The sequence below is a fragment of the Paenibacillus sp. VTT E-133280 genome, from assembly GCF_002264385.1.
GTDB lineage: Bacteria > Bacillota > Bacilli > Paenibacillales > Paenibacillaceae > Paenibacillus_AQ > Paenibacillus_AQ nitricinens.
Genome location: NZ_NFUX01000045.1, coordinates 1 through 57,671, shown reverse-complemented (window position 1 = coordinate 57,671; position 57,671 = coordinate 1). Strand labels below are relative to the sequence as shown.

Below are 57,671 nucleotides of genomic sequence, written 5' to 3'. Positions count from 1 at the left end.
TATAAACCTGTCCCTGTTGCTAAGTTTCATAAAGATGTACACCCCTTGCCTTGCACCTCTATAGAATTCACAGTAGATCATTTGAATCCACTATGCTCAACTATCCTATTGACCGCTCCAATGAATTTCCTCGGCGGTTGATATACGCATGAACGATAAAGAATCCTACGGACAGCAGTGCCATCGCACATGCCAACCATGCGGTAGGCGCTAGACCTCCACTGTCGTATAACCTACCCATTAAGTATGGCCCAATCACCCTACCGACTGCCCCCATTCCTCCACTTAGCCCTAGATAGAAAGGAGCACTGCGACCTGCATGATCTGAAATAAAGGAAGGCATGGCCGGAGATATCAGCATTTCCCCAAGCGTAGCGAGTACCATCCCAAGCACTAAACCTGAATAAGTAGGCATCCATAAAAGAACAGCATACCCTCCTAAATAAAATAGAGCACTTACTGTCATTTGCGCCGTTGAGGTAGATGCGAACCAACGTTTAATTACTGTTACGAGCGGCTGAGCCGCAAAAATGAGAATTCCGTTAAGCGTCCAGAGAAAACCATAAGTCTTCTTAGGCCAGCCCTCAGAAATAATGAAAGGAGATACTCCTGTATTCCAGATAGAGTTACCTAGCAGTAGGAACATCGAGGCAATACCCATATAAAAATAAATTCGTGTGTGCCCCATTAGCTTCCAGGTGGATTGTTTGTCAGGACCAGCCTTCTGATGTTCTGCGACCTCCTGCGAAGAATCTCCTCCGACTTTCTTGAGATATACAAAAAAGAATACCGCAAATACCGCAGAAGTTACGCCGTTCATCACAAAGCTGAGCATATAAGAAATATCGGCCAAAAAACCACTTAACGCCGTACCCAGTGCTACACCAATATTATTGGCGACATAAATAACATTAAACAGCTCTCCGCGCTGCTTCGTAAAACGAAAGCCGATAAATGCCTGAATCGCAGGTAATGACAGTGAATTAAAGAGCCCTACCAGTCCCATCGCGACCATAAATAACGTCCAGTTGTTACTTGCTGCCGGCAAAGTGAACAGTGCAAGTGCATTCATGCCCAGCGCTCCAACAATCAGCCGGTTAACGCCTACCTTATGATAGAGTGAGCCCCCGAGTAGTTGACCCACAATCCCTCCAACCGATTGAATAAGAATCACTAATCCAGCATCCGACATGCTGCGTCCAAGCTCATCAAAAACATACATCGTAACCAGTGGCCACATCAGTGCACTACCCGTTGCATTAATAAGGCTAGCAATTAAAAATATCTTAACTTCTTTAGGATAATTCTGTAAAAACTTCATAAGTAGTGTACATCCCCTGTAATATATGTGTCATTATTCCATCCAGTATTATCCCAAAACAGGGTTCAGGGCAAGCAGACGCATTGACGTGCTATCGTGATAAAGTATTAGTATACTTCACTTCTTATTTAGGGCTAACTTCTAACGTCGCTGAGAAAAAAGCGGCACCGTTCACGTCCACTGTCCGCCCTATTTTTATTATCTATTTATATTTTATAGTTGCCGCTGTCGTCCGTAAAGTAGACTGAACGATAATGAAGTGTTTCATTATTACAAAGCCGGGGTAATAGTGCCTAGAAACACTCCCCCTTTTAAAATTCGCCGTGCATCCGATTTCGTTCCCCCGAGCTCGGAGACATCACGGCGGATTTTATTTGTCTATACAGCAAAAAGCACCCCTCGACTATTCTAAGGAGTGCTCTATAAGATAGGTTTAGGCGTGTTTCTTTACACCGCTGCCGGACATGCTGTCCACGGACTGAATAGATGCAGGCTCTTTACGCAGGTAAGCCATCCAATAAGCTGCCGCAACAAAGATTGCACCACCCGTCAAGTTGCCTAGCCATACCGGAACAAAATTGTTAAAGTACTCTCCCCATGAAAAATAACCTTCAAAAATAGCTGCGGGAATTAAGAACATGTTGGCTACAACGTGCTGGAAGCCGATAGCTACAAAAGCCATCGTCGGGAACCAGATGCCGAGGATTTTGCCACTGAAGTTATCTGCTCCATAGGAGAGCCATACCGCCAAAGCTACGAGCCAGTTACAACCTATCCCGGAAACAAATGCCGGAAAGAAGTTTGCTTCAAGCTTATGTCCTGCCATCTCCACTAATTTTTCCAAATACACACCGTCAGAGGTTAAACCAACTACGTGACCGAAAAAGTAAGCTACAAACAAAGCTCCCGCCAGATTGCTTAGGGTAATCAATACGAGATTCTTAACAACCTCCCAGAAGGATATCTTCTTAGCCATAAAAGCAAGTGGCACAGCCATCATATTGCCTGTCAGTAGTTCTCCCCCTGCAAGCAGTACTAAAATCAACCCAACAGGGAAGACAGCTGCTCCAATAAAGTTAGCGATGGATCCCCATTCATGTGGTGCGCCAGCAATAACGCGAATATCCAGTAAAAATCCGAGCGCGATAAACGCTCCTCCCAGAAAGCCCAGAATTAATACGGTGCTTAAAGGATTATGCGCCTTTTTTATGCCGTTCTCGACCGTGACTGCGGCAATCTGCTGCGGTTTATTATAAGCCATGATTCCTATCCCCTTCATCTATTTACTTAAAATTTGTTCCTTTACGACCATTGTAGCGTGTCATAAAACACATTAACGTGATAATTATCACTTAATGAAAAACTAAGTGAAACTTTTCACTGACATGTCAAATTTAACGAAGCGCATCCATAATTACATTTGTAAGAATAAGCTCCATATTATTTTAAAGGTAAATAGTACCAGCTTCAATCACAAAAAACCGGAGCCATATATGGCTCCGGTTTACCCACCTTTATTGTTCACAGGCAATTAAATTATACGGTTACTGCCTCTTTGCTTGGTACTGATGCTGGTAGCGATTCGAGGCCAACTGTATTCAGGAAGTTCCAAGGCTTGTTGTAATGAGGTTGGAAGAAAAAATCGATAAAGGCAAGCTGATCGATTGTCATTTTATTTTGAATACATACAGATACTGTGTTGATTGATTGCGTCAAATCCGTCTTGGACAAGATTTGCGCTCCGAGAATGCGGCGTGTGGCGCGATCAAATACCACTTTTAATTGCACCTGCTCGAAGGTTGGCATAAATTCTGGACGGTAGTTGTCAATAATCATGGTAGTTTCTACATCCATCCCTTCAGCCTTAGCCCCTTCTTCAGTAAGACCTGTAGCAGCGATATTATCTTCATAAATCTTAATGCCCGAAGTCCCTTGAGTGCCCATATAAGGAATCGTCTCTGTCACTAAGTTACGTGCGACCAATGTGCCCATCCGTACTGCATTGGTTGCCAGTGGAATATAAGCGTGCTTACCTGTAGGGTTGTAATGAATCGCGCAGCTGTCACCAGCGGCATACACATCTGGGCAACTGGTCTGCATATAATCATTGACCAGAATTGCGCCATTTGGCAGCATATCCACTTGACCTTTTAACAGCTCAGTATTTGGACGGAAGCCGATGCAGAGAATTACAAGATCCGTCTCATGCTCCCCTTCACTTGTGATAACCTTGGTAACTTTACCACCTTCACCAGCAAAAGAACTTACCTTCTCATTCAGCGCTAATTTAATACCATGGTCCTTAAAGGATTGTTCGATCGGCGCAGTAAACTCTGGGTCTAAATATTTATTCAAAATACGATCCTCACCATCAATGAGCGTAACTTGCTTTCCGTTCATTTGGAAGGCTTCCACCAACTCAACGCCGATATATCCAGCACCTACAACTGTGATTTTATTTGCTTGTTTAGCTTTTTCTATAATGGTATTGGAATGATCATAGTTCTTGCAAAGTAAGACGCCTTCCAGCTCAATCCCTTCGAGCTTCGGCACAATAGGCCATGATCCCGTAGTCATAATCAGCTTATCGTAGGTATCGTCAAACTCCTGTCCGGTTGCCAAATTGCGAACACGCAATGTTTTGGACTTCGTATCCACAACAGTCACTTCATGACGCATGTTGGTCTTTACACCAAGCTCAGCAAGCTTCTCAGGGGAAGAATAGAATAGCCCGTGTGGGTCCTTGACCACTCCACCTACATATAAAGCAATTCCACAGGATAAGAAAGAAATATTATCATTACGCTCATACACCGTAATCTCGGCTTCCGGGTGAAGCTTAGCAGTATTTACAATTGCGGCAGTTCCGGCATGGGTACATCCAATGACAGCTACTTTCATTATTTTCTTCCTCCTTCAAATGGACAACCTGGTTATATATTCGAATTGCTTGACTGACCAAATTAGATATCTGATCACCGATGAGTTAATTGTGATTTATTTCACTTTATAAACTGATTATATTGTGATATTTATCACATTACAAGTCTTTTCGCCTATATTCTCAGATTGTTCACAATTTTAAGCATTTTCCGTCACTGCTGCCGATTGCGACCTCGTTAGCTTTGCCATGGGCGTAGAACATTATGTTCTGCCCCCTCAGGATATACTTTCTTATAACGCGCAAAAAAGGCTTCCCCCTAAACCACAGGGAAAAGCCTGATCATAAAATAAATCTACACCAAACCGTGAATTACGCCATCCTCATCCATCCATAGTGCCTCAGCAGCAGGCTTAGCCGGTAGACCTGGCATCGTAACAATATTGCCCGTAATCACTACAGCAAACCCTGCACCGAGCGAAAGGGTAATATCACGGATACCTACCGTGAAACCTTCTGGAGCGCCAAGAAGTCTAGGCTGATCTGAGAAGGAATAAGGGGTCTTCGCCATACATACTTGAAGATTATTTAACCCAAGGCGCTCAATCACCGCTAGACTGCGTTTAGCCGCAGGGGAAAAGTTAACCTCCGCACCACGGTAAATTTCACGAACAATCTTGGTGATTTTGGAAGAGATGTCGAGTTCATTCTCATACAGAGGAGCAAAACGTTCAGTATCTCTCTGGTCCAGAAGTTGCTTTAGTTCCGAAGCCAACTCTTGTCCGCCCGCACTACCTTCTGCCCATACCTTGGATATTGCCGCAGGAACGTTCAATCGTCGACAAGCTTCCACAACGTCATTAATCTCTTCTGGGCTATCCCCTTCAAAATGATTAATAGCAACAAGAACAGGTACTCCAAATTTGCCGAGATTCTCTACATGGCGCTCCAAATTAGACAATCCAGAGCGCAGCGCCGTCCGGTTCTCGGTTTGGAGCTCATTCTTAGGTACACCACCGTTATATTTCAAGGATTTCACCGTCACGACAAGCACTGCCGCTGAAGGGGTTAGACCCGCTTGCCGGCATTTGATATCCATGAATTTCTCTGCACCAAGATCCGCTCCGAAGCCTGCTTCCGTAACAACAACATCACCCAGCTTGAGTGCATATCGAGTACCGATAACACTACTGCAGCCATGGGCGATATTCGCAAATGGACCACCGTGTACAATAACAGGAGTGCCCTCCAGGGTCTGCACCAGATTAGGCTTAACTGCTTCCTTCAGCAGCGCTGTCATCGCTTCAACTGCCCCTATTTGCTCGGCCGTTACAGGCTGTCCTTCTTGGTCATATCCAATCAAAATACGGTTCAGACGCTTTTTGAGATCACTCAGATTATCACATAGGCATAATACAGCCATAATCTCAGAAGCTGTTGTAATCTGAAATCCACTTTCCCGCACAGCTCCATTTCCCTCTCCGAGTCCTGTCATGATATTCCGCAGACTACGATCATTCATATCCATCACGCGTTTCCAAACGATACGCTGCGGATCAAGACCCAGCTCATTACCTTGGAAGATATGATTGTCAATCATCGCAGACAATAAATTATGTGCAGAAGTCACCGCATGAATATCACCCGTAAAGTGCAAATTAATCTCATCTGCCGGAATGATCTGTGACTTGCCGCCGCCCGTGGCACCACCTTTCATGCCTAAGCATGGTCCGAGGGATGGTTCACGCAAGGCAGCCACTGTTTTTACTCCTGCTGCGTTCAATGCCTGTGCCAGCCCAATGGTTGTTAAGGTCTTCCCTTCGCCAGCAGGGGTTGGATTCACCGCAGTGACCAATACCAGCTTGCCATCTGGTTTGTTCTTCATGTCTTCCCATAAGGACGGTGATAGTTTACTTTTATATTTGCCGTATAGTTCCAGATGCTCTTCGTCAATTCCCGCTTGTGCTGCTACCTCTGTAATTAACTTCATGCTCGTATTGAACCCTCCTGCCGTTATTATCCTGCTGTATTCCACGCTTTATGCATATTTTGCATGGGCATTACATTCTCTTCAAAGGATACATGGTCTCTGTAAAGCGTCAAGTATAATTTATCACAACAAAATTTAAGGTGCCTATTCTATATTCCTATGTAAAAAAAGAAAATCCCGTCGAAGCTCGGCCAAAGACCGAGATCGAAGGGATACTTGTAAAAGAACAATTCATCAGTCCCTAAATAATCTACAATAAGGACTCAATCTGTTCTGACATCGTTTCTGGTGATTCCTTAGGCTCAACCCGAGCGACAACACGGCCGCTACGATCTATAAGGAACTTCGTGAAATTCCAGCTAATGTCGCTGCTGTCTCCAGCACCGGGTTGCTGCTCTTTTAAATAATTAAAAAGAGGGCTGGCGTCCGGTCCATTCACATCCACTTTGGCAAACACAGGAAATGTAACGCCATAATTAATCTGACAGAATTCTTCTGCCTCTTCACTTGTACCCGGCTCCTGACCCGCAAATTGGTTACAGGGGAATCCTAATACTACAAGTCCCTGATCCCCATACTGCTCGTACAGCTTTTGGAGATCTCCATACTGCGGTGTAAGCCCACATTTGCTCGCCGTATTGGCAATCAGCAGCACCTTACCTTCATACTCCGTGAATGACACTTCTTTACCCGAAGGCGTAACACCGGAAAAATTGTAGATCGACATCGTTATTCCCCTTCCTTCCATGTACTTAGACTACACTACGTATCTTACCCGAACTGTAATAGAATGCAACTTATCGAAACTCTCTAACCACAAAGAAAGAAAAAAGCAGCCCTATATATTGCTTAGGACTGCTCTCTATGATTCTGTTATTTGGATACCGGTACAACATCATAATATTCTTCCAGTGTAATATCTTTATCCACGATATAAGTAGCTATATCCTTGCCTACATAACGAATATGCCAAGGCTCATACTTATATCCTGTAATGTCCTGCTTACCTTCTGGATAGCGGATGATAAAACCATATTCCGCTACATGCTGTGCCAGCCACTCCGCTTCCTTCGTCCCACCGAAACAGCTCTCCGCAGCACATTTTCCATCACTTCCTGAGACATCGATAGCAAGTCCTGTCTGATGCTCACTGTAGCCCGGTACGGCACTGTATGTGCGGGCCATTTCTTCTCCGTCTTTCTCTACATAACGATTATACAGTGTCGTCTGGGTTTTCTGAGAACGGTAAGCTGAGACACCAGCCAAATAAATTCCGTCGTCCTCCGCACCTGCGAACATTTTCTCTAAAGCTTTGGCAGCTTCACTGCGCATCATACGTTTTTCAATTTTCTCTTTAAATGTAAACCGTACATCCGGGTAGACAAGATCGGCTGGTTTATAATTATCAGGCAGTCCATACTCCTTATTTACCATCACAGCTATGCTGTCAGGCCCTTTAAAAGAATCATCAGTGCTATTTCCCTTGCCGTTACTATCCGGTTCGGACGGATCAGAGGGATCCGTTGTATTAGATGGATTAGCTACCACTGGGTCTGTTATGCCCTCTTCAGTGCTATTACCATCTTCACCAGGCTTAGCTTGAAGATCATCCTGCACATTTATATTGGAACCGCTACTATCTGAAGCAGAAGGAGAAGGCGTCGTATACTTCCCAATCCCCCACCCAACAGCAATAACGACAATTAACAAGACTAATATTTTTAATTTTTTAGACATCTGCAAGTTCTTCCTCCTCGAAGTCGAAACACTATATTTATCTATTAGACAGGCTTTCCTTCAAAAATGTTACACTAAGATCCTTTTTTAGACAAATATCGCTCAAATCTGCCCACAAAATAAAGTTACCATAGGTGATTAGCTTGTCTGCTAACTTCCCTATGGTAACAAGTTTTAGCTATGAAATTCCACTTACTTTATCTGGATGTGCCTCTGCCGCCGCTTTTAAAGCCGCCGGAGCTGCCACGTCCACCGCGTGAGGAGCCAGAGTTTCCGCCGTTGCGGCCACCTTTACCAGCGCCACCCTTGGCACCACCGTAACCGCCTTTGCTACCTTTTCCACCTTTACCGCCGCCTCTAGACGGGCTTGCACCGTAGCCGCTGCCTAAGCCGCCTCGTGGCGTGCCTCCAACGTAGGCACCACCGTCTGCACCTCTGGCTACGTTCTCGCTGTAGCCAGTGCTTGGTCCGCCCTTGCGGTTCGCAACGCGCGAACCAGTGCTAGGTGCTGCCGCGTTGCCGCTGGCGGGCGCCTCGCCTCTGGAGGCGAAGGCGCCATAGCCGCCGCCTACTCGCACTACGCCGGCAGCCTTGCCGCCGCCCTTTGGAGCGGCAGCGTCATAACCGCTGCCGCCACGCTTGCCAGCCGCCGCATCAGAACGGCCGCCGCGGCGACCTTCTGCAGGCGCACCCCAGCCGCCTGCTTCCTTACCGCGGCCGCCTGCTTCCTTACCGCGGCCGCGGCCACCTTGCCGCGCTCCGCCTTCGCCGCGCGGAGCTCCGCCGCGGCCAGAGCCGCCGCTCTTTGGTCCGCGGCCCGTACGCGCTGCCTCAGCACCACCGCTTTGACGACCGCCGTGGCGTCCGCCGCCTTGTACTGCAACGAATTCGCCAACGCCGAATTCATCCTTGTCGTAACGGCGACGATCCAGGCGCTGCGATATGCCGTGCTCAATCAAATCTAGTCCATCTTGCTCACGTGGAGAAGTGAACGTGATTGCAAGCCCTTTACCTCCGGCACGGCCTGTCCGGCCGATCCGGTGAATATAGCTATCCACATCAAGTGGCATATCGTAGTTAAAGATATGGGTGATACCTTCGACATCCAGCCCCCGAGCCGCTACATCTGTAGCTACAAGAAGCTGCAGCTTCGCATCACGGAATCTCTTCATTACACCTTCACGTTTACCTTGAGACAAATCGCCGTGCAGCTCATCACAATCATAACCTGCTGCTTGGAGTGCTTCGTTCAGCTTGGACACCCGACGTTTAGTCCGGCAGAAAATAATAGCCAAGTAAGGACGATCCCGTTCAATCAATGCTTTGAGTGCCTCTTCTTTATTACGATCTGAGACTTCCACGACTTGCTGTTTGATATTATCCAGCGGAATCGGAGAACCACTCTTAATAATGATATCCAGAGGCTCTTTCATGTAATTAGCTGCGAGACGTTTAATCGGATCTGGCATCGTCGCAGAGAACAACATCGTTTGACGGCGATAAGGAACAGCCGTAATAATGGTCTCTACATCCTCCAAGAATCCCATATGCAGCATTTGATCCGCTTCGTCCAGAACGAGCATCTTAACGCCACTAAGATCGAGCGTCTCCCGGCGCATATGATCTAGCAGTCTACCCGGTGTACCGATAATAAGATGTCTGCCGCCTTCGAGCTTACGCAGCTGCTTCTCAACATCCTGACCACCATAAACGGCCAGGATTTTGATATCCGTATGACGCGCCAGCTTTCGTGCCTCTTCTGTAATCTGCAAAGCGAGCTCACGAGTTGGAGCCATAATTAGCGCCTGCGGATAAGCTCGCTCCGTGTGGATCTTGTCCATAATTGGCAGCAAGAAAGCTAATGTCTTCCCTGTACCTGTCTTCGCTCTTGCAATTACATCCAGACCCTGCACCAATGGCGGTATTGCTTCCTGTTGCACTGGTGTAGGCTTAACGATGCCTTGACCTTGAAGCAATGTACACAGTAATTCTGAAACACCTAATTCTTTAAATCCCGGCAAATTCTCCACCTCACTATTTTCTCAGTTAAATTTGATTACATCTCTTACTTAACTTCCGTCTTCCAAAGCCCTATTCAGGCAGCCCCTACCCGACTGTCCTTTTGGGGGCGTATGCTTCCGATTCAGCTATATTCAAACAAAAGCGGAAGAACCCCGTCACCGGCATTCTTCCGTCCCATGTATCCCTTGACCCGTTAAAAGAGTGCGGTCAAAGTTCGGTTTCTGGGCAGCAGCGATCCACCGGACGTTTAGACGGCACTCCATTTGCGTTCCATTCCACTTTATACAATAGAAGTAAAGTTAAGCTTAGAAAGTTATCTTTTATATTGTACTTGATAGAACGGCATTTGTGTGAAACTGCAGAATAATAATTATTCTATCCTGTAGTTGTAGGTTAGAACCTTCCTGATTTAAAAATCGCAAAGATCAACCATAAGAACATCAGAAGCGCTACTACGCCGCCAATCTCCACTGTAGGGAAATTCCATAACACTGAAGGCTGACCGCGCATTGCAGTGCCAATAATGAGTCCAACCATGATGATACTGAACGCAAGCATCACAATACTAAACGCTAAGCGGTTCCCAACCCGGTCCAGCTTTCGCTCTAAATTCTTTATCTCAGGTGCCACTACCTCCACCTTTATTTTCCCCTTACTAATTAGCGCGGATAACTGCCTTGCCTGCCCAGGAAGCTCTAGAAGACTCTCCGTTAAATCGGCTACGCCTCCAAGGAGCTTGCGCTGCAATCGGGGACCACTAAATCGCTGCTTCACAAGTTCCCGTCCAAAAGGCTCTGCCATCTCTAAAATGCTAATCGTTGGATCCAAGTTGCTAATGACACCCTCAAGCGTCAGCATCGTCTTACCAAGCATCGTTAGATCCGGCGGAAGGACTAATCGATGCTTGCGAGCAATGCCAAACAAATCATTTAGCGCTTTACCTATGCTCATCTTACTAAACGGAACATCATAATACTCTTCGCGAAGTCGATCCATATCATTATGCAACGCCGTTCGATCAGCATCCTCAGGGATGACTCCGAGACGCAAAATTGCCCGGACCATCGCATCCGTATTCTTGCGCATTAGTGCGATGACAAGCGCAGACAGCTGCTCTTTCATCTCTTCGTTCAGCCGACCCATCATGCCAAAATCAATCAAAGCCAGCTTCCCATCAGCCATTCGTATAACATTCCCTGGATGCGGATCCGCATGAAAAAAGCCATGAATGAAGATTTGCCTTAGCATCATTTCCACGAGCTGCTGAGCGATAACCTTAAGCCTAACTCCGTTACTCAATAACTCATCGCGACGACTCAGCGTAATCCCTACCACATATTCCATCGTCAGCACCCGTGCTGAAGTGTAGTCCCAATAGATATCCGGGATGTATACTCCGTCATAATCCATCTGTTGAGCAATTTTCTCTGCATTGCGGCCTTCTTGGCCGTAATCCAGCTCGCCAAGCAGAGATTTCGAGAATTCCTCTACCATACGGGACAACTGATATTGCCTTGCCCAGCCTAGCTGCTTCTCAGCAAGAGCACTTAGATCTTTGAGAATTTCCAAATCTCTACTCATCGTTCGCAGTATGCCAGGGCGCTGAACTTTAACAGCCACCACCTGCCCACTATCAAGAACAGCTCTATGCACTTGACCGATCGACGCAGCCGCAAGGGGAGTATCCTCAAAGGAATTAAAGATTTCATCCATCCGTTGATCGAGTTCATGCTCCACAATCGTGCGCACGCGCTCCACAGGGAACGGGGGGACATTATCCTGTAGTTTTACCAATTCTTGAATAATAGAATCAGGCAGCAGATCCGAACGGGTACTGGCGAGTTGTCCAAGCTTAATAAAGGTTGGACCCAAATCCTCCAATACGAGCCGAATCCGCTCCCCGAGCGTAAGACTTGTATGAGCTTCTTGCGTTACAAGACGGCGTGGAAGGGATAATAAATGATAGAGCCCCAGCTCCTCCACCATATAGCCAAAACCATGGTGCATAAGCGCCATGGCAATGGACCGGTATCGTCCGGCATGTCTAATACGTACTGCCATTTAGTCCGTACGCGTTTCCGCCGATGTTCCTTCTAGATGGGAAATGCCCTCCAGCTCGGCCAATCGACGCTCCAATACAGCAATTCGGCCTTCCAGCTCATCAATATCACTTTGTGCAGGAACCTTCATTTCCTTTAACACGCGTTGTACTTGTTCTTGTACAACAGACTTGAGCATACCTCGCTCTTCTTCACCGCGTTCAATCAGACGGTCAACTAGGGCCTTAGACTCCGAAGGAGCAAGCTCCCCACGCTTCACTAGCTCCTCAACAACCTTTTCTACTTTTTCCTTACTAACAATGGTGAGGCCCACTCCTAAAGAGATCGCTTTTTTAAACAAATCACTCATAGTACTTCCTCCCAAAGATTCCGTTTCGTTACAAACGGAGTTGATGATTAAAGTATACCTCACTGTGTGCGTATTTCAAAAAAATGCGATATCACTCAGTTGCTTACCGGAATGCGTGCAGCCCAAGTAGCTGCCTGCAAGATCAGTTTACGCAGTGCTGGATGGCGGAAGGATGGCTCATGATGCCCAGGCATAAGGAATACTACTCGTCCTAAACCATAGCTGTGGCACCATGCAGCTGGAAGCCATTGCCCCTCCGATTCATACTGAAGAAGAATAGTCCGATCTGTGAACGGATCAAATTCGAAATGATAAGGCTCTTCATCCAGCTGGAAGTCTTCAACGCCCTCAGTAATGTCATGCTCCAGCACCTTAAAATTCATTGGCTCGTAAGCGGTGTGACCATTAAAGCGGCCCCCGATCAGCTGAGCTAATTCGTTACGCTTCGTCAATGAAGCACCTGTATGAAGAACAATTAGTCCTCCACCACCGCTCACGTAGCTGAGTAGGCCAGCGGTTTGCTGAGGAGATACCGTTTCATTCCATAATTCGTTGTAGGCAATGCATAAGTCATAACTTCCCAAATGCTCAATGCGCATCATTTTTTTATTTTCTGAACACTGAACGGTTAATAAATCATTTAAGATCTCGCTAATTTGTTGGTCCACTCCTTGAAGTGGATGGAAACGGGGATGGGTATAATCACCAAGTAACAGACATTTTCTTTTGTCCATGGGGATCCTCCTCCTTATTCATTGTTATTATTCATCACATGTTGCCTATATTCTAAGGAAAACTGCTGCGAATGTCCATGCAGATGGCAGGTTTACTACTCTTAAGGCATTCTCTTCCGGGTAAAAAAGCATCCCCACCCATTGAACCCGGCGGGAATGCTTCTGTGTGGTAACGTCGATCTTGTAAAGCTGCCGCACATTGTGGGCTAGCGATTCGCCCCCACATATTTGCCCAGCTCTACAATCATACTCCCCATCCGTTCATGCTCAGGCATGATGATACGCTGTACGCCCTCTTCCTTAAGTGCCTCAGAGGTAATACGCCCTACAGAAACAGCAAGCACTTTATCCTCGAAAGACTTCAGCATCTCCTCCAGCTTACCCTGTTCCCGAGCAAATTGAGAGAGGAAACGAAATTGTGGCGCACTCGTAAAAGCCACGGCATCAATCTTACCTTCTATGATTTCTGTAAGCAATCTTTCAAGCTCACCCGGTTCTGGTAGAGTATGACGATACGGCAGCACTTGGCGGGTATTCGCCCCAGCCTCCTGCAGCCATTCGAGCATACGAGGCGCTGGATCGCCGTGCAGCTGCAGTACGACCTCCTTGCCCTGCAAATCCAGAGATTGAAGCCCACGAATCAATCCGGTCGTACTTCCGTCGTCGTCACGAACCTCCGGCGTAAGTCCTCTTTTTTTCAAAGCATTCACTGTCTTATAACCCCGTGCAGCAATAATAGAACCAGAAAGGACTTCTAAGAAACGCTCAGCGATATTCAGGCGTTCAGCCGTTTGGAAGAGAGCATCCAGTCCCATGCCTGTGGTAAGGATCACCAAATAAGGCGGATCACTAATCCATGAATTCAATCCTTCCTCCAACGCCTCATCATCAAGAAAGACAGTACCTTGAGCAGGTCGGCATAACGCCGTCCCCCCCATATTTTGCACCAGCTTGGCCATCTCTTCCGATTTGCGCGGACCCGCCAAGGCGACCGTGAACCCCTTCAGTTGCTCTGCCATGTACTATTATCTCTCCTCTCTCCGTTGCCTAACCCAACATTATTGTTTATCAGTATACTTGCAAAGGGCTGCAAAAGGGAAGATAAAAGCATCGTTTTCCTATATGAAATATATATTATTACTTGGAGGAGTGTATTTTAAAGCTACTCACAAGCTTTTGCAGTTCCTCTGCAAGATGGCTAAGATCGGTAGATGAAGATGCCATCTCCTCAACAGAAGCGAGCTGCTCTTGCGCTGCCGTTGCGATGGTCTCTGTATTCACAGCCGCTTCTTCAGAAATGCCACGAATCTCTCCTATAGCCTTTTCCATGTGATCTGATTCCACCAATAAGGTCTGTACAGCCCCACCCATTGCCTCAATTTTCTCTGCGGCACTCTTGACCGCTCTACGAATACGGGAGAAAGAACGTCCGGAAGTATCCACGGCCTCAATCCCTTCGGTTACGCGCTGCTTTGTGTCTTCCATCGTATGGGTCACCAGTGTCATCTCACTATTAATGGCGGTAATCTGCTCAGCAATCAAATGCGCTGATTTCTCTGATTCCTCTGCCAGCTTACGCACTTCAGCAGCAACAACGGCAAATCCACGGCCATGCTCTCCAGCTCTGGCCGCCTCAATAGATGCATTGAGAGCTAACAGATTGGTCTGACGGGCAATCCCTGTGATGACGCCGACAATGCCCTCAATTTGACCGGTCCTTTCATTTAGCTTGTCGATTACACTGCCAAGCTCACCCACCGTTCTATCGATACCATTGATCTTATCCACCACGCTGATGACAGAATCATTTCCTTCCGAAGCAGAGAGTGAAGTCTTGTCCATCATCGCAGAGACCTGCTCCATATATACAGAAATATGATCCACTTCGCTGGTCGTCGCCGCTGTACTTTCCATTCCTTTTCGTACACCAATTACCTGCCGTTCAGTCCCTGCTGCTACCTCCTGAATTGCTATCGTCATTTGTTCGATCGTTTGAGCATTCTGCTCCGCACTGGCAGTTAGCTCTTCGGCTGAAGAGGAGACATTACTCGTCATCTCCTGCACACCTATGATCATCTCGCGCAGGCTGAGCACCATTAATTGAAAGTTCTCTGCTAGCATACCAATCTCATCTTTACGGAAAGCCCCCATGTCTTCGGACAGATCCCCTTTAGCTATCACTGCAGTTGCTTTGCGCAGACGGGTAAGCGGCTTCAGAATAGATTGAATATTAAAATAAACCACGATCAGTGCAAGTAAAACGGAAACTACGATAACAAGCAGCGCTGTATCGCGAATCCCGCTTGTTGCCGAAGTCACTTCATCTATGCTTATCGTACCGCCGATTCTCCAGCCCGTAAGCTCATTCACCATAAACGTCATCTTTTTGTGCGTATCCTTGTAAACATAATCAAAGGTACCTTGTTCTTCCTTGAACATTTCCTTTACAAAATCAGCCGATGATTCCTGCCCAATAACCTCTGTTGGATGAACAAGATATTTCTTGCTGTTATCAAGGATAATAATATATCCTTCCTTGCCAACCTTAGCCGAGGTCAAAGCTCCTAAAGTGGAGAGATTGAGATTCAAGGTAACCACCCCGTCTCCGCTCTTCAGGACCGTTGATATGGCAACTGCCGTTTCCTGATTTACGGTTTGAAAGGCCGGAGAGATCACCACACCCTTCCCGTGCTTCAGAGAATTCACATAAGCACTTTCCTTCCTTGGATCGTAGCCTTCAGGTAGCTTGGCTTCCGAAGCATGGATAGATTCCCCTCTGCTTGTACTAACATAGATGTCTAGAACATCAGGATGCAGCACAGCATATTCCTTCAGTCTGGATTCCATAGAAGCTGCCGTCTGCCCAGTTGCCTCCCTGTTGGCACTCTCAGCAGTGAACTCAGCGGCAAAATAAGAAATAGCATCTATTTTGGATTGAATATTCGAGTTGATGATTTCATTTACTGCCACAACACTTTCAGTAGCATTGCTCACCAGATGATCTTCCACTTCATGGCTGGCAGATTGATAGGTACGCCAACCTATAATGATACTGGGTAAGAGCAGAACTAGTAGGTATGTAAGAATTAATTTGGTTCGGATACTCATACCCGCTTTTTTGTTCATAGTTGTCATCACTCTCTCTCTCTTCGAGTCTTAAAGAAGGACTTATTTACCAGACTTACTATATAATTATATATCCTCCTTTGGAACCGATTTTCCTCCTATCTTTCTTCATTTTTCTCATCATTCTTAAGAATTGTCATATAAACGCAACAAAAAGACCGCCTCAAAGAGCGCGATCTACTCAAATAAGCCTATTTCTTATCATTACCGCAGCAAAAGGCTCCGGTTCTTTCATCCCTAGTTCACGTTCTTGTTCTTGCAGTTCGGGCAGACGCCTCCGAATACCACATGAGCATGACCAATCGTATAACCTGTATCCTTGGCCACTGTGTTCATCCAGTCTCGTGGAACTTGGTTCATTACCTCATCAACCGCACCGCAAACCTCACAAATGATATGCTGGTGATCATCCATGCGGGCATCATATCTGCTGGCAGCCTCACCGAGCTTGAGCTCACGAATCATTTGTTTATCTGAAAGATAACGAAGAGAGTTATATACAGTACCGTATGCTAAGCTATGACCTTGCTCTACTAGCCGGTTCATCACTTCCGCGGCTGTGGGATGGTCATGTGAATTAAGGACGATATCGTAAACGGCTTGACGTTGGGAAGTCAAATTTAGACTTTTCATTGCTATCATCCTCTAACTTATTTTTAGATCAAGTATAAATCGCGAACGTAAGAACGTCAATCCCACTTTTATCCACTGTTTACTCTCTCAGCTACTTAATCAATCCAGAATATTTGATGTCAACGTCAGCTTTGACCTGAAAATCGAGACCCGCATAAAGCCCCTTCCACACTTCCATTTCGGTATCATTATTAAAATGCCTGGCTCCATAGTGCAGACCCCACCCAAATGGATCCAGACCACTAGCTTGAATTTTAGTCAATAACGATAATATATCTTGTTCCAGTTCTCTTCCCCCGGCTGCCGCAATCCCCTCCAACTTACCATTAGTCACCAGATCCGGACTGCTACTTTCTTCGAGAATCCCTCTAATCTTAATATGATATCGAATAGTAGCTTTCCCGTGCTCTGGCGTCAGAATTTTGTAGTCTGAGGACGATCTCTCTGTGTAGTACTGATACATAACTCCCTCTGAATGGGCCGGCAAATTAGTTCGTAAGTTCGAGCGCGACAGCAGATTATATAACCGTGTTTCGTTGGGAGTAAGAACCATTTTAATTTTCTCATTATTAAGCAGAGCAATTTTATTTATTAAAAACTCCTTATCCCCTCTTGCCTCGATAATCGGTAGAATCGGATCAATTCCCTTCTCATAAATATTTCTCATCAGCTGAAAGGAATATACACTAGAAATAAATGGAGACTCCGTGCCTTGTCCACTCATCGCCAGAATAAGAGAATTTGATGGGATCCGCTCCGATTGGGGTCTTACCTGTAGAACCTGAAGTGCTTCCGGACGCCCTATTGCGAAATTAAGAATAAGCTGCATATCTCTACGTCGCACAGCCCAATCCATAACATGTAGAATGTCTTTACGCGCAACCCCCTCCCCCAAAATAATCGATTTACAATGGGAGTAATCAAGCTCCTTTTCCACTCTGGATTTCATTCTACGAAGCGCTTCCGAAATGCTCGGAGACTCCTCAGTCAATATTTGCATCTTCTCATCAATCTTGGTAACATCCCCTTGAGGGATGGCAAGCTTCAAGCTAATCTTAAAATTGCCTTCTTCTGCACCTTGATCAACGCCGATCGCCAGCACAAAAATCCGCAAATCAATCTCCTTGAAGTCACAACCAGAAAGAAGAAGGAATAAGGTAATCCCAATTCCGGCAAGGAATCTTCTCACAGGTTCCCCCTCCTAACTTTGCGATAACAATAAAATAACAGAGCGATGATGAACATCTCACCAAACCAGCGAATTTGCAGAAACCAGGCACCAAACATGTTAAGTTGATATTGATTCAGCCCCATTAAGGACAGAACCATTGCGCTAAACAAGACTAGGATGCTCCACTCTTTCCATTGCTCTGCTTTTGGGGACTGTTTTTTTACAGATGAAACGGCACCTTTAAAAAGCTCTAGACCTCCATGCCAATGAACAATTACACTCACCAGAGATAAACTCAAATAGGCAAAATAAAAAATAAACAGCATCCGTTCAATAATAAAGGATTCCATCCGAATACTGTCGGCCGTCGAGAACCATGTATACACATGTCTATCAATTGCAATGGTTCCAAAGTAACCGATAGGGACCAAAAAGGTTAAGAGAAGTACGAGCAGTCCCTCCACCCCTAAAATCCAAACATGCTTTAGCTTCAGCCCATGAAATACCCGATTAAATATAGCCAGGTTTAAGTAACCACTAAAAGAAAAGGTAGCTGCCGAAAGGCTCATTAGGTCCGGCTTATGCCAGAAGTATGTAATGACCTGCAGAACAGAATCCCAATTGAAGTCCGGATTGGTCAATGCTTTTACGAGGCCATAAATAATTAACGGTAAGGTTACGCTGAGAATGATTTCAAGCCCATACAAGATGGATAGAGAATCGAAACGACAGCAGATGCAGACCAGGACTAAAAAACTGATCACAACAGTATAAGGACTCGAATCCGGACTGATAAACCGCAGCGTGATATCTACAAAAGAAAGTAGCGTAACCCCACCGGCCATACACCATAAACCAGCAAAAAGGAGTAGCAAGGTTCTGGCTAACTTCTTAGGAAGCAAAGAGTAAAATATTTCTGGAAAACCCTCTCCGGGGAACTTAGCAATCAATACAGTAAATATATAAACAAACAAAGTGCCAAAGATCGTCCCAATTAGAATGGATATCAAAGCACCTGAAAAACGTCTGTCTATTAGTTCCCTAGGAACAAAATTAATGATATTAATCAAGCTGTTCATCAGAAAAAGACAGTAGAAATAACGGCTTTTGGCCATCAATATTTCCCGCCCTTCTTCTTACCAAAGTTATCAAGAAAAAACAATCTGAAATAGGGTTGCCCAAAACTCCGTTGATTGCATAGATACATCGCGAACCCCACCACACAGATCACTACACCAACCATCCCTAGAACAGCGGCAGCTATAAGAAAAATGTACTTCAGCACGCGTATCGACAAGCTCATCATATTCAACGGAATCAGAAAATTGGATATTGCAACGGCCGAGACCAATATAATCATAATGTTACCTACAAGCCCTGCAGCCGTAGCTGCTTGACCCAAGATTAGACCTCCGACCGTCGTGGCCGTAGGACCAATCGCCTTGGGAAGCCGTAAACTCGCCTCGGTCAGAAATTCCATCATCATAAGCATTAAGAGCACTTCTACAAAAGATGGATAGGGCACAGTCGCACGACTACCTGAAATGAGCAGTGCAACCTGTACACGAATAATCTCGGGGTTATAAGAGGTAAGTGTTACATAGATCGCAGGCAGCCACAACGTCATGCACACACCGATAATCCGGAGTAGCTTTAAGAACCGACCCACAATAGGAAATTGGATTTTATCATCCATGGATGTAAAGAAATCGTTAAATATGGAAGGCAACACTATCGCATATCCCGTTGTATCCAGGAGTATCGCTACTTTTCCTTCAGACAAATTAAATACGACTCTATCAGGCCTTTCGGTCACAATGGACTTGGGCAATATTCTCAGACTGTCACTACTTATAAATTTCTCAAGTTCTCCCATAGCCTGCAAAATATCAACCTTTAGGGTACTCATCTTCTCCCTTAATTCCTCTAACACATTATGATCAACACGCTTAGTATCATATAGGATTGCCACCTTTGTTTTGGAGACATCGCCGATGACCATGGTTTCCATTTTGAGATTAGTGGATTGATAGCGCCGACGAATCATGTTCAGATTCACCGCAAGATCCTCCGTTAGCGCATCTGAAGGTCCCTGAGAAATGCTTTCTGCAGACGTTTCACTGACACCACTACTTTCCGTACTCATTGCGTCATAAAAACAAATCACATCATTTATGCTAAGAAGAACATATCCGCTAAGCAAAAGATTGATCGCTGTTTCATTCGTAGTCTCTTCTTCCGTGCCCGGATACGTCGTAATGTAATCAAGGTAAGCGTTAGTATCGCCCATCTCATAAAATGGTGTAATCACATGGCGACTGAGTGTCTGCGAATCTGTAACGCTTTTAATATAAATTAAGTTGATCTGCCCAAAAGGCGCTACGAGCGTCCTTTCGATTAAATCGGCGAATCCGTCCAATTCACCCTTGATCCATTCCAGAGAAACATCGTGCTTATCCTGTTGAACTGACATGGATCATCCCTCCTAATTATCCTGCGCTTCCCGGATGCCACCTTATTTTGGCACTATTTCTCTGAATTCATGCACTACACATATGAACACAGAGTTTCTTTTAACGGGTCTGTGGTAATAAATGAAATGAGTATTGTATAGATGGAGGGATAATAAGATGGATCCACATCGTAAAATAACGCAAGGTCTCCCGCAATTTCCTGAATCATTATGGAGAGACACTACGGATTTACCGACTTTTCCAAAGCTGACTGAAAATATTACTACAGATGTCGCAGTGATCGGCGGCGGGATTACAGGCATTACTACAGCCTATCTCTTAAGCAAAGCTGGATACAAGGTCACGCTATTGGAGGCAGGGGAAATTCTCAGCGGTACTACGGGGTTTACAAGCGCCAAAATCTCTGCCCAGCACGGATTAATCTACAATCATTTGATGAAGCATTTCGGAAAAGAGAACGCCCTTCTCTATTATCAATCAAATCATAGGGCTATGAATTGGATCATAAATACAGCTGAAGAACTTGAAGTGTCTTGCGGCATGAAACGTGAAGCAGCCTATCTATACGCGGATGCTGAAGATCATAAAACGCTTAAAGAGTTGGAAGAAGAGTATAAAGCCTATGAACAATTGGGTCTGCCCGGTGAATGGCTGGATAACGTATCTATCCCTCTGATGGCGAGCGGTGCGATTAAATTACCAGGACAAGCTCGTTTTCACCCCCTGCAATATCTGAAGGCCTTGTTGAAGGTTATCGTGGAAAAAGGTGGCGTGATCTATGAGCATACGATGATGACGGACAAGGTGGAGAAGAACGATAAGCTTACGCTTTTTACAGAAAAGAATGACCACCGCATCACCTGCCGTTACGCTGTGTCGGCTTCTCATTTCCCCTTCTACGATGGAGGTGCGTTATATTTCTCGCGACTTCATGCTGAACGTTCCTATTGTATGGCGATCCAGCCCGAAACGGATTTTGAGGGTGGAATGTATTTAAGCGCCAGCGAACCAACCCGTTCTCTGCGTGCTGTGGAGTGGGAAGGACATCCTCTGGTTATCGTAGGTGGGGAGAATCATAAGACAGGCCAAGGCATCTGCACGATAGGTCATTATGAGAATCTGGAACTGTTCGCAGGTCACTTGCTGGGCATCAAATCGATCCCTTACCGCTGGTCGGCACAGGATTTAATTACCCTGGACAGGGTTCCCTACATCGGCAAGATTTCAGACAACGAAGAGATTTATATCGCTACGGGATTCGGAAAATGGGGCATGACAAGCGGTACCTTGTCCGCTCAAATCATCTCGGATCAGATTCAGCGCAAAGATAATCCATATACAGAGCTATACGATCCATCCCGCTTCAAAGTTGGCGCCAGCCTAAAGAACTTCTTCGTTCAAAATGCCAATGTGGCAAAAGAGCTTGTAGCGGGAAAAGTTGAGATCGTCCATAAAAAGACAAGTGACCTGGAGGCAGACGAAGGAGCCGTTGTCTTCCATGACGGCAAACGGGTTGGCGCCTACAAAGATCCAGAAGGTAAACTTCATCTGGTGGACAGAACTTGTACGCATATGGGCTGTGAATGCGAATGGAACGACGGCGATCGTTCTTGGGATTGCCCTTGCCACGGCTCCCGTTTCTCCTATGATGGAGAAGTATTGGAAGGACCTGCATCGGTGCCACTGACGAAGCTTTACGAATAAATTGAGGTCCTTTGGCAGGGGCGGTTGTGAATGCCGTATAGCATTCAGGTATAATAGGACATGAATGAAGCATTAGCTTCAAAAATGTTTAAAGGAGCGTGACGTTAGAGATGGATTTGAGAGGAAAGAGTGTTGTGATTACGGGTGCGGGCAAAGGGATCGGCAAATCCTTAGCCATGGCACTAGCTAAGGAAGGTGCTAATTTGGGCCTGATCTCCAGAACTTCAGGCGATCTCGAAGCGTTAAAATCAGCTTTAACGGAAGTATACGACGTGAAAGTCAGCATTGCCGTAGCGGATATCGCTGTACGCGAAGAGGCTGAACGTGCGGTTGCTTACCTGCAAAATGAGCTAGGACCATTTGACGCATTGATTAACAATGCCGGAATTGCAAAATTCGGCACATTAGTAGAAATGGACCCCGCCGATTGGGAAAGCCATATCCAAGTCAATCTTTACGGGACCTATTATGTAACTCGCGCTGCGCTGCCAGCTATGATTGAGAAAAATGGTGGAAATATCATCAATATCTCTTCTACCGCCGGAGAGCGTGGCTTCGCGACAGGCTCGGCTTATTGCGCATCCAAGTTTGCACTGATGGGCATGACCGAAGCCCTCGCACAAGAGGTGCGTAAGCACAACATCCGCGTCGTAGCCTTGACTCCAAGCACTGTAAACACTGGACTAGCTTCCAACGCTGGACTTAAGATCGGTGACGAAGACCGCATGATGCAGCCTGAGGATGTAGCTGAATTGGCCTTAACAGCCTTGAAGCTCCCGGATCGTGTCTTCCTAAAAACAGCAGGACTCTGGACCACGAATCCGCAATAAAACAGAGCTGGCTGGTTCTACGCCAGCCGTACTTTGTGGAGAAGAAAACCTCAAGACTGCTCTTCTCCATCCTCTGATTACACTTTGTGCGATAGAATGCCTCTATACCTCGAATTCTGGATACTATTTGACGTTCGAATGACGTTCGAATAACGTTCGAATAACCGATAGTTGCACTTTGTACATCTATTCAGCGTAAAAAGAGGCTCCGTCACACTTTAATTGCACTCTGTGCAACTAAAAGTAGGAAATTCTCGACCATTGGCCAGATTCATCTAATTTAGTTGCAGAGAATACACTTATTGCTTCTTTTCTAACGAATCAGAGCTTTTAAGTGTATAAAGTGCAATTATATATTCAGCCTAATGTTTATGTATGGATATCACACTACTGAACGGAGGTTTTCCTAACATGCTGGTAGTCACAAATACTATTAAAGTTAAAGAAGGTCATGGTGAAGCCATTGCTCAACGTTTTGGAGGAAATAATGGTGTACAGGATATGCCAGGATTCGTCCGCATGGAGGTTTGGCAAGGAAGTGCCAAAGAAGGTGTTGAGGAATTAAAAATCTGTACCATGTGGGAGAATGAGGAGGCATTTAAAGGCTGGACCTCCAGTGACTCCTTCCGTCAATCACACCGCGGTGCTGGTGGGAATGAAGCCATTCTTGGTGCTTCGATCGACAAATATAAGCTGATGATCAGCCGAACACCTGGCACCAGCAATTAAGTGTAGAGATTGGACGACTAGTCCCAATAGCTATTCGTATAACTTACGTCTACAATTAACAAAAGTACGACTGCCGCGACAAAAACAACAGGGATACCCTAAGCCGATATGGCTTTGAGACATCCCTGTTGTTTTTTACAGTGTGTCGCTTATTGCTCACTAACATGAGGCAAAGCTTGCTCCACCTCTTGATGTTTCCCCGGCCAGAATGCCCACCGGCCAAAAAGTGTCGTAATAGCGGGCACAAGGAACGGACGAACTACGAAGGTATCAAGTAGGATACCTAGCGCGGTGATGATACCAAATTGCACAAGCACCTGAATCGGTAAGCTAGCTAATACAGCAAAAGTACCTGCCAGAATGAGGCCTGCCGAGGTAATTACTGAGCTGGTCTCATTCACGCCTTCCGCGATCGCCTGCTTAAGCGGCATGGTCTTACGCTTTTTCCAAATATTCGAGATCATAAAGATATTATAATCTTCTCCAAGTGCCACCAGGAATACAAAGGAATAGAGCGGGATCGCTCCTTGAATAGCATCTGCACCCATCACATAGTGAATGATAATCCAGCCTAAGCCAAGTGCAGAGAAGAAGGAGAGAATAACTGTTCCGACCAGATAAATAGTTGCCACTATCGAACGCAGATATATCAACAACAGCAAAGTGATCAACCCGATAACAACAGGGATAATCAGATCGGTGTCGCGATCTCCGATTTTTTTGGTATCATACTGAGTCGCTGTCTGACCACTTACCCACACATGATCTGAAGGACTCTCTACCCCTACATCAATCAGCGCTTGCTCTGCCGTTTCTAAAAGGGCTGGAATATGCCCCATCGCTTCAAGTGAATAAGGATTGTTCTTAAATTCGATATCAAAACCCAGAATATCCTTGTTCACAGCGCCCTGCTGCGGATCAGAAACCGTATCCACATACGTGAGCCCTCCGAGAATGACTTTAAGGTCCTCTCCACTCGCTTGCCCCTTAGTATTAATAATCAGTTTAGCGGGAGCTAGTTCGCCCGGTGAAAACTGCTTACCGATGAGGTCGAACCCTTCGCGGGACTCCATATTTTTAGGAAAAGAAGAGAGAATATCATACGTAAACTTGATTCCACTGGAGAATGAAGCCAGAATCCCCAGTCCGATAACGGTCACTCCTACGATAGCCCAAGGCCTGGAAACTACAAATCCGCCAATCCCTTTTTTATGGGAGACTTTAAGTTCTGGAACTGGTTTCCCTTTAGCCTTAGCCCGTTCAACCTCCATTTGCGGCGTGCGCGGAATGAATGGGAAGAACGAGGTCCGTCCGAAGATCGCCAAAAGTGCAGGTACAAGCGTTAAGCTAGCAATTCCCATAATGAAAATCGAAACACTGAACGGTATTGCAAAGCGATGATATGCTCCATACTTAGCCAGTAATAGCGCGAACAGTGCAAGCACAACGGTGAAACCACTCATTGCAATAGCCCCTGAAGAATCGGTAATGGAACGAAGCAGGGCACGAGTTTTGCTTTGCTCTATCTTCAGAAGCTGACGGAATCGCGAAATCAGGAACAAACAATAGTCCGTACCCGCACCGAACAACAGAACCGTCATGATGGAGACTGCCTGCGAATCCACGGTGATCCAGCCTTCTTGCGCCATTTTTCCAAGGATCGGGCTAGTAATACCATAAGCGAATCCAACAGCAATAAGCGGAATAAACGCCAAGATAGGCGAACGATAAATCACCAATAAGAACACCAGCACAAGCACAACCGTAGCAATCAGCAAGGAAACGTCTGCGTTCTGGAACAGTCCAGTAGCATCGATAGATATACCCACTGGACCCGTAACACGTAAGCTCAGGTCTTTTCCATCCGCCTTAGCAGTGGACGGATCTCCTCCGGTCTCCGTGTTTATGATCTTTTTCATTTCTGTCACAGCTTCGCCGAGCTGATCACTATCTGCCGTTTTATCAAAAAGCACCGGGGTTACCAGCGTACTAAGATCCTCGGATAACGAGGCCTGTAGTGCTTGTGGCGGCAGCTGTCCTAATGGAGGGACAAAATTCTGATGGGGCAATGGTTGCTGCTCCAACTTCTTGTACACAGCAGTGATATGTACTAAATCATCTTGTGAAAGCCCACCTTCTCTATGCCATACGAGCAGCGCAGGCACTCCGCTTCCACTAGGGAATTCCTGCTCTGCAATAGCTGCTGCCTGTACCGACTGTGCATCATCTGGGAGGTTAGGCGCATTATTAGCAACCTGAGAATTCACTGCAGGCCATAACAGGGTAAGTGCACCTACAAGCACTATCCACACGAGAAGAGTAATCCACTTCGTCTTTTTTCCTGCCACCCATTTTCCGTAGCCTGACATTCCCTTCATCCTCTCCTTTACCCTGCAGCCTTAGAAATGAGCCGCGGGTCATTTTTAATTCTATCATATATATGCTTTAATTTTTAATCAAACTTTTTTTATTTTTCCGAAAAATCAAAACACCTCACCACATATAAAATACCCCTCTCTTCACATTGAAAATCAGCAACATGTGAAAAGAGGGGTTTATGTTCTGCTTTTTTCTTTACTTCAATTTAGATTTAGCCTGCGTCCAAATCTCCTTCAGAGAACTGACTGTTATAGAGATCAGCATAGAATCCGCCTTGTGCCAGCAGCTCCTCATGGTTGCCCTTCTCGATTACACTACCTTGATTCATAACAAGGATAAGGTCGGCATCTCGAATCGTCGAAAGACGGTGGGCAATTACAAAGCTGGTTCTGTTTTGCATCAATGCCTTCATTGCTTTTTGAATCAACAATTCGGTCCGTGTATCGACACTGCTTGTTGCTTCATCAAGAATGAGGATCGATGGATCAGCCAGAATCGCACGGGCAATCGTGATCAGCTGCTTTTGTCCTTGTGAAATATTAGAAGCTTCTTCATTTAACACCGTATTATAGCCAAGCGGAAGTGTGCGGATAAAGTGATCGGCATGGGCAGCCTTGGCCGCACGCACCACATCAGCCTCTGAAGCACCTTCACGTCCGTAAGCAATGTTATCGCGGATCGTACCATTGAACAGCCAGGTATCCTGAAGCACCATACCAAATTTGCTGCGCAGGTCACTCCGTTTCATATTGGTAATATTGACGCCATCAATGATAATTTCCCCATCGTTCAGCTCGTAGAAGCGCATCAACAGGTTAATCAAAGTGGTTTTACCAGCACCGGTAGGACCGACAATCGCTATAGTCTGACCTGGACTAACCTCAATGTTCATGTCCTCAATCAGAATCGCATCTTCTTTATATCCGAATTTCACATGACGGAACTCAACGGAGCCTTCCGGAGTACCATCATCAAGCTTCGCAACTGTAGTAGTAACTTCCTTAACTTCCTCTTCTTCATCCAGAAGTTCGAATACCCGTTCTGCAGAAGCAATCGTGGATTGAATAATATTAGCAATATTAGCCGTTTGTGCAATCGGCTGGGTGAACTGACGGGAATACTGAATAAAGGCTTGAATATCCCCGACATCGATCATTTTTTTAGTAACAAAGATACCGCCGACTACACAAATCATTACATAACCCAAGTTACCAATAAACATCATGAGCGGCATAATCATACCGGACATGAATTGGGCACGCCAGCCAGAGTCGTAAAGCTTATCGTTAATTTCATCGAAATCCTTAAGGGACTGCGGTTCACGACCAAATGCTTTAATAATCCGGTGACCGGTATACATTTCCTCTACATGACCATTCAACTGACCAAGTGATTTCTGCTGGCCTACAAAATAAGTCTGCGAGCGCTTGGAGATAGCCATAATCACAACGAAGCTGAGTGGCAATGTAACAATTGTAATCAAAGTCAGCCATGGGCTGATGGTAAGCATCATTACGATGACACCGATAATGGTGACAATAGAAGTAATCAATTGAGTTAAGCTCTGCTGCAGCGTAGTACTGATGTTATCCACATCATTCGTAGCACGGCTTAGAATTTCCCCATGGGTACGGGAATCAAAATATTTCAAAGGCAAACGTTCCAGCTTGCTGTTGATTTGCTCACGCATGTCGTAGACGACCTTCTGAGCTACGCCAGCCATTACATACTGCTGGATATAGCTAAACAGAGCACTAAGCAAATACAGACCCGCAAGGATGATCAGGATATCATTAATGTATCCAAAATCAATGGAAGCTCCCTCAACACCCATTAATTTACCATAAGCACCTTCAAACAGTTTAGTTGTTGCTTTACCCATAACCTTAGGACTGAAAATACTGAACACCGTACTGGCAATAGCCATAACTAGAACGATGATTAATTGAACCATACGAGGTCTTAAATATTTAATCAGACGACGAAGTGTACCCTTAAAGTCTTTAGCCTTTTCTGCAGGCATCCGCATGCCAGGTCCGCCACCAGGTCCAGGACCTTTATGGGCGCGTGGAGCTGCAGGCTTATTGTTTTGTTCACTCATGCTATTTCCTCCTCTGACAGCTGCGAGGATACGATCTCGCGGTACACATCACTGCTCGCGAGCAGTTCACGGTGAGTGCCCATTCCGGCGATTTCACCCTCATCAATAACAATAATCCGGTCGGCATCCATAACGGTACTAACCCGTTGAGCTACGATTAGAACAGTGGATTCCGTGGTTTCATCTTTGAGTGCCGCGCGGAGCTTAGCATCTGTTTTGAAATCAAGCGCTGAGAAGCTGTCGTCAAACAGATAAACTTGAGGTTTTCTCACAAGCGCACGTGCAATGGACAACCGTTGTTTCTGACCGCCGGAGACATTACTACCGCCTTGAGCAATTTCCGAATCAAACCCATCTTTCATGGCTGAGACGAAATCGTAGGCCTGAGCTACCTTGGCTGCATGAATGATTTCTTCATCGGTAGCATCCTCTTTACCGTAGCGAATGTTTTCGTTAATCGTACCTGTGAACAATACCGCTTTTTGAGGGATGTAACCAATTTTGCTCCGTAGCTCTTCTTGTGTCATCTCACGTACATCTACTCCGTTCACACGTACAGCACCTTCGTTAACATCATAGAACCTTGGAATCAAACTGAGCAGGGTAGATTTACCTGAACCTGTACCACCGATAATCGCCGTAACTTCACCTGGACGAGCACTAAAGCTAATTTTCGAAAGTGCAGGTTGTTCCGCCCCAGGATAAGAAAAGGAAACATTATCGAATTCAACAAAACCACGCATATGATCGCGGCCGTCTTTTTTAGTAGCTTGAGCCGTTGTTTGCAATTCACTCTCTGATGGATCTGTGAACTCCGGCCGCATATCGAGCACTTCATTGATACGTAAGGCTGAAGCTGAAGCACGAGGAATCAGCACGAACATCATCGACACCATAATCAGGGAGAACATGATTTGCATCGCATATTGAATAAATGCCATCAGTGAGCCGACTTGTAAATCGCCATCGCCAATTCGAATCCCACCAAAGTAAAGAATTGCGATCATGGAAAAGTTCATAACAATCATCATAAGCGGCATCAAACCGGCCATGATTTTATTTACTTTGATCGCTGTGTCTGTCAGATCACGGTTAGCCTCGGAGAAGCGTTTATTCTCATGATCAATCCGGTTAAATGAACGGATAACACGGATACCCGTCAAATGTTCACGTAACACCAGATTTAATTTATCTAGCTTGATCTGTATCGCTTTAAACAGTGGTAATCCCTTCATTCCGATAAAGAAAATTGCGCCAACGAGTACCGGAATAACTACTACAAAGATCAATGATAATTTCGCATCTTCAGATACCGCCATGATGATACCACCAATCATCATCATCGGTGCACCGATCATCATACGCAGCATCATAGTAAGTACCGTCTGTACCTGCGTAATATCATTCGTTGTACGGGTAATTAAAGATGCGGTACCGAGTTTATCAAATTCATGCAGCGTGAAATTCTCTACATGGTTAAACACACGAGCACGGGTAAGTTTACCGAATCCTGCTGCCACTTTTGCCGATAAATAGCTGGCAATGACTGAACATATAGCCCCGCCCCCTGCAACTAAAAGCATGAAGCTACCTATTTTCCAAATAAAACTACGATCTCCCTGAACAATTCCTTTGTCGACGATGTCGGACATCAGCGTTGGGAGGTATAAGTCGCCCATGGACTGTAAGAACACAAGAATTAATACAGCACCAATAGCTACTCGAAATGGCTTCAGTTGTTTAAATAATTTAATCAAGCTTCTCATCTCCGTTCATTTGTAGCCTATCCCAATTAGGTGGTGGATTATCCTCAACAAAAGCATGTACCTTCAGCAATAGTTCTGTGAGCTGCTTAGTCTCTTTTTCACCTAAGTACTGTACGAGCTCACCCAGCATTGCATCTCTATATTGCTCTGCTCTTCGTGTGAGGTTTTTTCCACTCTCCGTCAATTTCACGCGTACGACTCTTCGGTCCGAAGGATCTGCGTGTCTTTCCACCATCTGTTTCGCCTCAAGACTATTAATCAATTGCGTAATAGTTGGAGGTGTGAATCCGAGGAGTCGGCTGATTTCAGATATCTTTAGACCCTCATCATCAGAATGATTCCATTTTTCAATGCATATCATTAAAGTCATCTCACTCGGCTTATGGCCTTCAACACCCTTTTGCCATTGGCCTTTATGCAGCCGTTTCATCGCCGCGAAAAGCCCGTGTGCGACTGAATTTTCAGTATTTTCTGTATTTCCTCCGTTTATCCCAATTTCTATCACCTCAAATTTAGTTAGGTCAGCTAATTATTAAACAATGTATTATTTAGGCTACCTAATTATATTTTCGGCACAACGCTTTGTCAAATTTTGAATACGGTATCAATTATTACGAAAAAGAAAACTCCCCAGCACAATGGCAAGGGAGTCCAATTTCATATATGTATTACTCTGTATTATAAGAATACTGAATAGATTGATTGAATCCTAGTACAGTGCTCCGTGCTCGTAAGTGGTGATACCTCCGCTGTTTCCAGAGCCAACTGGTCCAACAATAATGAAGCTAAACAATGCTAACACGCTGACCATCATCAATAGTGATTTTTTCATTTTTTCTCACCCCCTTTACTAATTCTCTATACCTATCCTGCTGAGTAACAGTAGCATAATCTCTGTTCGTCTCAAATAAAGTAACACAATTAATAAAGTCTTTTCCGTTATTCTGTCTTATGGCTAATTCCAAACACTGAATAATATAATCCACACCTATATTATATTGTTTAAGGTTTATACGATACATGGCTACTTGATAGTACAAACGATACAAGCGATCTACATTATTCGGTTCCTGGTATTGCTCAAACCTCTGCATCTCCCGCGAGAACCGTGTGAGCACACTTTCAGCAGAGAAGCCATAACGATTGGCAGAATCCATAATAGTGATAAGTCCTGCAAGTATCTCACCCGGATTATCTGCTAAAAAAGCAGTATATGAAGGCAAAACAGTTACATTACCCACCAACATCTCCAGTGTAAAGCTGTTCGCTTTTGCAAATAACCGAAAATGCTCTACAGCTTCTAGACCTTTCTCATCCAGCATTTCGAACCAGCCAAGTTCTGCATAACCTGCTGTATACTTCTTAGCTTCTTCATATTGACCTTGCTTGGTTAGTGAAATCGCTTTGAGTAGATATCCATGACCATAATACACAACGAGGGGACGTTCAGTACTAAGTTCTTCACGACGTCTGTCTTCCTTTGTTCGAATTTGCACACGATAAACAGCATTTGCCAAAGCTCTCAGCTCATCCGCAAATCCTTCCATTTGCTTCCATCTGCGTAGATCGAAACATAATTGTGTCAGCCTTAACAGTCCATCTAATTGCATGTTTTCTGGCAGACGGCCTCTAAAAGGCCCGAAGGTAATTACTCCGCGTAACTTCTCATCAGTATCGACAATTGCCTTAACTGACATAAAAATACGAAAATGACTGATTGCAAGGCGTTCAGAGTAACTATCAGATTCGTTTTCTGCTACAACCTTATAGAAAAACATGGATTCATCTATTTTACCTTTATTAAACAATTTTTCGGCTATCGAATAAACGATATCTAGCGATTTAGGATAGTCCAATAACTTGCTTAAGGTATCATCAATGCATTGTTGCTTGCCCAGTTCAGCACAGCGTATTAAAAAGGGCTCTACCCTGCGGCGTGAGACCTTCTCCTCATTGAAGCATTCATCTACATAAAGTGGATACAGCCATCCATCAGGAAAACCAAAGGCTTTAATGATTGCATCTATTTGTCCCAGGGACATAGGCTTCGGTGGATTCCCGTGCAGGATTGCACTGAGACTTCCTCGATTCAGACCACAAATTTTTGAAAATGAGGCGAGATTATGGCCGGAGCGGGACAGATTTTTCTCAATTTCTGAGCGTATAGTTGTTAACTTTCCCTCCACTCGGCACCCCCAAAGTTTGACTTGAAAAGATTCTATTAATTGACATTATAGGTGAAAGTTATGGATTGTACAACCAATAGATTGTACGACAAAAAGAGGAGCGTATTTCTCTCCTCTTTATCGGTTGGATCTTCGTAATAGTGTAATTCTATGGATGTATCGAAGTTTAATTTATGGTATTAGCGGCTTTTGAGCTTCAGCAGTAAGCTGTTGCACTCGCCTTGCGACTGCGCAAGTTCTCCATCATCTTATGTTGTGCCAGCAAAATATAACCGTCCAATCGCTCGCTTAGCTCTAGGACAGCATGGTCACTAAGACTCCGTTTCTCCGCGACTTCCAGCAATTCGCATCTAAGGCTCTCTATAGTCACAAACAGCTCATCTTCTCTGTAGTCTCTTCTATAAGCTTTCTCGGAAGAACCTTGATATAGTGTCACAACTCTCTCCTTCTCTCTATCAACATCTCCTCCTATCATAATCCATGATACCAAAAAACATATTTTCAAAAAAAAAGAAAAATTTGCAGAACATCCACAAAAAATAAAATAGTTATTATTTCTGATGTTCTATAGACTCGTAGGGAAGTCATTTGGGTATTGTTCTCTCAATAGACCCTTTGCAAAAGAAATCCATTCCCGTGCTGCAAAGGATAAATAACGATCTCTACGCCACGCCATAGCGAGCTGCCAAGGGATTACTGGATCTGTCAAAGGAATAACTACCAATCGTGAGCGGTCCATGTCGCGGCAAATGGTTTCCGGCAATAATGCGATTCCCATTCCCGCGGCGACCATCTTGCTGATTAAGTCCCATTGTGAACTCTCATATATAACCTTTGGCTGAAATCCAGCTTTTACACATTCCGTAATGATCCGATCATGCAGCGTAAAATCCTCTCGAAATAGCACGAACTCCTCTTCTGCCAGTTCACTTAGCGGAACAAGCTCTGCCTCGGCCAGCCGATGTCCCATAGGCAAAATAAGATTCAGCGTCTCTTCAACAAAGGTAAAACAATGAAGTTTGGCTGTATCTACAGGCAATACGACCATTCCAATGTCCAGTAGTCCGGTTTCTACATCTTCCTCCACTTTTTTGGCCCCATCCTCATGCAGACGAATCGTAACCTGTGGATATCGCTTATGAAATTGACCAATTACTGAAGGAAAAAAACTCGCGCCTACCATAGGAGGCAAACCGATACGGATGTGACCCTGCTCCAGATTCCGTAAGTTATCCAGTTCAGAAGACAAGCTGGCGAAAGACTCCACGATATTTTGCGCTTTGGTGAACAAAATTTCCCCTGCGTCTGTAAGCCTTACACTCTTCCCTTCACGGTAGAACAAGTCTGCCTCCAGTTCGACCTCCATATTCCGAATCATTTTACTGATCGTGGGCTGTGTTATATATAATGATTCAGCAGCTCTGGTAAAGCTTTTCATTCGTGCCGCTTGAACGAAATATTCTAATTGTCGGATATCCATTTATGTGCCCCCCTAATCCATAGACAAAAGGAATGTCATTTATTCGATCTATTCATTTTACCTATGAAAACAATTGATGTAAACTTTCATTATCATGAAAGGAGCGAAGCCTTATGAAAAAGATTGTTATAGGCTTGCTGCAGGTAGCGGGACTTATGTTATTCTCTTTACTTATCAACGCTTTGACCCCATTATTGCATATCCCTATTCCCGGAAGCATACTCGGAATGATTATATTGTTTCTCCTGCTTGAGTTCGGTGTCATTCGTCTAAATTGGGTAGAAGTGGGTGCTTCTTGGCTACTCGCCGAGCTCCTACTGTTCTTCATTCCATCTGCTATAGGTGTAATGAAATACGCTAATATTCTGGAAACGGATGGATTACGTATTCTTGCCGTTGTCGTCTTAGGCACATTTGTTGTGATGGCTAGTTCCGGATTACTTACCAGTAGAATTTATAAAGCGAAGGAGCGGAAAGAATCATGTTAAACGCTCTGCTATTCTTTGGTCTCACGGTCGCGGTGTATTTACTCGCGAAACGTATCTATGCTTCTACTGGTAAAGTCTACACCTCTCCATTAATCATCACACCAGTGATTATGATCATCTTTCTGCTTATAACAGGCATTACTTATGACTCATACAATGCGGGAGGAAAATGGCTGACGGATTTGCTGCAACCAGCAACCATGGCCTTTGCCATCCCTTTGCATAAGAACTTCAAGGTACTCAAAAAGCACGCCGCCGAAATTGCGGCAGGCGTGCTATCAGGGACGATAGTTGCGGTGATCTCTTCCATTCTGCTCGCCAAATGGCTGCATGTTAGCGGCGATCTGGCAGCAAGTCTGGTCCCGCGTTCGGTAACCACACCGATCGCTATGAGCATCTCGCAAAGTATCGGCGGTGTACCGAGTATCACAGCAGTCTTCGTCATTATTACCGGGATACTGGGTACAATGATGGGCCCTACTGTACTTCGTATCTTCCGCATTGAGAATGAAATTGCGCGCGGTGTATCGCTGGGAACCGCTGCACATGGTACAGGAACATCCAAAGCCTTCGAGCTTAGTTCACTGACCGGAACCATCTCCAGTATTGCGATGATTCTGTCCGCGCTGTTATCTATAGGTGTGGCGCCAGCTTTGCTCGCCATATTCCTCCACTAGGCTAACCCAGCTTGGGCCAAGGGCATGTCACTTTAGTACATCTAAAGTAGCATGTCCTTTTTCTATGAATCGAACCTTAGAACTTAACAGGCAACCCGCTTTGCGCTGAATCGTAGGCCGCACAGGTGACTTTGAGGGTTTTGTATCCATCCTCATAGTCGCATAAAATGCGCGAGCGATCCCCCGTCCGTACAGCATGTATGAAGGCTTCACTTTCTACTAAATATGGGTTTCCTGTATTCTCAAATTCGGTACTATTGCCGCTTCGCACTTCCAAGAGACGATCCGGGTTCCAGTCCAATAGTCCCCGATCATTATAGAAGCTTAGACCTACACTGCCCACCTCATCAGGTAAAACGCATGTATTTGAAATATTAGCAATAATTCCATTTTCAAGCTTCAGGGATACGGTACCTACATCTGCCACGCTCACACCTTCATGCTGCTCATGCATAATCCGGTTTCCGAACATGCCGTAGACTTCCTTTACTTCTCCGGCTAGATAGCGCACCAAATCGACGATATGTGTAGTTTGCTCTGTGAATTGTCCTCCGGATTGCTTCTGATCACGCCACCAAGCTACGCCTGGCATGCCGCCCATCCATTGCCCCATAATCATACCAACCTTGTCACCACGCAAAGTTTCTTTCAGACGCTTAATGTTCTCCTGATAGCGTAAATGATATCCTACCGAGGTTAACAAATGATGTTCTTTAATATCCTGAAGTAGGCTTGCGGGAATTTCAGTAGTCATACTAAGCGGTTTTTCTATAAAAAAGGGAATATCCCTCTTGATTAATGATCGTTCGATCGCACCATGAGATTGTGGAGGCACACAAATATAAACAGCATCGAGCTTCTCCGCATCCAGCATCTCTGTAATATCACCATATCCAGCAGCATCGTATGGTCGTGCCATATCTTCGCCTTTAGCCTTACTGCTTCCGCAGACCGCCTGCAAACGGACATCATCCATCTCTGCCAGTAAATCAGCATGTACCTTAGAGAACCAACCCGTACCCACAATACCCACTTTTAATGTCATACTTTTTCCTCCTGCCGATTGATTATGAATACCTTTTCATAGATTATACCCTCTTATGAGCGGATAAGATAATCTCTCCATTCTTCGGGAAGCAAATGCATATAAGGACGCTGCAAAAAGCGATCATCCGCAAGCACAATAATGCCTGTATCTGTCTCACTTCGAATCAGCCTGCCTCCAGCTTGCAATACCTTGCACATTCCCGGGTAGACATAAGCATAATCAAAGCCGTTTTTACCTCTGGCATTAAAATACTGACGCAGTAGATTACGCTCAAGACCAAGCTGTGGCAGGCCAACACCAACAACCATCACCCCGTTGAGACGGTCTCCTGGCAAATCTACACCTTCCGAAAAAATCCCTCCGAGTACAGCAAAGCCTAACAACGTCTCGTCATTATCTGGACGAAAGGATGCTAAAAAAATCTCTCTAGCCTGCTCACTCATGCCTGTATCCTGCATCAAAGTCCGTACTTCGGGGTAATTCTCCGTAAAGGCCTGATATACGTTTTGTAAATAGAGATATGAAGGAAAAAAGACCAGATAATTGCCCTTCTTTGAAACCATTTGATGCAATGCCTGAGTTAACGGGATGAGAGAAGCTTCCCGGTCATGATAACGTGTGGAGACAGGCAGCACGGTCACCTCCCATTGCTCCTTCTGAAAAGGAGATGAGACCGTTAAACTGTAATCTTCCTCCACCGCACCAATCATATCCCGATAATACGATAATGGAGAAAGCGTAGCAGAGAACAGAATCTGACTTCGAAAGCTCTTAGACATTTGCCCCAGCAAATGCGATGGATCCAAATTAAATAACTTCAAATACACATCACCGCGCCGGACCTCAGCATAGGTTATGTAGCGTTCATCATAGGTCTTAAAGGTGCGAAGCATCCCTTGAACTGCAAAATAGGTATCCAGGAGAACATTTTCTCCTTCTCCATTCTGAGGAACAATGCTGGCGCTAGGGTGAATAAGTTCCTGTTCCGCCTCCAAAGAAAATATCTCAAGCAAGGCTGGCAGCTCCTCCGGGAATGAGGCCCACTGCCCTTGCCCCTCTTCATTACAAATTTTGCGAAGGGAGATGAAAAAAGCATTCACCGATTTACCTGCAGCACTCAAATTACGGTTTACTTCCTTGTACTGACGCTGGATTTCTAGAAAGGGGGCCTTCAGCAAAGAGGCAGAGAACATCTCTCGTCCCCGGTCTACCAGATTATGCGCTTCATCTACTAGAAGCACCGTTTCTCTCTTTCTCTCCTCCGTTAGCCGTTTCAGGCTGATCCGAGGATCATATATATAATTGTAATCGCAGATCACCGCATCACAGGCATAGGCTGCATCCAGCGAGAACTCAAACGGGCACACTTTATGTTTGTGAGCATACAGTGCTAGGGTGTCTCTGCTCATCAGCGTCTCATGCTCTAACAGATCCATTACTGCATCATTAATCCGATCATAATAGCCATCCGCATAGGGACAGGAATCTTTACCGCAAATCCCTTCATCATGAAAACAGCTCTTTTCTTTAGCAGTAAGTGTGATGACATGCAGCTGAAGTCCCTGTGTCAGCAGTAGAGAAATGGCTTCCTGCGCGGCAAAACGGGTAACCGTCTTAGCCGTTAAATAGAACAATCCTTTAGCTTGTCCTTCGCCCATTGCTTTAAGGACCGGGAACAGCGTTGACATTGTTTTCCCAATACCTGTGGGCGCCTGAGCGAACAGACTGACCTTTTCTACGATGGATTTGTATACCGCTCCGGCAAAATGGCGTTGTCCCTTTCGATAAGAAGGAAACGGGAATTGTAACTCTCGAAGGCTCTGCTCCTTCTTAGCCTCATGACGAACCATCATCTCAGCGTACGGAGCATATCTGGCTACAGTATCATTAGCAAATGAGATCAGTTCATCTAAAGACAACGTTCGGTACAAGCTTTTTTGCTCATCAGTAGCCCGGTGGACATAGGTAAGCTTTACTTGAATAGAAGAAAGCTCCTGCTCCAGCGATACCATATATGCGTACATCAGCGCCTGAGCCCAATGAACCTCATGTCCCTCTTCCAGCATATCCAGCAGTCCGGAGGTTGATTTGATTTCTTCGACCGTTAGGCTCCCATCCTCCGAAACAAGCAGTCCATCACAGCGTCCATCTACTATATAGAGTAAGGTACCATAAGGGATCTCAGTTTTCAGATAGACCTCTTTGCGGTCGCCCTCCTTATATTGCTTTTGGATTTTCTGATGTATTCGTGTTCCTTCAACCATGGAGGAAGTACCATGAAATCCAGGCTCAATACTACCGCTGCGAAAAACATACTCGACGAGCGTTCTAACGGATAGGGTTACAGTACGATCCAACTATTCTAGCCTCCCTTAATTATCCATATATTCTTTTTGTTCCCAATGTCTATTTCGGTCCTTTAATCGCTGTATATCCCCATAGGATAGCATAAACATCATCTTTCACCCATGCGTGTTTAACTTTACGCACTCCACAAAGCTTATACTTACGCTTTCGGTTTTTGACTTTCTTCTGCTAGCCCTGCATAATAAATTTTATTACTATGGAATCAATTTGTCTTGGTGCTGTTTCGTCCTGTTTGAGAAATGGCGTTTTATCATGTAGAAAGAGGGGGAAGCTGTGTCATCCTTTAATATTAAACGTTGGATCATTAAACCTTTTGTGTTTTTCACAATACTTTTTATCCTAAAAGCATTTCTGGCTTGGGGCGTCATTTTTGATGATGTGCTGCCTTGGAAATCATTATTGACAGAAATCCCTTTTGCCTGGGCGCTCTTCTGTATTATTGAGCGGTTCGCCTCCAAACGAAAGCTTGGATATTACATGACAGTCAACTTATTAGTGACAGCCATCTTTTTCGCAGCCATTATGTATTTTAAATATTATGGTGTCATTGTAACTTACCATGCCGCTGAGCAGGTGAATCAAGTCACAGCCGTCAGCAACAGCGTATTCTCACTCATGGACCCTTACTACCTGCTAATCTTTACAGATATCATTGTCCTAGGAGGCTATTTCTTCTTTAATAAGAAAGGCCGGATCTATAAAAAGGAAAATATCAACCGTCGTAACGGAAAAATAAAGTATAGCGTAATATTCGCAGTCTCACTTGGCTTATGCTTGTTCAATATTTTGCCTAATAAGGCCAGTATGAACGAAATTAAAAAAGCTCAGGAGATGGGTATTCTTAATTATGAAGCCTATACGATCTTTGCTAAAGAAGAACCAGAACTTGTGCAATCAAGTGACATTACACAAGATGCCATCAACAAAGTGAAGGGAATTAATACTGCAGTTAGTTCTCCACTTCATGGCACGGCTAAAGGCAAAAATCTTATTATCATTCAATTGGAATCCTTCCAGAGCTTTTTGATGGGTCTTCAGCTAGACGGGCAAGAGATTACACCGAACCTGAACAAGGTAATGAAGGATAGTCTCTACTTCCCTAATTTCTATCAAATGGTCGGTCAAGGGAATACGTCGGATGCAGAGTTCGTAGTGAACACTTCAGCCTACATCCCTCCACGCGGAGCAGCAACCATGTCCTATGTGGATAAGGTGCTTCCAAGTCTGCCACGCTTGCTAAAAGACAATGGTTATCAGACCGCAACCTTCCACACCAATGTCGTAGAGTTTTGGAACCGCGGTGAGCTGTACGAATCGCTGGGCTTTGATCATTATTATGATCGTAAATTTTTTGGGGAAGATGATGTCTTCTTCTTCGGTGCTTCTGATGATACGCTTTATAGTAAAACAGCCGACAAGCTGAAAGAAATGAGCAACGAGGGTCAACCTTTCTACGCTCAGGTCATTTCGATGTCAGCGCATCATCCATTCACAATCCCTGAGGAAAAATACCGTATGAAGCTTCCAGAGCGTTACGAAGGTACTTTTGTGGGTGACTATATCCGTTCCCAGAACTATGCGGATGATGCCTTCGGACATTTCGTAGAAGAGCTTAAAGCGAATGGCGTATGGGATAACAGCGTAATCATGATTTATGGAGACCATATGGGACTGCCTATTTATTCTCTCGATCATGATGATAAGCAATTAATGACTGAAATTTATGGTCATGAATATTCCTATGCGGATATGTTAAACATTCCTCTGCTCATCCATACAGGAGACAGCACAGCACCACAGACCTTAGAGCAAGTCGGTGGCGAAGTGGATATTATGCCAACTGCTGCTGGTCTTCTTGGAATTTCATTAGAGAATAACCTGGTTTTCGGTCAAGATCTACTCAGTCAGACTTATAATTTGCTGCCAGAGCGATATTATTTACCTTCCGGTTCTTTCATTTCCAGTTCAGGACTGCTTATTCCGGGTAACAGCTTTGAAGACAACACTCAATATTCAATCGATAAGAATGGAAAAGCACCGTCTGCCACTGAGGATGAATACAACCGAGCATTGAGACTTTTACAGCTCTCCCATAGCTATATTACGCAACTGCCAGACAAACCAATTGAACCATAAGCCATTCATAAAATAAGATTTCAAAAAAGGCCACCTTCCGGAGAAGGTGGCCTTTTTCTGTATCAATATACTAAACCTGGAGATTTACCGTTCCTGATCCTCGATCATACGGTAGTACTCTGCAAAATTTTGCAGCTCTTCCGGTTTCAGTATAGATAAATGTTCAGCAAGCAGCTGTTTTGAACGGAAATGTCCTTCTTCAAGTGTCCGCTGGCCTAGCTCGGTGATGGTTACGACAACCGCTCTCCGATCTTTTCCATCCGTCTCACGCTTAATGAAACCCAGCACTTCCAGACGATCCAACATCACTGTAATGGCACTCGATTTGACCTCCATAGACTCCGCCAGTTGTATAACCCGCGACTGCTTCTCTTTCGCTACTATATTTAACAGACCCATCTGAGGTACGGTAAGTCCGAGTTCTTTGTGCAATGACATTTGTGACATGATCTTACGTTGTACTCTCCACATAGATAATCCAAGACGCTCTATTAACGGATCTAATTGATGCGGCATCCTTGTTTCAACTCCCAATCCGTTTTTAATAACTCAAGCGTACCACTAGAACTGGTTAGGATTCAATGCTTTTGTCTACTAAACATTTCATAATCACGTTTATTTCCATAAATATTCCACCAATTTACAATTTCCGACACAAAAATACTATATTCTATGTAAGGTTCTAGGCTTAACGATACGCTATAATCGTAGCAGTGAGATCGATTGTCACCGAAAACATAATTTGTCAAGGTTGGTGCAAAAAATGAAATTGGCAACTAAATTAACTTGGATGATGTTTATCGTGTTACTTCTTGTTGGATCATCCATCGGGTTCTTCGGATACCGTACTGCTTACAAGCAAGTAGACGAAGCAGCAGGTATTGAATTGGTAGGCTGCGCCAATATTACAACCGGACTGATTGACCCCTCAGACATTACCGCCTTAATTGCAGGAGATCAAAGCAAACTGGAGGCTGTCGAGGACCGGATCGGTTGGATTGTGGCACATAAGGCTATTTTTAAAGAGGCGTTCATTTTATCGCTAGACGGTAAGATACTCGCCGCTGATTCAAGTTTCAAAGCAAGAGGTTATAAAGCAGGCGACACTTTTTATTTCTCAGATGAAGAGAAGCAAATGATCACTAAATCTAAGCATTCCGCTTACTCCAAGGTTTATACATACGAAGGTACCTCACTTAAGACGGGTTACGGCCCCATCTATCAGGATCATGATCCGTCCAAGCCTATAGTTGCGCTAATGGCTATTAACTTTGATGGCCCTTTAATTCAAGAACGGACCCGGGACATCATTGTTCAGCCTTTTATTATCGGGACTTCCATTCTAGTTATTGCTATTGTGGCAGCATACCTCTTAATCCGCCGAATGGTAAGTCCACTAACGAAGCTATCCCGAGGCGTAAATCTTGTTGCACAGGGTGATCTTACTCATGATCCTATATCATTCAACAGCAAGGATGAGATTGGTACACTAGCTCGAAATTTCAACGGCATGACACAGAGCTTGCGCATGCTCATTACCGAGGTCAATGAAACCTCCATGCAGGTAGCATCTTCATCTGAAGAGCTCTCTGCCAGTGCGCAAGAAACTAATCGTGCTGGTGAGTACAGTGTGAACGTTTCGATTGAGCTTGCTGATGGAGCTAATACACAATTGCAAAATTTGGAGGGTGGTTATAAGTCTGTACAAGATTTGTCACACTTCATTTCAGAGATTGCAGGAAATGCAGATAACGCAATGAATAATGCTACCAGTAACGCTGAAAAGGCTCGTACAGGTCGAGAAGCAATGGATTCTACTACGCAGCAGATGAGCGTCGTCAGTGACAGCATCACTGATTTAGCTGTCATTATTGAAACCTTGGGCGGCTACTCCAAGGAAATCGAGAATATCGTGGGCACGATTGCAAGTATCGCAGGAGAAACCAATCTGCTGTCGCTGAATGCAGCCATTGAAGCTGCAAGAGCCGGAGAAGAGGGAAGAGGCTTTGCGGTAGTTGCACAATCCGTACGCAAGCTTGCCGAACGTTCCGCCCAATCCGCTGCCCAAATCGGTCAACTCGTAAACATCATTGTAAATCAGATGGACCATGCAGGAGAAACCATGAAGCGCTCTACAGAAGAGATGGAGCAAGGCCGGGAATTAATCGTAACGGCAGGTCAATCCTTCTCCGAGATTGAAATGTCTGTCTCTGGGATGGCTTCACAAAGTCAGCAGATTTCCGGTACAGTCCGCGAACTAGCCTTCATCTCCGATGGTCTCGTTACTACTCTACAGAATATTGTAGACGTCGCTAATCAGACAGCAAGTGGTGCGGAAACATTATCCGCCTCCTCACAAGAGCAGCTTGCAGCCATGGAAGAAGTGGAGTCAGCTGCAGGTTTCCTGTCCTCGCTAGCTGAGAAGCTACAGATTCTAATTGAACGCTTCAGAGTATAATCCTTCTCATCCATGTAAGTTCTTAAACTTAAAGGGGCTAGCGACCAAGCAGAGAAATTCTGCTTGGTCGCTAGCCCCTCTTCTATGTATTGAGATCACGACGCTGCCGTATGCGCTAAAAACCACTCACCCAGCTCATGTACAGGCATCGGCCGACCGTAATAATAACCCTGCATGACTCTACAGCCCAGTGATTTCAGCAATTCAATCTGCTCTGGTGTCTCCACACCTTCCGCCACGACTTCCATATTAAGATGAGTCGCAATCGCAATAATATTGCTGATAATAGCTTTCTTGGAGTGCATCTTGCTGTTACGAATAAATACTTGGTCAATCTTGAGTGTGTTCACTGGGATCTCATCCAAATTACCAAGGGAGGAAAAGCCTGTCCCAAAGTCATCCAGCGATACTCTTACCCCAAGCATTCGAAGTCTAGACAGCTGTGCAACCGTCTCTTTCATGTTATGCATCGCAATGGACTCTGTAATCTCCAGTTCGAGAAAGTGTGGCTCTAATTCTGAACATGTGAGTGCTTCCGCTACAACATCGTATAGACTTCCATCCTCAAACATCCGTGCGGACATATTAATAGAGACCGGTACGTTAGCTATCTCTTCCTTATGCCAGAACCTGTTCTGGCTACACACATCATGTAACATCCAATAGGTAATCGGAACGATCAGTCCGGTCTCCTCTGCAATAGGAATGAACTCTCCTGGTGAAATAATCCCATGTTCTGGGTGTCTCCAGCGCAGTAACGCTTCAAGCCCCACCGTAACATTCATATAAGAGTCCCATTTCGGCTGATACACAACCATAAACTCAGAACGAGCCAATGCTTTTCGAAGATCCTTCTCTAGCGACATCCGCCGCAACTGATTGCGATTTACTTCTTGGTCGAACACACTCCATTTATTCTTACCTGAATCCTTAGAAGTATAAAGAGCCGTATCCGCAGCCTTCATTAGCGCTGAGCGGTCAGTCCCATGCAAAGGAGTCATACTAATTCCAACGCTTGCAGTAACATATAGCTCGTTGCCCTGAATACGATAGAATTTCTTAAGTTCATGCATAATATGCGCCGCCTCTTCCTGCGCACCCTCCAGCGTGCAATCTGGCAGAGCAATCAGGAATTCGTCACCGCCTAAACGGAAGGTCTTCCCTTTATCTCCTACAGAACGGATTAATCTAACAGCAACCTCCTGTAGTAACATATCACCTATATCATGTCCCAGCGTATCATTAATTGACTTAAAGCGATCTAAATCCACAATAAAAACAGCACCAGATCCACTTTCAAAAAATTCATCTTTAAAATAGCGTTCTAGTCCATGTCGATTCGGCAGCTCTGTTAGTGGATCATGATATGCCATTCGTTCAAGCACATGGCGATCCAGAAATACGGCGCCAGCAGAAACTGCGAGCATAAGTAACGCTGCCAGCGAAAATGCCATTAACAGTATAACATCCGTCTCCACAAAAAAAGGTTTGCTTCCAGGCAAGTTGTTATATTCAAAATGACTAGCCTTTACACTTGTGTAATGCAATCCGGTAACTGAAAATCCAATAAACAACGCCGAGTATAGCTTCCATCGCTGAAACCCCGCGCATTCTTTAAACTTGTGAAACATCAATAATCCGATATAAGACGAAACCAAAACCAGAATTACAGCAGCGGCTTGAATCCATATATCATAATGAATCCTCGTCACAATCTTTATAGAAGACATTCCGATATAGTGCATAGCCGAAAAGCCGCTTCCCAAGAGAATACCACCTACTACTAAATTCCATATCCTTAATTGAGGAACAGATGTGATCCGGAATGCCAAATAGCAGAATAACACACCCACCAATAGTGATATTATAGATCTGCCTGGATAATAATTGACCTCCGCTGGAAAGCGATTCGCCATTATCCCAACATAATGTATTGCCCAAATACCGCAGCCTAACACACATGCTCCCGAGATCAACCACAGACGTCGGATTTTGCCAGTAGAACGCGAAACTTGCGAAATCAGATTCAGTGCAGAATAAGTAACTGTCGCCGCTAGCACAAATGATAGTAAAACAATCCATACATTATAGTGGATTCCCATTTTATCCATTAATTAACCTCTTCACCGGTTTTGAATCCCGTAATCACTCAGCGTATTTCTCAAGTAAAAAATCAGTACACGAATATCAGATATGGAAGAGTGCGTAAAGATTATAGGTTATCCATAAAAAGAAACTTTAGATGTATTCTACTCTGTATTCAGAAGATTGTCTAAGTAAATACTGGAATTTATACCCTTTTTTTATTTCGCGAAAAATGTCCATATTTGACACATTACTCAACCCGGAAAACTTGAATTATGACCTGTTAATGATATATTTTTTGGAAAGGTAATTCGCCAAATCCATAGATTCAAAACTACCAGTACCAACAGGTAGATATAAATTCCACCCATAAACAAAGTAAAGACATAATGAATACCTGCCATCCCCATCAGCAAAAATAATAACCCAAAGGAATTTGCAGTGTAATCCTTCTGTTTAGCTGCCTCATAACGTTCTGAGAAAGGTAGTACCGGAGGATAAGAACGGAAACAAATGACTCCATAGATCAGCATTGCAAACAGCACAACTACCAAGTCTGGTATAATTCGCAGCCCAAACAACCAAAGATACACTATCGCTTCTATAGCGAATAAAGGTAATAGCAGGCGAGCTATCGCTGCCTTAAGCATTCCACGATAGATGGGTGCGGTGTTCGGCAGAGGAATCAGCTTATAAATCCAAGAGCCTTTATAACCCGCAGAGTACCTTAGCATTAGAACAACCGTCTGAAGTAACGTCGCACCGAAATAAATCATCAGGAAAGTGTTTGAATCCTTGATAGACGATGCATTCCCATCCCAAAAGATCCCAAATATAAAAATGAACGGGAAGACAATGGAATAACCGATTGCCGGATATACCTTTAACTTGAAGTCACGCTCATTCTTCATCATTGACCAGCTAAAACGAAAGAACATTCCCTCTAACGGGTTCTTACAAGTTATTTTCGACAACCAGTCCACCATTCGGGCGTTACTGTTGCCAACATTCCCTTGCTCTGAAAGCTTCTGTAAGCTGTTTTCGAATAGAGGCATCAGTTTAACATACGCCACAATCAGCAGAACCGGAATTACTAAAGCTAGTACTGAAAGCACGACGAAGTGTGTATCTCTGGCCCCGCCAATCAACATCTCAAAGGGAGCCGCAAACCAAATCGGAGAAATCAGATACTGCCACCATGCCGGCTTAAAAGAGAGGCTCAATTCAGCAATATCGAACAATCTAACTACGAGCTGATACCCTACTGTAATCCCTATAGTCAAAATGATCTGTACATAATTAATAATATCCTTGAGCTTCTCCCCGTCGAAAAACTTCATGATCAGTAAATAAAGCAACGCCGTAATAACGAGGATAAAGCAGTCCATCAGAATGATCTCAAAAGCATATATTAGAAAAAATAGTACTCCCTGTTTAAACAGGCACAAAATCAGCGAAGGTCCGGTCAATGTCAGCGTCACTGAAAATAAATAAATGAGAATGTGGATGCTCTTCGCCATGTTCAAGGTACGGCGGTTCACTGGCTTTGAAGCAAGTATGTTTTTGTCCCGAAGATCAAGCATCACGGAAGAGAAATCAGAGATCAGCGTGGTCGTAATCATAAACATCACTACGCCAAATACAAGGCTCATTTGTAGCATATAATTGCCCGTTAACATCATAAGAGGAACTAACATGACGCCAAAAAGTAAATAAATCCATTGCACACGCAGCGGCGAGCCCTCTTTCTTCTCCTCCTTTTTCTGCATTCCAGCCAGCACTGTCGGTGTTCTTCTTCCGTCCATCGTCAGTTTGACCTGCAGAATACTCCGCATCACATCATAATCAACTCCGATTCGGCTAAACCCACCTCGCAGCTTATCCAGAAGCTTCAGCACATAGAAATCAGTCATGAGAAGATACCTCTTGCATGACCGCAACAAATTCCCCAGCAATATCACGGTATTTATCAAATCCAGTTAACTGATTAAAAATATCCTCAAGCGACCCTTCGCGGCCCTTCTCTCTTAACTCAGCAAAGCTCCCATCCGCCACGATATCTCCACCATCGATCAAAACAATCCGGCTACTGATCTTCTCAACCACATCCATGATGTGTGAAGAATAGAAAATGGTCTTGCCCCTTGCCGCCAAAGATGCAAAAATCTCCTTTACTACCATTACGCTATTGGCATCCAGACCGCTTAACGGTTCATCTAGGAACAGAATATCGGGATCATGAAGCATGCTGGAGATCAGCAGTACCTTTTGTTTCATCCCTTTGGAGAAGGTTGCGATCCGCGAATCATAAGCCTTCTCAAGACCTAGTAAGGCCATTAATTTTCCAGCTTTGTAGTCCACATCACTACGCTTCATGCCATACAACTCACCTACAAAGGTTAGATACTCTCTAGCGGTGAGACTATCATATAATTCGGCCACCTCCGGCACGTATCCTATTCTTTTCTTGTAAGAAACATCTCCATCAGCAATATCCCTACCGAAAATCTCTACTTTGCCGTTATAGCCTTCTACCAGACCGAGCATAATCTTAACAGTTGTGCTCTTTCCTGCCCCGTTAGGGCCGATATAGCCAATAATTTGTCCTCTGTATACCTTAAGGTCAATGCCCCTTAGCACCATTCGGTCCGTGTAGTTCATCCATAAACCAGAAATCGCAATGACTGGATCATCAGCAAGGCCCATATCCTAATCCCCTCTCTAGCGACTAATTGACGATGTTAAGAATTACTATTCCATGAAATTACAATAATTGTATCATTCAACTGAATCCCACTCCATAATTTAACTCACTAATCTTATATTTATGAATGTTAATGCCTTTTTCAGCACAAAAGGGAGAACCATTGGTTCCCCCTTAGAGTGAAGAGATCTATCCCTCGCAAATTATTCTGTTTGATCCACTTGATCATATGAAGCTCTGGTCTTTTAAACCCATACTTAATTTCGACTCGTCCACTGATTTAATGCTCTCATAGGCTCAAGTAACGATACCCCTAGGGGTGTTAGGGAATACTCTACGACGGGTGGAACGGAAGGTGTAATCTCGTGCTCTATCAATCCATCTTGTTCCAGTTACCGCAAAGTTTGAGTTAGCATTTTTTAGAGATGCCTTCGATTCGTCTTCTGATATCACTGTAACAAATGATTCCATCTTCCATGTACACTTCTGAAAAATCTGCATTAAGTTTTAACAGTAGAACCCCCCTGCTTTTTTTTGCAGGGGGGTTCTACTGTTACATTCAGCTACCGCTCAATCATTTCGATAATAGATTATAAATGACCTGTGCCGCTTGCGCTCTTGTAGTAACTTCTTTAGGACTCAGCTTGCTATTCGCTCCGGTTACTACACCTCTTTCCACCAGAGCCTGAAGGGCTTCCTGTGCATAGCCAGCAATATCCCCTACATCACCAAAATCAGAAAGAGTTACAGCCTTCTTCTCGGATGGCAGTTCACCTAGCGCTACAAGTGAGCGATACAGAAGTGTAAATAGCTCCTGTCTAGTGATCTGAACCTCTGGCTGGAATTGATTATCTCCCGAACCTGCGGCTACCCCAAGGCGCTTAGCAGTCGCGAGATAGTTCGTGTAATACGTATTGCCCGCATCCGCAAAATTATCAGTTGCGGTAGCGTCGGGTATGATTCCATAAGCATTCAAGAGCAAGACTATGAATTGCCCTCTAGTTATTGCAGCATTCGGACTGTAATGCTCTGCATCCGTACCGGATGTGATACTGCGTGCCGCAAGATAACCTACTGCACTGCTATACCACGAAGTCTCTGAAACATCCGCAAAGCTCACCTTGTTATATCCAATAATATATTGGGAGAAATGTGTGGTAACAAAATCTACGGTTCCCTTGGCAGCGTTATAATTCCCGCGTACATTCTCCAGGCTTCCGTTGGCATTGATATGGTATACGATGACCGCATCTTTCTGCTCTCCTGCTTGCAGTGTATACGGCACACTGATATGGATAATGCCCCCACCAAAGGTGGAAATGATACTCTGACCTGCTTTTACCGACAAATCATAAACGGGTCTGTCCCCGAGAACAGCCTTACCTTCTGCCGTTAACGAAACCTTAGCAATGGTTATGACAATATCCCCTGCATCCGAGGCTGCGCTGATACTTGCCAAAGATTTGGCATCGAGCGTAATCGCACCTACATTCTCATAATAAACGGTAATCTCGGTCTTTGTGCCAGAGACCAACTCGTTAATTATGCCTCTCGGTAGCGTAAGCTCGGCTGTTCGGGTTTCAGAAGTAGCCGCAACTTTAATTTCCAGTACGGCTTTCTTCCCATCCGCTTCTGCCTTTTTAGCAAGATTCACAAGCTCGGTAGCCACTTCCTTCGTGATTGTTGCTGTGGTTACTCCTGTGGTTTTATCCGTTTTGGTTGCTGCTGTTGATGATAAATTCACAGTGTTACCAGTTGTTGTTATAGCAACCAGTTGAGGGCTTGCTATTGGTGTTGGTGTAGTCGTGATCGGTGTAGAATTCCCACCCGATCCACCTGTTCCAGGATCTGAAATAGGCACATAGGCCGGAACAACAATGTCAGTCGCTGGACTTGCCTTATAACCTTCTTTGGTTGCGTATCTCACTTGATACGTGCCCGGTATTAATCCTGTGATTTCTTTGTCTGGTGCATACACATAATTAGTTACACTAGACAGCTTATATTCTAAGGCTGTCGTGGTTCCTGTAATTTTCCCATCATTGTTCGCTGTAGAGGTAGGTGCTACCCCCTGTAAACCGGATGGCGCTGCTTGCTCTGCACTGAATGCTGGAACGATTACATCTGCTGCTCTACCCGCGTTAAATCCCTCTTTAGCTGCGTATCTTACCTGATAGATACCCGGCACCAATCCAACGATCTCTACATCTGATGCGTAGACATAATCGGTAACCGTAGACAGCTTATATTCCAGCGCTTTCGTAGTCCCTATAATTTTACCGTCGTCATTAGCTGCACTGGTTGGTGCCACACCTACTAATCCTGTAGGTGCCGCTTGCTCGCCATAGGCCGGAACTTCAACAGTAGCATCTTTACCTACACTGTATCCTTCTTTTGCCGCAAATCTCACATTATAAAAGCCCGGAGTAAGACCTGTGATAGCTACGCCTGTTACAGGCTTATAATCAGCTTCTCCAACACCTTTATACTCCTGCCCTTCAGCTGAGCCCGTAATTTGCCCATCATCGTTAGCTTCAGAAGTAGGAGCTACGCCGAATAGACCTGTTGGAGCTGCTTGTTGATGGATATAAGCAGGCACCTCCACACTTACGTCTTCTCCAGCATTTATAAGGAATGATCGTTGGTCCCGCTGCGTTCGTCGGGCCTTGAGATCCTGATGTAGCCGCATATCTTACTTTATAAACACCAGGCGCAAGCCCTGTAATCGCTGAGCCTGATACTTGCGTATATGCCGTATCTCCAGCCAGCTTATATTCCAAGCCTGAACTTGTGCCCAAGATTTGCCCATCCTTCTTGTCTGCTGCGGTTGATGCTACACCTGTAAGTCCAGCAGGCACAGCTTCCAGTTTAGAGAATAGCTTATCCAGAGCTGTTGTAGTGTTAGTGTATCTGGCTCCGACTGGGTAATTCGCCTGCACGTAATCCGGTTGGATGTTCGTCCAGCTGTACATAAGCTCAATATGCCCTAGAATAGGTGCATTTGTGCCGCCTGCATCTTTGTTATCCTTGTTGTACGTGAACAGATATGGAACCTGAAGTCTATCTCCAATCACGGTGTCTCCAAGCTCATTCACATAACTAATCACAGATGGCTTGGCTGCTGTATTGTTCTCGGTCTTGATATTGGTCAGATAAGTACGGACCAGATCGACATACAGCTTCGCATATGGATGATTCGTTGTTCTAATTTGAAGCTCATTGTTGTTATGCGGATTCGCATTGCCAGCGGTACCACTGTTATTACTAGGCTCAGCAACCGTCACACCCGAGTCCAGTTTAGTATCGAAGAGATAGATCTTAGCGATATTATGTTTTTTGGCATACTCGTTAATATATTTAATAACGGCTTGCGTATTGGGACACCATGAGCCCCCTAACAAGATCGCATAGTTGCCCTCATTCGCCAAAATTTGCTTCAGCTGATGATAGGTAACATGTTCATAAACGAGCGTACCATCCGATTCATTAAAAATCGTAGGTTTCCCTGGGTTTTCACCTTCATAGTTCTTGTTGAATGCTGCCTTGATATAAGCGGACTCATCGATCGTGCTGTACCCAGAAGCGGCACTAAGCACCTGTCTTACGGATGCTTTATAAGCATTAACCTTCGCCGCATCAAGTGTTCCGTTCGTCAGGAACTCATTCCACGAGTAGCTTTTATCCAGATAGGATACAACAGGAGCGATATTTCCTTGTGCATCCTTGTGATCCTTGTTGTATACCAAGAGAAATGGAGATTCGATCTTATTAGCCGTTACGACATCCCCGTTTTTATTGGTATAGCTAACATTGCGTTCTGGAACGTCCTTTGAGGATAGATTTAAATTCTTCAAATATTTATTTACTAAATCAACGTATTTGTAAGCAAATTTATTATTGCTGTCTGCAATCTGAAGGGTATCCCCATCCAGCTTAGTATCAAAGTTATAAATCGTAGAGATGCCATACTCCTTGGCTACCTCGTTGATAAAGCCGATGTCGGCCTGTGTATTCCCGCTCCAAGCACCGCCAACCAGAACAGCGTAAGTGCCTTCACTCTCAAAAAGATGAACGATATCCTCATAGGTTGCCGTTTTAAATACATGGTTAGGATCATTCAGACGGTCATAAACATGATTGAAATAATCATACTGGTTAACGCCAGCTTGGGAAGAGGTCAGCGCCTCTGCGTTATCCGGATTAGCATAAGCTCTTCCTGCCTGAGTAGGCAGAATTAGCAGGGAGGCTGCCAGCAGCAGCGTTAAAATTTTTTTAAAGGTTAATGGTCGTATCATTATGTGCACCTCGCCTTAAATCGATTTATGTGATATATGAGCTGAAAGGAATCCTGAATGAGCCTGCTGCTCATCAAGGACAAACCTCTTCCTCAACGGCTGGTGCTGGTGCCTGAACCGTTTCCGCTGGAGCTGCTGCTGGTGCGCTGACCGTGGATGACGATGAAGAAGAGGACGATGTCTTCGGTTGGGCAGGCTCAACTACTGGAGCAGCAGTCGCTTTAACGACCTCTGTAGTAGAGAAGGTAATCACCTTTTTGGTAGGTGTCTCCGTTGCTTCGGCTACAGGTGCCGCGGTTTCCTTAGGCTGTGCAGATACGACAGGAGCGGCGGTCGGTTGAGCGGCTTTAGCCGTTACATTTGCTTTGGGAGCTGCCGTAGGCGCAGCCGATGGAACCGGTGTAGCTGTTTGAGTTTGCGTTTTGACAGTCGCAGCTACCGTGGTTGTAGTTGTAGCTACCTTAGCGGTCTCCACGGCTGGAGCGACGGTCGCCTTAGGCTGAGTTTCACCCACCGCTGGAGCTGCAGAGGCAACAGTCTTCTCCCCAGAATCAACGGTTACGTCTGGAGCAGCAGTCGCTTTTGCGGAGACAGTCTCCACGGCTGGAGCTGAAGATTCCGGTTGAACCGTTTCTGTAACAGGAGCCGAAGTGGCTTCTGCCTGAACAACGACTACGGCTGCAGAAGTAGCTACAGATGCCGCTGCTGCAGAAACGGATACTGCTGTATTACTGCTTGCTTCAATGGATGCTGCCTCTGCTGTCTTTTTATTAGCGGATACTGCAGCATACGTCAGTGCGGAAAAGACGACAGTTGCAGCAACCAAAGATATCGTAAGTTTTTTCATAATGTGTACCATCCTTTTCAAATAAAATAAGATTCAACACGGTACGTATTACGTACCTGTTGAATCTCTGGCTGTCCAGTCGATCCATGCCACTTCACTACATTTTCGCATCTTACCTCCATTACCTCTCCCTTCTCTAAAATAAAAAAGAGACTCAACGAGACGCAGATTACGCGTCTTTCGTTGAATCTCCGGCTGTCCAGTCGATTCCAATTGGTCTAACAATTAAGTTCCATATTATTCATGCTACAGTCCCTTGTCAATCAATTTTTATTTATCCCATGGTTTTTATCGGGATTAATTATTTTTAACATATTATTACATTGACTTTACTATAAATTCTATATAGATTGATCTCAATAGGATTAATCACATTAAAAAACTAGGTTTAAGGGGGTATTGGTAGTGAACATAGATAACAACTTGTTATCCGCCATCGAAACGAACTGGTATGGATTTGTTGCTTCCATATTTGTTTTTGCAATTTTGTTTCTACTGGCACGTAAACGAATCGGGTTTGGTACTCGGGTACTTATCGGACTTGGCATCGGACTTATTGCCGGAATATTCTTTCAATACTTCGATTTAGAGACCAAAGCTATCAGTACATTCGGCAGCATTTATGTAAGCTTGATTCGCATGCTCGTCATTCCTTTAGTCTTCATACGTATTGAACAGTATTTCTTCCTTAACTAATCTGGAGTATCTACGTAAAATAGGGATCAAAACCTTCGCCTGGTTCCTCGGTACGACGGGTATTGCTTCTATTATCGGCCTATCCGTGGCATTGCTGTTCAATCCCGGCCAAGGCATTCAGCAGGATGTACCCGCAGATTTCGCTGCTCGGGAAATTCCGACCTTCTCACAGGTTATTCTAGATCTCGTTCCATCTAACCCTGTGAATGAAGCAGCTACGGGAAAAGTTGTGCCTCTGCTCATTTTCGCTATCTTCCTAGCAGTAGCTATCATCAAGATTGGTTCTAAGAAACCAGAAGCCGTGAAACCTGTACGTGATCTTATTGAGTCATTGACACTGATACTGCATCAGGTCGTGAAATTCATTATTCGCCTGACACCTTACGGCGTATTCGCACTGATTGCCGGAATTACCGCTCGGTATGGCTGGGAAACGCTGCAGGAGCTGGGAAGTGTTATTATCACCTCATATGTAGCAATGATTATACATTTTGTGCTTATCTTTGGCGGGTTGGTTCTATTGGTAGCGAAAGTGAACCCAATTCGTTTCTTCCGCAAAATATATCCAACCATTACTGTTGCCTTCACAACCAGAAGCAGCTACGCAACACTTCCTGTCAATCTTGAAGTCATTACGAAGCGTCTGCATGTCTCCCCACGGATCGCGAGCTTTATCGCCCCATTAGGAGCATCGGTCAACTTTAATGCTTGCGGCGGGATTTGGCCGGCAATTGTGGCTGTGTTTACCGCCCAAGTATTCGGTATTGATCTGAACTGGACGGACTACATTACGCTGGTCTTAGTAAGTATTATCTCTTCTATTGGTGTAGCTGGCGTACCTGGACCAGCCGTAATCTCCACTACGGTAGTATTAACCGCTCTTGGTCTGCCGCTTGAAGGAATCGCTATCGTTGCAGGTGTAGAAGCGCTCATCGATATGGGTCGTACCGCTGTAAATGCAACGGGAACAGCTGTAACCGCGTTGTTGGTCGCAAATTCAGAAGGTGAATTTGACCGCGAAGCCTTTAATAGCAATGACGATGAAGATGATATTCTAGTGGGTACAGTTTAAACGCTGAACACACAAGCAAAACGCCTTTCTTATATTTTAAAAACCTCCGGCATCTGCTTATAGCAGAAAGCCGGAGGTTTTTTTGTAGATTCATATAAGATTCAGTTATTACTGCATGCTAATTCTTTGGCGTTGTTTAGCTGAAGCAAGACAGGTTTCAACCAGCCGCATACTTAGCACTGGATCCTCCGGTGCAATGAGTCTCTTTCCTGTGAACACAGCAGCTGCAAAATCATCCACCTGCCGAATGTACGGATTAGCCCCTGTGGCATCAACCCGTCTCATCTCATCGCCAGTGTACACAAAGAATTCCGCATCCTCGTCTCTAGCGTTGAAAGGCATAGGCACCTCAATTCGTCCCTCAGTCCCAAGAATCTCCAAGAGCTGGCGGTTATATGCCCACATACCGCAATCAAAGATCAAGCTTAAACCATTTGGAAACTCTACCAGCCCTGAAGCCATCATATCTACATTATCATGCTCAGGGGAGAACTTCGCATGCACGGTCACAGCTTCCGGCTCCGTCCCAAACAAAAGTCGTGCTGCACTTAATGGATAACAGCCCACATCATAAAGCGAGCCGCCGCCCCAAGCCGATTTAAAACGAATATTTGAAGTGTCTGTAGCATCATTGTAAGTAAATGTACCTCGAATCGAGCGTAATTCTCCGATTTCACCGCTAGCGATAATGTCCTGGAGTTCAGCAATCCGTGGATGATGCCGATACATGTATGCCTCTGCTAAGTGGACGCCTGCATCGTTGCATGCTTTCACCATCTCTGCAGCCTCTGCACTGTTCAGCGCGATCGGTTTCTCACACAACACATGCTTACCCGCTTCTGCCGCACGGATCACCCATTCTCGATGAAGATGATTCGGGAGCGGAACATACACCGCATCGATTTCTTTATCTGCAATTAACTCTTCATAACTGCCATATGCTTTCTCTATTCCGAACTCTGCGGCTACAGCGCTGCTTTTTTCCAAGCCACGACTCGCTATCGCCTTAATCATTCCCGAATCTGAATTCATGATAGCTGGCATCACTGAACCTGTCGCAATCTGCGCACAGCCTATGATCCCCCAGCGAAGTTTTTGCACCATAACGGCACACCTCTTCCCTTGGTCTAGTTACTATACTTTAAGACACCTTATCATAAAATGAAACGCAGCACTAATCAAAGAGAACAGTCAGAACGCAAAAAAAGCAGCACCCAAAGGAGCCTCGACTCCGATAGACACTGCTTTTTAATTCGATGGAGAAGCTACATGATCATATTTAACAGGACAGCCGCACCAAGCACAACCATACGTGCCGTGCTCATCAACACAAAATTTTTGACAGCAAGAATAAAGGTACTCGCCTTCTCCTGCTTCTGTGTGAACAAATAGATATTTCGGTGCAATGGGATCAGTGTAAGTAGAATCGCCAAGACAAGAATAGGGTTAACCCCCAAGATCAGCAACACTACAAGATCCAGATAAGAGACATAGTAAAGATATTTAAACAGCAAGAGCGCATTGCGGCGGCCAATATAGACAGGAAGCGTGTACCTGCGGTTCTCCATATCTTCATCAATATCACAGATATTATTAGCGAGCATAATCCCTGCAATCCCTAAAATGGCGGGAACAGAGAACCAGAACAGGTATAGCACTTCCACAATGTTAATATTCAGGCTGACCCAGCCGTTCTGAAGCAGCAGCGACACCACATGCTCGTCGGTATGGATATAAGCAGAGATAAAAATAATAACAAAACCCATAAACAAACCTGAGAACAGTTCACCTAACGGCATCCGCGAGATCGGAATCGGTCCGAACGAATAAAGGATACCTATTAAGAACGACAGTCCACCCAGCAAAAAGACCAGCAAACCTGTCTGAGTAACAAGGGCGATCCCTCCCCCTGCAGCCAACACTAGCAAAATAACAATGGTCGCCACGACGGTGCTCTCTTTTAGCTTAAAATGTACAATTGCATTATGCGTTTCATAGCCATAGCCGTGGGTTTTGGAAGCTTTTTTAAAATCGTAATAGTTGTTAATCGCTGTCGTTGCCATATCAAAACTTAGTAAGGAAACGAACATCAAACCAAAACGCAACACATAAAAATCCTCAAACCGGTACAGGGCATACAGCGTCCCCATTAGGAAGGGGATCATACTGGCTACTTTTGTCGGCAACTCCACAAATCTTAGAAAGCTTTTAATATTCACACCATACACCCTTATTTATCAATTGAGCCTGCAAGGTATTACTGTTCAGTCGTTGTAATCTTTACTGGGGACCATTCAGCAATAACCGTTTGTCCATGCACAGACACGCTACCTTCAGGACTCAGATCCTTCTCTGTCATAATTCCGAGCGCCACTGTAAAGTTGTTGAATTTGAGCGGAATATTTTTCTCGCGGCGTACCTCTTTGCCATTCAAATAGAATACAGCCTCATCCTTGCCACGGTGGTACGTAATGCGGTAGGTATTAAATTCACGTGGCTGGAAATCCGTATCTTCTTTAAAGATGCAGAAATATTTCGTTCCTTTGCTCTCTGGTACTTGTACGCCCGGGAACGGCAGAATACCATATACACTAGCATATTTATCATTTCCCGCAAAAAAGTCTAACGCCGCACCTGTCGTAAAATCAAGCAAGTTCAGCGATACATAACCGTCGTACAAGTCTCCAGGTGCTGTTCCTTGTGTGCGGCAACGAATTTGCAGCTCGAAGCTAATCTCTCCAGCCTCAGGAATTTCCACTGGCTCCGCGGAGTAATACATATGCTTAGCATTATCTAGAATTTGCACTTGATGATTCTCACGAGATAATTTGGCACGTACATACAAGGTATCATTACGAACAATAACTACCGCTTCCGGTTCACGATAAGCCCAGAACGATCCATCAGGCAGTGTAAATCCACCTGTTTTCCAAACCTTTCCTTCTTCTAAAATAGAGTGGAAGTCTCCAAGCACCATTTGGTTACTTTTAGCGTTTGGTTCTTCCTTCATCAATTCCTTGTCCTTCTTTTCCATGAAAGCTCACTCCTTCTGTATGTTAATTATTAGTACAAGCAAAAACGCCTTCAGCGTCCCTAATGGACGGTAAGCGTTTATGCGAGAAATA

Annotated in this window: 44 protein-coding genes and 1 pseudogene (1 of these 45 running past the window's edge); 8 read left to right on the top strand and 37 right to left on the bottom strand. The window is 44.8% G+C overall.

What is annotated here, in order from left to right; all coding sequences use genetic code 11:
• The 17 genes from CA600_RS19175 to CA600_RS19095 form a co-directional block, all read right to left on the bottom strand.
• Positions 1–30, bottom strand: the 5' end (the start) of a protein-coding gene (locus CA600_RS19175; RefSeq protein WP_094872100.1) for a GNAT family N-acetyltransferase. It extends 501 nt beyond the left edge of the window; 30 of the gene's 531 nt are visible here — the first part of the coding sequence; the start codon lies at positions 28–30; its stop codon lies beyond the left edge, outside the window.
• Positions 31–100: 70 nt separating this feature from the next.
• Positions 101–1,321: an MFS transporter gene (locus CA600_RS19170; RefSeq protein WP_094872099.1), complete on the bottom strand. Its 1,221-nt coding sequence runs from the start codon at positions 1,319–1,321 to the stop codon at positions 101–103.
• A gap of 433 nt (positions 1,322–1,754) precedes the next feature.
• Complete coding sequence (locus tag CA600_RS19165) at positions 1,755–2,582, bottom strand: formate/nitrite transporter family protein (RefSeq protein ID WP_094872097.1); 828 nt, start codon at positions 2,580–2,582, stop codon at positions 1,755–1,757.
• A 275-nt stretch (positions 2,583–2,857) separates the two neighbouring features.
• On the bottom strand, positions 2,858–4,222 hold the full coding sequence (locus CA600_RS19160; protein WP_094872095.1) for an FAD-dependent oxidoreductase: 1,365 nt from the start codon (positions 4,220–4,222) through the stop codon (positions 2,858–2,860).
• Between the two features lie 335 nt (positions 4,223–4,557).
• Positions 4,558–6,192, bottom strand: coding sequence for a formate--tetrahydrofolate ligase (locus tag CA600_RS19155; protein ID WP_094872094.1), 1,635 nt, complete (start codon positions 6,190–6,192; stop codon positions 4,558–4,560).
• Between the two features lie 250 nt (positions 6,193–6,442).
• Complete coding sequence (locus CA600_RS19150; protein ID WP_094872092.1) at positions 6,443–6,919, bottom strand: glutathione peroxidase; 477 nt, start codon at positions 6,917–6,919, stop codon at positions 6,443–6,445.
• Positions 6,920–7,065: 146 nt separating this feature from the next.
• Positions 7,066–7,929, bottom strand: a complete 864-nt coding sequence (locus CA600_RS19145) for a M15 family metallopeptidase (protein ID WP_094872091.1) — start codon at positions 7,927–7,929, stop codon at positions 7,066–7,068.
• Positions 7,930–8,126: 197 nt separating this feature from the next.
• Positions 8,127–9,950, bottom strand: coding sequence for a DEAD/DEAH box helicase (locus CA600_RS19140; RefSeq protein WP_094872089.1), 1,824 nt, complete (start codon positions 9,948–9,950; stop codon positions 8,127–8,129).
• A 394-nt stretch (positions 9,951–10,344) separates the two neighbouring features.
• Positions 10,345–12,012, bottom strand: coding sequence for an ABC1 kinase family protein (locus tag CA600_RS19135; protein ID WP_094872088.1), 1,668 nt, complete (start codon positions 12,010–12,012; stop codon positions 10,345–10,347).
• A complete protein-coding gene (locus CA600_RS19130) occupies positions 12,013–12,360 on the bottom strand; it encodes a phasin family protein (RefSeq protein WP_094872086.1) in 348 nt (115 codons plus the stop codon).
• Positions 12,361–12,455: 95 nt separating this feature from the next.
• Positions 12,456–13,094 (bottom strand): ThuA domain-containing protein, encoded by a 639-nt coding sequence (locus CA600_RS19125; protein ID WP_042192549.1) that lies wholly within the window; start codon positions 13,092–13,094, stop codon positions 12,456–12,458.
• Between the two features lie 206 nt (positions 13,095–13,300).
• Entirely contained in the window at positions 13,301–14,113 is an 813-nt protein-coding gene (locus CA600_RS19120; RefSeq protein WP_094872085.1) for a uroporphyrinogen-III synthase, read from the bottom strand.
• A 118-nt stretch (positions 14,114–14,231) separates the two neighbouring features.
• Positions 14,232–16,229: a methyl-accepting chemotaxis protein gene (locus CA600_RS19115; protein WP_094872083.1), complete on the bottom strand. Its 1,998-nt coding sequence runs from the start codon at positions 16,227–16,229 to the stop codon at positions 14,232–14,234.
• Between the two features lie 228 nt (positions 16,230–16,457).
• Positions 16,458–16,853, bottom strand: a complete 396-nt coding sequence (locus CA600_RS19110; RefSeq protein WP_042131422.1) for a Fur family transcriptional regulator — start codon at positions 16,851–16,853, stop codon at positions 16,458–16,460.
• A gap of 91 nt (positions 16,854–16,944) precedes the next feature.
• A complete protein-coding gene (locus CA600_RS19105) occupies positions 16,945–18,042 on the bottom strand; it encodes a Ger(x)C family spore germination protein (RefSeq protein ID WP_094872082.1) in 1,098 nt (365 codons plus the stop codon).
• A complete protein-coding gene (locus CA600_RS19100; protein ID WP_094872080.1) occupies positions 18,039–19,139 on the bottom strand; it encodes a GerAB/ArcD/ProY family transporter in 1,101 nt (366 codons plus the stop codon). The genes CA600_RS19105 and CA600_RS19100 overlap by 4 nt, the downstream gene beginning before the upstream one ends.
• Positions 19,139–20,497 (bottom strand): spore germination protein, encoded by a 1,359-nt coding sequence (locus CA600_RS19095; RefSeq protein WP_094872079.1) that lies wholly within the window; start codon positions 20,495–20,497, stop codon positions 19,139–19,141. The genes CA600_RS19100 and CA600_RS19095 overlap by 1 nt, the downstream gene beginning before the upstream one ends.
• Before the next feature lie 157 nt (positions 20,498–20,654).
• Here CA600_RS19095 and CA600_RS19090 point away from each other — a divergent pair, with 157 nt between their 5' ends.
• The 3 genes from CA600_RS19090 (at position 20,655) to CA600_RS19080 (ending at position 23,761) form a co-directional block, all read left to right on the top strand.
• Entirely contained in the window at positions 20,655–22,202 is a 1,548-nt protein-coding gene (locus CA600_RS19090) for an FAD-dependent oxidoreductase (RefSeq protein WP_094872077.1), read from the top strand.
• A gap of 110 nt (positions 22,203–22,312) precedes the next feature.
• On the top strand, positions 22,313–23,032 hold the full coding sequence (locus tag CA600_RS19085) for a 3-ketoacyl-ACP reductase (protein ID WP_094872075.1): 720 nt from the start codon (positions 22,313–22,315) through the stop codon (positions 23,030–23,032).
• 411 nt (positions 23,033–23,443) lie between these two features.
• Positions 23,444–23,761, top strand: coding sequence for an antibiotic biosynthesis monooxygenase (locus tag CA600_RS19080; protein WP_042131428.1), 318 nt, complete (start codon positions 23,444–23,446; stop codon positions 23,759–23,761).
• Between the two features lie 149 nt (positions 23,762–23,910).
• Here CA600_RS19080 and CA600_RS19075 read toward each other — a convergent pair whose 3' ends face one another.
• The 7 genes from CA600_RS19075 to cidR form a co-directional block, all read right to left on the bottom strand.
• Positions 23,911–26,139: an MMPL family transporter gene (locus tag CA600_RS19075; protein ID WP_094872074.1), complete on the bottom strand. Its 2,229-nt coding sequence runs from the start codon at positions 26,137–26,139 to the stop codon at positions 23,911–23,913.
• Between the two features lie 212 nt (positions 26,140–26,351).
• Positions 26,352–28,241 (bottom strand): ABC transporter ATP-binding protein, encoded by a 1,890-nt coding sequence (locus CA600_RS19070; RefSeq protein ID WP_094872073.1) that lies wholly within the window; start codon positions 28,239–28,241, stop codon positions 26,352–26,354.
• A complete protein-coding gene (locus tag CA600_RS19065; RefSeq protein ID WP_094872072.1) occupies positions 28,238–29,998 on the bottom strand; it encodes an ABC transporter ATP-binding protein in 1,761 nt (586 codons plus the stop codon). The genes CA600_RS19070 and CA600_RS19065 overlap by 4 nt, the downstream gene beginning before the upstream one ends.
• On the bottom strand, positions 29,991–30,437 hold the full coding sequence (locus CA600_RS19060; protein ID WP_094872070.1) for a MarR family winged helix-turn-helix transcriptional regulator: 447 nt from the start codon (positions 30,435–30,437) through the stop codon (positions 29,991–29,993). The genes CA600_RS19065 and CA600_RS19060 overlap by 8 nt, the downstream gene beginning before the upstream one ends.
• 355 nt (positions 30,438–30,792) lie before the next feature.
• Entirely contained in the window at positions 30,793–32,193 is a 1,401-nt protein-coding gene (locus tag CA600_RS19055) for a DNA-binding protein (protein ID WP_094872068.1), read from the bottom strand.
• Between the two features lie 196 nt (positions 32,194–32,389).
• Positions 32,390–32,629, bottom strand: coding sequence for an aspartyl-phosphate phosphatase Spo0E family protein (locus tag CA600_RS19050; protein ID WP_256989909.1), 240 nt, complete (start codon positions 32,627–32,629; stop codon positions 32,390–32,392).
• 129 nt (positions 32,630–32,758) lie between these two features.
• Complete coding sequence (gene cidR / locus CA600_RS19045) at positions 32,759–33,673, bottom strand: cidABC operon transcriptional activator CidR (protein ID WP_094872065.1); 915 nt, start codon at positions 33,671–33,673, stop codon at positions 32,759–32,761.
• 113 nt (positions 33,674–33,786) lie between these two features.
• Between cidR and CA600_RS19040 the strand changes: the two genes are divergently transcribed.
• Both CA600_RS19040 and CA600_RS19035 read left to right on the top strand, forming a co-directional pair.
• Positions 33,787–34,161 carry a CidA/LrgA family protein gene (locus CA600_RS19040; protein ID WP_094872063.1) on the top strand — a complete coding sequence of 125 codons (375 nt, stop codon included), beginning with the start codon at positions 33,787–33,789 and terminating at the stop codon, positions 34,159–34,161.
• On the top strand, positions 34,155–34,838 hold the full coding sequence (locus CA600_RS19035; RefSeq protein WP_042192587.1) for a CidB/LrgB family autolysis modulator: 684 nt from the start codon (positions 34,155–34,157) through the stop codon (positions 34,836–34,838). The genes CA600_RS19040 and CA600_RS19035 overlap by 7 nt, the downstream gene beginning before the upstream one ends.
• Before the next feature lie 76 nt (positions 34,839–34,914).
• Here CA600_RS19035 and CA600_RS19030 read toward each other — a convergent pair whose 3' ends face one another.
• Both CA600_RS19030 and CA600_RS19025 read right to left on the bottom strand, forming a co-directional pair.
• A complete protein-coding gene (locus CA600_RS19030; protein WP_094872062.1) occupies positions 34,915–35,883 on the bottom strand; it encodes a Gfo/Idh/MocA family protein in 969 nt (322 codons plus the stop codon).
• Positions 35,884–35,936: 53 nt separating this feature from the next.
• Positions 35,937–38,243 (bottom strand): helicase C-terminal domain-containing protein, encoded by a 2,307-nt coding sequence (locus CA600_RS19025; protein WP_179281664.1) that lies wholly within the window; start codon positions 38,241–38,243, stop codon positions 35,937–35,939.
• Between the two features lie 283 nt (positions 38,244–38,526).
• Here CA600_RS19025 and CA600_RS19020 point away from each other — a divergent pair, with 283 nt between their 5' ends.
• The gene (locus CA600_RS19020) at positions 38,527–40,389 is read left to right on the top strand and encodes an LTA synthase family protein (RefSeq protein WP_094872060.1); all 1,863 of its coding nucleotides are present in this window, start codon (positions 38,527–38,529) and stop codon (positions 40,387–40,389) included.
• 84 nt (positions 40,390–40,473) lie between these two features.
• On the opposite strand, the gene CA600_RS19015 is transcribed toward CA600_RS19020, so the two are convergent.
• Positions 40,474–40,905 carry a MarR family winged helix-turn-helix transcriptional regulator gene (locus CA600_RS19015; protein ID WP_094872058.1) on the bottom strand — a complete coding sequence of 144 codons (432 nt, stop codon included), beginning with the start codon at positions 40,903–40,905 and terminating at the stop codon, positions 40,474–40,476.
• 247 nt (positions 40,906–41,152) lie between these two features.
• Between CA600_RS19015 and CA600_RS19010 the strand changes: the two genes are divergently transcribed.
• Positions 41,153–42,847, top strand: a complete 1,695-nt coding sequence (locus CA600_RS19010) for a methyl-accepting chemotaxis protein (protein ID WP_094872057.1) — start codon at positions 41,153–41,155, stop codon at positions 42,845–42,847.
• Between the two features lie 95 nt (positions 42,848–42,942).
• Here the strand turns inward: CA600_RS19010 and CA600_RS19005 are convergent, their stop codons facing one another.
• The 7 genes from CA600_RS19005 to CA600_RS18980 all read right to left on the bottom strand — a co-directional run bounded on the left by CA600_RS19005 (position 42,943) and on the right by CA600_RS18980 (position 52,778).
• The gene (locus CA600_RS19005) at positions 42,943–44,958 is read right to left on the bottom strand and encodes a bifunctional diguanylate cyclase/phosphodiesterase (protein ID WP_094872055.1); all 2,016 of its coding nucleotides are present in this window, start codon (positions 44,956–44,958) and stop codon (positions 42,943–42,945) included.
• 228 nt (positions 44,959–45,186) lie between these two features.
• A complete protein-coding gene (locus CA600_RS19000; RefSeq protein WP_094872054.1) occupies positions 45,187–46,845 on the bottom strand; it encodes a hypothetical protein in 1,659 nt (552 codons plus the stop codon).
• A complete protein-coding gene (locus CA600_RS18995) occupies positions 46,838–47,638 on the bottom strand; it encodes an ABC transporter ATP-binding protein (protein WP_094872052.1) in 801 nt (266 codons plus the stop codon). The genes CA600_RS19000 and CA600_RS18995 overlap by 8 nt, the downstream gene beginning before the upstream one ends.
• Before the next feature lie 255 nt (positions 47,639–47,893).
• Complete coding sequence (locus tag CA600_RS31875; protein WP_256989908.1) at positions 47,894–48,013, bottom strand: winged helix-turn-helix transcriptional regulator; 120 nt, start codon at positions 48,011–48,013, stop codon at positions 47,894–47,896.
• A 197-nt stretch (positions 48,014–48,210) separates the two neighbouring features.
• Positions 48,211–50,241 (bottom strand): S-layer homology domain-containing protein, encoded by a 2,031-nt coding sequence (locus CA600_RS18985; RefSeq protein WP_179281663.1) that lies wholly within the window; start codon positions 50,239–50,241, stop codon positions 48,211–48,213.
• A complete protein-coding gene (locus CA600_RS31300; protein WP_179281662.1) occupies positions 50,171–51,931 on the bottom strand; it encodes a hypothetical protein in 1,761 nt (586 codons plus the stop codon). The genes CA600_RS18985 and CA600_RS31300 overlap by 71 nt, the downstream gene beginning before the upstream one ends.
• 73 nt (positions 51,932–52,004) lie before the next feature.
• Positions 52,005–52,778 carry a hypothetical protein gene (locus CA600_RS18980; RefSeq protein WP_094872049.1) on the bottom strand — a complete coding sequence of 258 codons (774 nt, stop codon included), beginning with the start codon at positions 52,776–52,778 and terminating at the stop codon, positions 52,005–52,007.
• A gap of 411 nt (positions 52,779–53,189) precedes the next feature.
• On the opposite strand from CA600_RS18980, the pseudogene CA600_RS18975 reads away from it, so the two are divergent.
• Positions 53,190–54,546, top strand: a pseudogene (locus tag CA600_RS18975) (dicarboxylate/amino acid:cation symporter).
• Between the two features lie 108 nt (positions 54,547–54,654).
• Here CA600_RS18975 and CA600_RS18970 read toward each other — a convergent pair.
• From CA600_RS18970 to CA600_RS18960, 3 genes are all read right to left on the bottom strand, one after another.
• Complete coding sequence (locus CA600_RS18970; RefSeq protein WP_094872047.1) at positions 54,655–55,650, bottom strand: Gfo/Idh/MocA family protein; 996 nt, start codon at positions 55,648–55,650, stop codon at positions 54,655–54,657.
• A 161-nt stretch (positions 55,651–55,811) separates the two neighbouring features.
• Positions 55,812–56,765, bottom strand: a complete 954-nt coding sequence (locus CA600_RS18965; protein WP_094872046.1) for a 1,4-dihydroxy-2-naphthoate polyprenyltransferase — start codon at positions 56,763–56,765, stop codon at positions 55,812–55,814.
• Positions 56,766–56,803: 38 nt separating this feature from the next.
• Entirely contained in the window at positions 56,804–57,580 is a 777-nt protein-coding gene (locus tag CA600_RS18960; protein ID WP_256989907.1) for a DUF6081 family protein, read from the bottom strand.
• Between the last annotated feature and the right edge of the window lie 91 nt (positions 57,581–57,671).

Excerpts from the sequence above, each read along its gene's own strand:
- CA600_RS19145 (WP_094872091.1), bottom strand. The coding sequence starts at position 7,929 with ATGTCTAAAAAATTAAAAATATTAGTCTTGTTAATTGTCGTTATTGCT.
- CA600_RS18960 (WP_256989907.1), bottom strand. The coding sequence starts at position 57,580 with ATGGAAAAGAAGGACAAGGAATTGATGAAGGAAGAACCAAACGCTAAA.
- CA600_RS19085 (WP_094872075.1), top strand. The coding sequence starts at position 22,313 with ATGGATTTGAGAGGAAAGAGTGTTGTGATTACGGGTGCGGGCAAAGGG.
- CA600_RS18980 (WP_094872049.1), bottom strand. The coding sequence starts at position 52,778 with ATGAAAAAACTTACGATATCTTTGGTTGCTGCAACTGTCGTCTTTTCC.
- CA600_RS19165 (WP_094872097.1), bottom strand. The coding sequence starts at position 2,582 with ATGGCTTATAATAAACCGCAGCAGATTGCCGCAGTCACGGTCGAGAAC.
- CA600_RS19155 (WP_094872094.1), bottom strand. The coding sequence starts at position 6,192 with ATGAAGTTAATTACAGAGGTAGCAGCACAAGCGGGAATTGACGAAGAG.
- CA600_RS18995 (WP_094872052.1), bottom strand. The coding sequence starts at position 47,638 with ATGGGCCTTGCTGATGATCCAGTCATTGCGATTTCTGGTTTATGGATG.
- CA600_RS19040 (WP_094872063.1), top strand. The coding sequence starts at position 33,787 with ATGAAAAAGATTGTTATAGGCTTGCTGCAGGTAGCGGGACTTATGTTA.
- CA600_RS19080 (WP_042131428.1), top strand. The coding sequence starts at position 23,444 with ATGCTGGTAGTCACAAATACTATTAAAGTTAAAGAAGGTCATGGTGAA.
- CA600_RS19120 (WP_094872085.1), bottom strand. The coding sequence starts at position 14,113 with ATGGCAGAGCAACTGAAGGGGTTCACGGTCGCCTTGGCGGGTCCGCGC.
- CA600_RS19015 (WP_094872058.1), bottom strand. The coding sequence starts at position 40,905 with ATGCCGCATCAATTAGATCCGTTAATAGAGCGTCTTGGATTATCTATG.
- CA600_RS19095 (WP_094872079.1), bottom strand. The coding sequence starts at position 20,497 with ATGTCAGTTCAACAGGATAAGCACGATGTTTCTCTGGAATGGATCAAG.
- CA600_RS19135 (WP_094872088.1), bottom strand. The coding sequence starts at position 12,012 with ATGGCAGTACGTATTAGACATGCCGGACGATACCGGTCCATTGCCATG.
- CA600_RS19000 (WP_094872054.1), bottom strand. The coding sequence starts at position 46,845 with ATGACTGATTTCTATGTGCTGAAGCTTCTGGATAAGCTGCGAGGTGGG.
- CA600_RS31300 (WP_179281662.1), bottom strand. The coding sequence starts at position 51,931 with ATGATACGACCATTAACCTTTAAAAAAATTTTAACGCTGCTGCTGGCA.
- CA600_RS18970 (WP_094872047.1), bottom strand. The coding sequence starts at position 55,650 with ATGGTGCAAAAACTTCGCTGGGGGATCATAGGCTGTGCGCAGATTGCG.
- CA600_RS19100 (WP_094872080.1), bottom strand. The coding sequence starts at position 19,139 with ATGGCCAAAAGCCGTTATTTCTACTGTCTTTTTCTGATGAACAGCTTG.
- CA600_RS19160 (WP_094872095.1), bottom strand. The coding sequence starts at position 4,222 with ATGAAAGTAGCTGTCATTGGATGTACCCATGCCGGAACTGCCGCAATT.
- CA600_RS19060 (WP_094872070.1), bottom strand. The coding sequence starts at position 30,437 with ATGAAACGGCTGCATAAAGGCCAATGGCAAAAGGGTGTTGAAGGCCAT.
- CA600_RS19090 (WP_094872077.1), top strand. The coding sequence starts at position 20,655 with ATGGATCCACATCGTAAAATAACGCAAGGTCTCCCGCAATTTCCTGAA.
- CA600_RS19110 (WP_042131422.1), bottom strand. The coding sequence starts at position 16,853 with ATGAAAAGTCTAAATTTGACTTCCCAACGTCAAGCCGTTTACGATATC.
- cidR (WP_094872065.1), bottom strand. The coding sequence starts at position 33,673 with ATGGATATCCGACAATTAGAATATTTCGTTCAAGCGGCACGAATGAAA.
- CA600_RS19005 (WP_094872055.1), bottom strand. The coding sequence starts at position 44,958 with ATGGATAAAATGGGAATCCACTATAATGTATGGATTGTTTTACTATCA.
- CA600_RS19170 (WP_094872099.1), bottom strand. The coding sequence starts at position 1,321 with ATGAAGTTTTTACAGAATTATCCTAAAGAAGTTAAGATATTTTTAATT.
- CA600_RS19035 (WP_042192587.1), top strand. The coding sequence starts at position 34,155 with ATGTTAAACGCTCTGCTATTCTTTGGTCTCACGGTCGCGGTGTATTTA.
- CA600_RS19070 (WP_094872073.1), bottom strand. The coding sequence starts at position 28,241 with ATGAGTGAACAAAACAATAAGCCTGCAGCTCCACGCGCCCATAAAGGT.
- CA600_RS19150 (WP_094872092.1), bottom strand. The coding sequence starts at position 6,919 with ATGTCGATCTACAATTTTTCCGGTGTTACGCCTTCGGGTAAAGAAGTG.
- CA600_RS19030 (WP_094872062.1), bottom strand. The coding sequence starts at position 35,883 with ATGACATTAAAAGTGGGTATTGTGGGTACGGGTTGGTTCTCTAAGGTA.
- CA600_RS19125 (WP_042192549.1), bottom strand. The coding sequence starts at position 13,094 with ATGGACAAAAGAAAATGTCTGTTACTTGGTGATTATACCCATCCCCGT.
- CA600_RS19010 (WP_094872057.1), top strand. The coding sequence starts at position 41,153 with ATGAAATTGGCAACTAAATTAACTTGGATGATGTTTATCGTGTTACTT.
- CA600_RS19075 (WP_094872074.1), bottom strand. The coding sequence starts at position 26,139 with ATGAAGGGAATGTCAGGCTACGGAAAATGGGTGGCAGGAAAAAAGACG.
- CA600_RS19130 (WP_094872086.1), bottom strand. The coding sequence starts at position 12,360 with ATGAGTGATTTGTTTAAAAAAGCGATCTCTTTAGGAGTGGGCCTCACC.
- CA600_RS19115 (WP_094872083.1), bottom strand. The coding sequence starts at position 16,229 with ATGACAACTATGAACAAAAAAGCGGGTATGAGTATCCGAACCAAATTA.